Origin of the sequence: Pseudomonas sp. p1(2021b) (assembly GCF_020151015.1) — a bacterium.
Lineage (GTDB): Bacteria > Pseudomonadota > Gammaproteobacteria > Pseudomonadales > Pseudomonadaceae > Aquipseudomonas > Aquipseudomonas putida_K.
On the sequence record NZ_CP083746.1, the window covers coordinates 2,049,557 to 2,105,623 of the forward strand.

General features: G+C 63.1%; 56 protein-coding genes, 2 tRNA genes and 1 pseudogene (2 of these 59 only partly in view). 38 read left to right on the forward strand and 21 right to left on the reverse strand.

Going from position 1 to position 56,067, the window contains the following annotated elements:
• From K8374_RS09660 to K8374_RS09700, 9 genes and pseudogenes are all read left to right on the forward strand, one after another.
• Positions 1–2,889 carry the 3' portion of a phage tail protein gene (locus K8374_RS09660; protein WP_224458833.1) on the forward strand. 657 nt of this gene lie to the left of the window's left edge, so the window shows 2,889 of its 3,546 coding nt (coding positions 658–3,546); the start codon falls outside the window, past its left edge; the stop codon is at positions 2,887–2,889.
• 440 nt (positions 2,890–3,329) lie between these two features.
• On the forward strand, positions 3,330–4,064 hold the full coding sequence (locus K8374_RS09665) for a hypothetical protein (protein ID WP_224458834.1): 735 nt from the start codon (positions 3,330–3,332) through the stop codon (positions 4,062–4,064).
• Between the two features lie 18 nt (positions 4,065–4,082).
• Positions 4,083–4,877, forward strand: coding sequence for a phage tail protein (locus K8374_RS09670; protein WP_224458835.1), 795 nt, complete (start codon positions 4,083–4,085; stop codon positions 4,875–4,877).
• Positions 4,877–5,473 (forward strand): tail fiber assembly protein, encoded by a 597-nt coding sequence (locus K8374_RS26320; protein ID WP_318010846.1) that lies wholly within the window; start codon positions 4,877–4,879, stop codon positions 5,471–5,473. The genes K8374_RS09670 and K8374_RS26320 overlap by 1 nt, the downstream gene beginning before the upstream one ends.
• A 58-nt stretch (positions 5,474–5,531) precedes the next feature.
• The gene (locus K8374_RS09680; RefSeq protein ID WP_224455859.1) at positions 5,532–6,158 is read left to right on the forward strand and encodes a glycoside hydrolase family 19 protein; all 627 of its coding nucleotides are present in this window, start codon (positions 5,532–5,534) and stop codon (positions 6,156–6,158) included.
• Positions 6,155–6,517, forward strand: coding sequence for a hypothetical protein (locus K8374_RS09685; RefSeq protein ID WP_224458836.1), 363 nt, complete (start codon positions 6,155–6,157; stop codon positions 6,515–6,517). Before K8374_RS09680 ends, K8374_RS09685 begins: the two co-directional genes overlap by 4 nt.
• Positions 6,514–6,858: a hypothetical protein gene (locus tag K8374_RS09690; RefSeq protein ID WP_224458837.1), complete on the forward strand. Its 345-nt coding sequence runs from the start codon at positions 6,514–6,516 to the stop codon at positions 6,856–6,858. Before K8374_RS09685 ends, K8374_RS09690 begins: the two co-directional genes overlap by 4 nt.
• 273 nt (positions 6,859–7,131) lie before the next feature.
• Positions 7,132–7,240: transfer RNA gene (locus tag K8374_RS09695), tRNA-Val, on the forward strand.
• A gap of 167 nt (positions 7,241–7,407) precedes the next feature.
• Positions 7,408–7,649: pseudogene (locus tag K8374_RS09700) on the forward strand (IS5/IS1182 family transposase); the annotation flags it as partial.
• Between the two features lie 593 nt (positions 7,650–8,242).
• Here K8374_RS09700 and K8374_RS09710 read toward each other — a convergent pair.
• Complete coding sequence (locus tag K8374_RS09710; protein WP_224458839.1) at positions 8,243–8,497, reverse strand: hypothetical protein; 255 nt, start codon at positions 8,495–8,497, stop codon at positions 8,243–8,245.
• Between the two features lie 617 nt (positions 8,498–9,114).
• Between K8374_RS09710 and lhpI the strand changes: the two genes are divergently transcribed.
• Together lhpI and lhpH are read left to right on the forward strand one after the other, a co-directional pair.
• Positions 9,115–10,086, forward strand: a complete 972-nt coding sequence (gene lhpI, locus K8374_RS09715; protein ID WP_224458840.1) for a bifunctional Delta(1)-pyrroline-2-carboxylate/Delta(1)-piperideine-2-carboxylate reductase — start codon at positions 9,115–9,117, stop codon at positions 10,084–10,086.
• Positions 10,077–11,084, forward strand: a complete 1,008-nt coding sequence (gene lhpH / locus K8374_RS09720) for a trans-3-hydroxy-L-proline dehydratase (RefSeq protein WP_224458841.1) — start codon at positions 10,077–10,079, stop codon at positions 11,082–11,084. Before lhpI ends, lhpH begins: the two co-directional genes overlap by 10 nt.
• Positions 11,085–11,198: 114 nt before the next feature.
• Here the strand turns inward: lhpH and K8374_RS09725 are convergent, their stop codons facing one another.
• Both K8374_RS09725 and K8374_RS09730 read right to left on the reverse strand, forming a co-directional pair.
• The gene (locus K8374_RS09725; RefSeq protein ID WP_224458842.1) at positions 11,199–11,921 is read right to left on the reverse strand and encodes a FadR/GntR family transcriptional regulator; all 723 of its coding nucleotides are present in this window, start codon (positions 11,919–11,921) and stop codon (positions 11,199–11,201) included.
• A 75-nt stretch (positions 11,922–11,996) separates the two neighbouring features.
• Entirely contained in the window at positions 11,997–14,558 is a 2,562-nt protein-coding gene (locus K8374_RS09730) for an excinuclease ABC subunit UvrA (RefSeq protein WP_224458843.1), read from the reverse strand.
• A gap of 254 nt (positions 14,559–14,812) precedes the next feature.
• Between K8374_RS09730 and K8374_RS09735 the strand changes: the two genes are divergently transcribed.
• Complete coding sequence (locus K8374_RS09735) at positions 14,813–15,754, forward strand: pirin family protein (RefSeq protein WP_224458844.1); 942 nt, start codon at positions 14,813–14,815, stop codon at positions 15,752–15,754.
• A gap of 11 nt (positions 15,755–15,765) precedes the next feature.
• Complete coding sequence (locus K8374_RS09740) at positions 15,766–17,190, forward strand: OprD family outer membrane porin (protein WP_224458845.1); 1,425 nt, start codon at positions 15,766–15,768, stop codon at positions 17,188–17,190.
• Positions 17,191–17,283: 93 nt separating this feature from the next.
• Here K8374_RS09740 and K8374_RS09745 read toward each other — a convergent pair whose 3' ends face one another.
• From K8374_RS09745 to K8374_RS09770, 6 genes are all read right to left on the reverse strand, one after another.
• Positions 17,284–18,138 (reverse strand): hypothetical protein, encoded by an 855-nt coding sequence (locus K8374_RS09745; protein ID WP_224458846.1) that lies wholly within the window; start codon positions 18,136–18,138, stop codon positions 17,284–17,286.
• A 74-nt stretch (positions 18,139–18,212) separates the two neighbouring features.
• Positions 18,213–19,715, reverse strand: coding sequence for a CoA-acylating methylmalonate-semialdehyde dehydrogenase (locus K8374_RS09750; RefSeq protein WP_224458847.1), 1,503 nt, complete (start codon positions 19,713–19,715; stop codon positions 18,213–18,215).
• Positions 19,716–19,794: 79 nt separating this feature from the next.
• On the reverse strand, positions 19,795–21,027 hold the full coding sequence (locus K8374_RS09755) for an MFS transporter (protein ID WP_224458848.1): 1,233 nt from the start codon (positions 21,025–21,027) through the stop codon (positions 19,795–19,797).
• Between the two features lie 125 nt (positions 21,028–21,152).
• Entirely contained in the window at positions 21,153–21,764 is a 612-nt protein-coding gene (locus K8374_RS09760; protein ID WP_224458849.1) for a malonic semialdehyde reductase, read from the reverse strand.
• 20 nt (positions 21,765–21,784) lie between these two features.
• Complete coding sequence (locus tag K8374_RS09765) at positions 21,785–22,780, reverse strand: 2,4,5-trihydroxytoluene oxygenase (RefSeq protein ID WP_224458850.1); 996 nt, start codon at positions 22,778–22,780, stop codon at positions 21,785–21,787.
• Between the two features lie 193 nt (positions 22,781–22,973).
• Positions 22,974–23,840, reverse strand: a complete 867-nt coding sequence (locus tag K8374_RS09770) for a fumarylacetoacetate hydrolase family protein (RefSeq protein WP_224458851.1) — start codon at positions 23,838–23,840, stop codon at positions 22,974–22,976.
• 293 nt (positions 23,841–24,133) lie between these two features.
• Here K8374_RS09770 and K8374_RS09775 point away from each other — a divergent pair, with 293 nt between their 5' ends.
• From K8374_RS09775 to K8374_RS09800, 6 genes are all read left to right on the forward strand, one after another.
• Positions 24,134–24,772 (forward strand): TetR/AcrR family transcriptional regulator, encoded by a 639-nt coding sequence (locus tag K8374_RS09775; RefSeq protein WP_224458852.1) that lies wholly within the window; start codon positions 24,134–24,136, stop codon positions 24,770–24,772.
• Between the two features lie 134 nt (positions 24,773–24,906).
• On the forward strand, positions 24,907–25,833 hold the full coding sequence (locus tag K8374_RS09780) for a transporter (protein ID WP_224458853.1): 927 nt from the start codon (positions 24,907–24,909) through the stop codon (positions 25,831–25,833).
• A gap of 136 nt (positions 25,834–25,969) precedes the next feature.
• Complete coding sequence (gene pqqA, locus K8374_RS09785; RefSeq protein ID WP_084855788.1) at positions 25,970–26,041, forward strand: pyrroloquinoline quinone precursor peptide PqqA; 72 nt, start codon at positions 25,970–25,972, stop codon at positions 26,039–26,041.
• Positions 26,042–26,108: 67 nt separating this feature from the next.
• Positions 26,109–27,617: a glucose/sorbosone family PQQ-dependent dehydrogenase gene (locus K8374_RS09790; RefSeq protein WP_224458854.1), complete on the forward strand. Its 1,509-nt coding sequence runs from the start codon at positions 26,109–26,111 to the stop codon at positions 27,615–27,617.
• A 79-nt stretch (positions 27,618–27,696) separates the two neighbouring features.
• Positions 27,697–28,632 (forward strand): Dyp-type peroxidase, encoded by a 936-nt coding sequence (locus K8374_RS09795; RefSeq protein WP_224458855.1) that lies wholly within the window; start codon positions 27,697–27,699, stop codon positions 28,630–28,632.
• 107 nt (positions 28,633–28,739) lie between these two features.
• Positions 28,740–28,816: transfer RNA gene (locus K8374_RS09800), tRNA-Val, on the forward strand.
• Between the two features lie 169 nt (positions 28,817–28,985).
• Here the strand turns inward: K8374_RS09800 and K8374_RS09805 are convergent.
• Complete coding sequence (locus K8374_RS09805; protein WP_224458856.1) at positions 28,986–29,477, reverse strand: GNAT family N-acetyltransferase; 492 nt, start codon at positions 29,475–29,477, stop codon at positions 28,986–28,988.
• Positions 29,478–29,667: 190 nt separating this feature from the next.
• Between K8374_RS09805 and K8374_RS09810 the strand changes: the two genes are divergently transcribed.
• From K8374_RS09810 to K8374_RS09820, 3 genes are read left to right on the forward strand one after another with little or no spacing between them, the layout of a single operon-like run.
• Positions 29,668–30,336 (forward strand): metal ABC transporter ATP-binding protein, encoded by a 669-nt coding sequence (locus tag K8374_RS09810; RefSeq protein WP_224458857.1) that lies wholly within the window; start codon positions 29,668–29,670, stop codon positions 30,334–30,336.
• Positions 30,337–31,197, forward strand: a complete 861-nt coding sequence (locus tag K8374_RS09815) for a metal ABC transporter permease (RefSeq protein WP_224458858.1) — start codon at positions 30,337–30,339, stop codon at positions 31,195–31,197.
• A gap of 9 nt (positions 31,198–31,206) precedes the next feature.
• Positions 31,207–32,082: a metal ABC transporter substrate-binding protein gene (locus K8374_RS09820; RefSeq protein ID WP_224458859.1), complete on the forward strand. Its 876-nt coding sequence runs from the start codon at positions 31,207–31,209 to the stop codon at positions 32,080–32,082.
• 23 nt (positions 32,083–32,105) lie between these two features.
• Here the strand turns inward: K8374_RS09820 and K8374_RS09825 are convergent, their stop codons facing one another.
• From K8374_RS09825 to K8374_RS09845, 5 genes are all read right to left on the reverse strand, one after another.
• On the reverse strand, positions 32,106–33,602 hold the full coding sequence (locus K8374_RS09825) for a PucR family transcriptional regulator (protein WP_318010863.1): 1,497 nt from the start codon (positions 33,600–33,602) through the stop codon (positions 32,106–32,108).
• A 62-nt stretch (positions 33,603–33,664) separates the two neighbouring features.
• Positions 33,665–34,897, reverse strand: coding sequence for an aromatic amino acid transport family protein (locus K8374_RS09830; protein ID WP_224458861.1), 1,233 nt, complete (start codon positions 34,895–34,897; stop codon positions 33,665–33,667).
• 45 nt (positions 34,898–34,942) lie between these two features.
• Complete coding sequence (locus tag K8374_RS09835) at positions 34,943–35,278, reverse strand: cupin domain-containing protein (RefSeq protein WP_224458862.1); 336 nt, start codon at positions 35,276–35,278, stop codon at positions 34,943–34,945.
• 10 nt (positions 35,279–35,288) lie between these two features.
• Positions 35,289–36,695, reverse strand: a complete 1,407-nt coding sequence (locus tag K8374_RS09840; RefSeq protein ID WP_224458863.1) for an NAD(P)/FAD-dependent oxidoreductase — start codon at positions 36,693–36,695, stop codon at positions 35,289–35,291.
• Positions 36,696–36,806: 111 nt separating this feature from the next.
• On the reverse strand, positions 36,807–38,231 hold the full coding sequence (locus K8374_RS09845) for an MFS transporter (protein WP_318010860.1): 1,425 nt from the start codon (positions 38,229–38,231) through the stop codon (positions 36,807–36,809).
• A 180-nt stretch (positions 38,232–38,411) separates the two neighbouring features.
• Between K8374_RS09845 and K8374_RS09850 the strand changes: the two genes are divergently transcribed.
• Positions 38,412–38,981, forward strand: a complete 570-nt coding sequence (locus tag K8374_RS09850; protein ID WP_084855603.1) for an SPOR domain-containing protein — start codon at positions 38,412–38,414, stop codon at positions 38,979–38,981.
• A gap of 116 nt (positions 38,982–39,097) precedes the next feature.
• A complete protein-coding gene (locus K8374_RS09855; RefSeq protein ID WP_224458864.1) occupies positions 39,098–39,523 on the forward strand; it encodes a GTP pyrophosphokinase in 426 nt (141 codons plus the stop codon).
• Between the two features lie 3 nt (positions 39,524–39,526).
• On the opposite strand, the gene K8374_RS09860 is transcribed toward K8374_RS09855, so the two are convergent.
• The 3 genes from K8374_RS09860 to K8374_RS09870 form a co-directional block, all read right to left on the reverse strand.
• Positions 39,527–40,219, reverse strand: a complete 693-nt coding sequence (locus K8374_RS09860) for an endonuclease (RefSeq protein WP_224458865.1) — start codon at positions 40,217–40,219, stop codon at positions 39,527–39,529.
• A 6-nt stretch (positions 40,220–40,225) separates the two neighbouring features.
• Positions 40,226–40,468, reverse strand: a complete 243-nt coding sequence (locus tag K8374_RS09865; protein WP_224458866.1) for a DUF1654 domain-containing protein — start codon at positions 40,466–40,468, stop codon at positions 40,226–40,228.
• A 268-nt stretch (positions 40,469–40,736) separates the two neighbouring features.
• A complete protein-coding gene (locus tag K8374_RS09870) occupies positions 40,737–41,825 on the reverse strand; it encodes an asparaginase (RefSeq protein ID WP_224458867.1) in 1,089 nt (362 codons plus the stop codon).
• Between the two features lie 387 nt (positions 41,826–42,212).
• Here K8374_RS09870 and K8374_RS09875 point away from each other — a divergent pair, with 387 nt between their 5' ends.
• The 7 genes from K8374_RS09875 (at position 42,213) to K8374_RS09905 (ending at position 49,193) form a co-directional block, all read left to right on the forward strand.
• Positions 42,213–43,169: a sugar ABC transporter substrate-binding protein gene (locus K8374_RS09875; RefSeq protein WP_224458868.1), complete on the forward strand. Its 957-nt coding sequence runs from the start codon at positions 42,213–42,215 to the stop codon at positions 43,167–43,169.
• Between the two features lie 18 nt (positions 43,170–43,187).
• A complete protein-coding gene (locus K8374_RS09880) occupies positions 43,188–44,741 on the forward strand; it encodes a sugar ABC transporter ATP-binding protein (RefSeq protein WP_224458869.1) in 1,554 nt (517 codons plus the stop codon).
• Positions 44,738–45,733: an ABC transporter permease gene (locus K8374_RS09885; protein ID WP_224458870.1), complete on the forward strand. Its 996-nt coding sequence runs from the start codon at positions 44,738–44,740 to the stop codon at positions 45,731–45,733. Before K8374_RS09880 ends, K8374_RS09885 begins: the two co-directional genes overlap by 4 nt.
• 4 nt (positions 45,734–45,737) lie before the next feature.
• A complete protein-coding gene (locus K8374_RS09890; RefSeq protein ID WP_224458871.1) occupies positions 45,738–46,760 on the forward strand; it encodes a LacI family DNA-binding transcriptional regulator in 1,023 nt (340 codons plus the stop codon).
• Positions 46,761–46,769: 9 nt separating this feature from the next.
• Positions 46,770–47,678, forward strand: coding sequence for a ribokinase (gene rbsK, locus K8374_RS09895; protein ID WP_224458872.1), 909 nt, complete (start codon positions 46,770–46,772; stop codon positions 47,676–47,678).
• Positions 47,675–48,073: a D-ribose pyranase gene (gene rbsD, locus K8374_RS09900; RefSeq protein WP_224458873.1), complete on the forward strand. Its 399-nt coding sequence runs from the start codon at positions 47,675–47,677 to the stop codon at positions 48,071–48,073. Before rbsK ends, rbsD begins: the two co-directional genes overlap by 4 nt.
• Positions 48,074–48,185: 112 nt before the next feature.
• Positions 48,186–49,193, forward strand: coding sequence for a nucleoside hydrolase (locus K8374_RS09905; RefSeq protein ID WP_224458874.1), 1,008 nt, complete (start codon positions 48,186–48,188; stop codon positions 49,191–49,193).
• Here the strand turns inward: K8374_RS09905 and K8374_RS09910 are convergent.
• Positions 49,165–49,377, reverse strand: a complete 213-nt coding sequence (locus K8374_RS09910) for a hypothetical protein (RefSeq protein WP_224458875.1) — start codon at positions 49,375–49,377, stop codon at positions 49,165–49,167. The genes K8374_RS09905 and K8374_RS09910 overlap by 29 nt on opposite strands.
• Before the next feature lie 263 nt (positions 49,378–49,640).
• Here K8374_RS09910 and K8374_RS09915 point away from each other — a divergent pair, with 263 nt between their 5' ends.
• A complete protein-coding gene (locus K8374_RS09915) occupies positions 49,641–49,964 on the forward strand; it encodes an I78 family peptidase inhibitor (protein WP_224458876.1) in 324 nt (107 codons plus the stop codon).
• A gap of 148 nt (positions 49,965–50,112) precedes the next feature.
• On the opposite strand, the gene K8374_RS09920 is transcribed toward K8374_RS09915, so the two are convergent.
• Together K8374_RS09920 and K8374_RS09925 are read right to left on the reverse strand one after the other, a co-directional pair.
• A complete protein-coding gene (locus K8374_RS09920; RefSeq protein ID WP_070091905.1) occupies positions 50,113–50,325 on the reverse strand; it encodes a cold-shock protein in 213 nt (70 codons plus the stop codon).
• 162 nt (positions 50,326–50,487) lie between these two features.
• Complete coding sequence (locus tag K8374_RS09925; protein WP_224458877.1) at positions 50,488–50,790, reverse strand: hypothetical protein; 303 nt, start codon at positions 50,788–50,790, stop codon at positions 50,488–50,490.
• Positions 50,791–51,127: 337 nt separating this feature from the next.
• Between K8374_RS09925 and thrS the strand changes: the two genes are divergently transcribed.
• The 6 genes from thrS to pheT all read left to right on the forward strand — a co-directional run.
• On the forward strand, positions 51,128–53,050 hold the full coding sequence (gene thrS / locus K8374_RS09930; protein ID WP_224458878.1) for a threonine--tRNA ligase: 1,923 nt from the start codon (positions 51,128–51,130) through the stop codon (positions 53,048–53,050).
• Positions 53,050–53,601 carry a translation initiation factor IF-3 gene (gene infC, locus K8374_RS09935; RefSeq protein ID WP_172402975.1) on the forward strand — a complete coding sequence of 184 codons (552 nt, stop codon included), beginning with the start codon at positions 53,050–53,052 and terminating at the stop codon, positions 53,599–53,601. Before thrS ends, infC begins: the two co-directional genes overlap by 1 nt.
• 60 nt (positions 53,602–53,661) lie before the next feature.
• A complete protein-coding gene (gene rpmI / locus K8374_RS09940; RefSeq protein WP_003250667.1) occupies positions 53,662–53,856 on the forward strand; it encodes a 50S ribosomal protein L35 in 195 nt (64 codons plus the stop codon).
• Between the two features lie 28 nt (positions 53,857–53,884).
• Positions 53,885–54,241 carry a 50S ribosomal protein L20 gene (gene rplT / locus K8374_RS09945; RefSeq protein ID WP_003250671.1) on the forward strand — a complete coding sequence of 119 codons (357 nt, stop codon included), beginning with the start codon at positions 53,885–53,887 and terminating at the stop codon, positions 54,239–54,241.
• Positions 54,242–54,352: 111 nt separating this feature from the next.
• Entirely contained in the window at positions 54,353–55,369 is a 1,017-nt protein-coding gene (gene pheS / locus K8374_RS09950) for a phenylalanine--tRNA ligase subunit alpha (RefSeq protein WP_224458879.1), read from the forward strand.
• Positions 55,370–55,400: 31 nt separating this feature from the next.
• Positions 55,401–56,067 carry the start of a phenylalanine--tRNA ligase subunit beta gene (gene pheT / locus K8374_RS09955; RefSeq protein ID WP_224458880.1) on the forward strand. The gene runs 1,715 nt beyond the window's last position, so 667 of the gene's 2,382 nt are visible here — the first part of the coding sequence; the start codon lies at positions 55,401–55,403; its stop codon lies beyond the right edge, outside the window.

Sequence of the window (56,067 nt, forward strand, 5' to 3'; positions counted from 1 at the left end):
GAGATCGTGTTCGCGAGCTTCGCCAGCAGCGCGAACGTCTGCGATGAGTCGGTTGGCAACCCTGATGGCAGCACGTCGCCGCGCTATCGCTCTGGTTGCGTGATCGGCGCCGATGAGTCGCGCACCCAGGTCCTGCAAAAGCTGGAGGCGGCCTGCGGTGGAAAGGTAATCCGCGTTGGCGGCCGATGGATGCTACAGGTCGGCGCCTACTACGGCCCCTACGATTTCGAGATCACTGAGGACATGGTGACCGGAACCGTCACCGGCAGTACCGAGCCGTCCAACGATGCGGCCATCAACACCGTGCGCGGGACTTTCGTAGATCCGACCCAGGCTTGGGCTGAAACCGATTATCCCGAAGTTTCGGTCGCCGAGTGGGTGGTCGAGGATGGTGGGGAGGCTGCGGAAACCTTGGCCTTCTCGTATGTAAGCGATCCGTACCAGGCGCAGCGCCTGGCCAATATCGAGCTGCGGCGCCGGCGCGCAGGCGGCACGTTGAACATCCCAATGAACTTTATGGGCTACAACTGCCGGCCTGGTCGCTCGGTGAAGGTGAATCTGCCTTCGCTGAATATCGTTGGCGAATTCATCGTGACCGACTGGGCCATGGCCGACGACACCGGCTGCAACGTTGTGGTGGCACAGAACGAACCCGCGATATTCGACGACGCAGTAGGTCAGCCCTACGACCCGATTGGCTTTATCAGTCTGCCAACCCGCGGTCTCGGCAGCCCGACCAATCTGGCGTGGACCCCCGATGGTACTGCGGAAGTGGTCCAAGGGGTGCTCTCCTGGGCTGCGACAGCGGGTACCGTCACCGGTTATGCGGTTACCGTGCGTCAGGGTGGCACTGCCATTCAGGCCCAGCAGGTACCAGCGACGACGCTGCAGGTGCCGCTGTCCGGCCTCCCATCGGGCAGCTACACCATGAGCGTGGCCGCCATTGGGCCGCTGGCCCGGTCGGGCGAAGCGAGCATCACCGTCAACATCGACGGACCTCCAGTGCCCGAAGCCTGCGTCGTTCAGTCGAGCATCGACAGCATCACGCTGTTCCCGAGCAATACGCTTCATGGCCTGAACGGCGGCACCTACGAGTACTTCTTCAGCCTCGACCCGCAGGCGCCTGCGGCGCAGGCGGAATACCTGGGGCAGGGCATGAGCCTGACGCATACAGGGCTGGCCTTCTTCACGAATTACTACTACTTCGTGCGCTCGAAGAACGCCTACGGGGTGAGTGGGTTCTTGAAGGTGCCGGCGTCGACGTCGACGGATGTCAGTACGTTCCTCGATGCTCTGGCTGGGAAGATCGGCGAAAGCCAGCTGGGCCAAGAGCTGCTGACGGAGATTGAGAAAATTTCCGGCGAGGGGCCGGACTCGGTGAATGGCCGAATCGAGGCAGCCAAGCAGGAGCTGGAGGACCTGATCACCGAGCTGACCGATCCGCTCGAGTACGTGCCCACCAATGCCTACCTGAAGAACGACGCTGTGCGCAGTGGCCAGCGCTTGTACATGGCTATCGCCAACGTTCCAGCTGCGGCGGACGGCAGCAATGCGCCGCCGAACCCGACCTACTGGGTGGATATCGGCAGCATCGCTGAGACGGCAAATGGGCTGGCCCAGGCCGTGGCCAAGAACACCACCGACATCAGCACCATCGACGGCAAGGTGACGGTCAACGCCGCCATGCTGCAGGCCGTGCAGTCGGCCTATCGCGATGACAACGGAGAGGGCGCGCTCAACGACGCCCTGCGGGGCTGGGACACCCTGGCCAAGGTCTCGGAAGAGTCACGCACCCGCGCCACGCAGAACGAGGCCATGGCCAGCCGGATGACAACGGTTGAGGCCAGTGTCGGCGAGAACAAGGGCAGCATCCGCAGCCTTGAGCAGACCGTCGTCACGAATGAGCAGGCCACGGCCAGCCGGTTCCTGGATGTGAGCACCAAGGTCGGTGCCAATTCGGCCAGTATCTCGGCGCTGGAAAAGACTGTCACCGACAACGAGTCGTCGACGGCTTCGCGCCTGGAGACCGTTAATTCCCGGGTTGACGCGACGAATTCGGCGCTCGATCAGGAAAAGGCCGACCGTGCCGATGCTGTTGCCGGGGAGCGTGCGCTGCGTGAGGCATCCATCAGTGATGAGGCCGCCACTCGCGCGGATGCTGACCAGGCGCTCGGCACTCGTATCGGTTACATGGAAGCGTCGTTCACAGTGCCGCAGGGTGAGCGTGACGACAATGGCGAGGGTGAGCTGGCTGGGGCGCTGAAGGGTTGGGAGAACACCGCCAAGATTGCGGACGAGGCGAAGGTTCGGGCAACCGAGATCGACGTCCAGGCGAAGAAGACCGAGACGCTGGAGGTGTCGTTCAACTCCGGCTTGGATAAGACCAACGGCGAAATTCAGAAGACCAATGCTGCTGTACAGGTCACCAGCCAGGCTCTGGCTGCACTGGACGGCAAGGCCAGCACCATGTGGTCGGTGAAGATGCAGATCAACGCCCAGGGTCAGTATGTTGCCGCGGGTATTGGCCTCGGCATCGAGAACGGTCCAGCCGGACTGCAGAGCCAGTTCTTGGTGTCTGCTGACCGGTTCGCGGTGGTCAATGGCATCAACGGCACGCTGTCTGCGCCGTTCGTTGTCCAGGGCGGCCAGGTGTACATCAACCAGGCGTTCATCAACCAAGCGTTCATCCAGAACATCGTCCTCGGTATGACCTTGAGGTCCCAGGCGGTTGACTCCCAAGGTCGTCCGCTGATCGAACTGAACATGGTCACCGGTGCCGTTTCGATCCGTGGGCAGTCGGTCGATGGATCGATCCTGTTGAACAACAACGGCCTGTACGTCTACGACAAAAACGGTGTTCGTCGCACGGCTGTAGGCCGACTCGAGTGAACTTATGCGGCACTCTTCTGAGTGTCGACTCTGAAGCGAGGGTTACATGTCAATATATGGAGTAGAGATACGGAACGCTAACAATGTTCAGACATTGGGGATGCAGGATTTTACAATCTCCAAAATTGGCTCAATGGAGATTCCTGCATCAGGCTATAACACGGGTAGAGGAACCCGTTCTGACTACATTCTTTGGACTATTCCAGGGTATGATCCGGCCAACTGCTTTATATTGATAACCCCCAAGATATATATTCAGGAGCCGCAGAATGGATGGAAGTCTTATCCGATGCTTCCTACATATAAAAATCTCGGTGGTAATTCCGTGGCTATATACACGTATGTAAACCGACGCTGGCCAACAGGGATTGGCAATGACTATATTGATGAATGGGTGTCAGGCACTGTCGATTGCATTCTGGAAGTGATTAGGCCGACAAATGGCTGAGTACGGATTTAGTGCGATCAATGATTTCGCCTCTGTAACCATCTCAAGTGTATACAAGGTCTTGGTTTTTTCTGAGCGAGGGACTTATCAGGTCACTTCTCGGTACACGGACCGTGGCGGCGAGGGGGCGGTTACATTCGAGAAGCCAATCGCCACAAAGGAGGCGCCGCAGGTTTTTGTCAGGGTTCAGTCGGCCTCTCACGCCACTCTTGGAATCTATATAAGCATGGTTGGATCTCCTGGGCACTGGACTGGATTCAGGACTTTTTCAGCCGCTCCAGGTAGCTCGCCATTGCAAAACTTTACCCTCGAATATGTGGCCTGCAAGTTTGCAGACACCTTCCAGGCTACTGGTTATGGAATGGATATCAGCGATTCGTCCGGGTTGCCAGTATTTTCTGCGAAAGACAAAATTGTCAGGTATTCAAAGTTTGCCAAAAACTGGGCAATGGTTGTTAACAGCGATAGTTATCGGGTTTTTTCGCCAGATATTAGCGTCGATGTTGATGATTTTATTTGCGTATCTTCGTTTGACCGGGGCCTTAGCTGGGCGATAGATAATAGTCAGTTCTCTGCTTTTAATATCTGGCTGAACTGGGCGCCAAATCTGAATAGCTATGTTCAGAGGATTACTTCTGGTGGATACTGGTACTGGCAAGGCACAAATAATACTAATTTCACTGTGCCGGTTTGCAAGTTTCCAATAAGTCGTTACTCGAATGATTGATTAATTGAGGTTAATTAAATGCCATGGTATAGAACAGGCACGGTCGCGATCACGGCTGGCCAAACGACGGTGACCGGTACCGGCACCAATTTCTCAGCGAATGCCCGGGTTGGCGATGCACTGCTAGGCCCGGATGGAAACTGGTATGAGGTGACCAACATTGCCAGCACCACGGTGCTGAGCATCTTGCCCGCCTACAAGGGCACCACAATCAGCGGAGGCACCTACGCCATCACGCCGGTCCAGGGCTACACCAAGACCTTGGCTGACAAGTTCAACGATATCGCGAACCAGTGGGGCTCGACCCTGGCCGGCCTTGGCTCGGTGTCGACCGAGAACGTCGTCCCGGTTGCCAAGGGCGGCACCGGCGGCACGACGCAATCGACAGCGCGAAACGGTCTGGGCCTGAAATCGGCCGCAGTGGCCGATATTGTCGGCACGGTAAGCCAAAGCGGTGGGGTGCCGACCGGGGCCATCCTGGAGCAGATAAGCAATGCCAACGGCAACGCCGCCAAGTACGCCAACGGAACTCTCATCTGCTGGGCGAACATAGACGCTACGATCACTTGCACTGCCACCGGCTCGATTTATCGAGATCTGGCGCCAGTTGGCGGAACTTGGACATTCCCTGTTGCCTTTATCGTTCGCCCGCAAGTCATGTTTATGGGGCTAGCGCAGGGTGTTTGGACAACGACGGCGTCTACCAATCCCGTACCCACTAATACCCAGGCGGGATTTGTGGCGTTTTCAACGGTGGCGCTTAGCGGCGCAAGTCTTAAAGTAGAAGCCATTGCAATTGGAAGGTGGTACTAATGATCATCAAGCTATCCCCAGTTCGATCCGACATGTCTCTTACCGTAGTTAAGGCAGGTGATCGACTCGAAATCAACGGCGTTTCGCTGGACTTCTCGCGCCTTGCCGACGGCTCGACGTTGCCAGCCGAAGCGATCAGCAGCTCATTCATTGTTGCGCCTGTTGAGCGTGTGAATGGAGGCCTGGTCGTAACCTTGATGCTTCCGCACGCTGCCGACGCTCCGGAGAGCGCACGTTTCCCGATCGATATCCGCGACCCAGCCGATGGTCGTGTGCCTTTGCCTGGGCTGGAATGGGTTGATCCGCTTGTATCGACGGCGGGAGTCATCGACTGGTCCCAGGAGATCACAGCAGAGGTCAAGGCCGAGGTGGCCGCTGAGCAGCATCTCGCCCAGGTCGTGGCTGAGGCCGCAAGCCGCCGCGCTATGGCTGACAGCGCGATCGCTCCGCTGCAGGACGCCGTAGACCTTGGCGAAGCCACTGAAGCCGATACCGCCTTGTTGACTGCCTGGAAGCGCTACCGCGTGGCGCTGATCCGCCTGCCAGACCAACCGGGCTACCCCGACGAGATCACCTGGCCTGCACCGCCTGCCTGATCCAACTGAACGAAACCGACCGGCCCAGAGCCGGTATTTTTTTGCCTGGAGAAAACCCATGCCGATAACCGAGCAGCAGTTGCTGCAGATCATGCCCAAGGCCCGGCCAGTGGTCGGAGCCTTCCTGCCCGCGCTGAATCGGGCTATGACGCGCTGGCGCATCAACACTCTGGTCCGTCAGGCCGCCTTCCTGGCCCAGATCGGGCACGAGTCTGGCCAGTTGCGCAGCCTGGTGGAGAACCTCAACTACAGCGCCGAGTCGCTGGTGCGGACCTGGCCCTCGAGGTTCACCAGTCAGACCGCCCCCGGTTACGCCCGACAGCCGGAGAAGATCGCCAACAAGGTGTACGGCGGGCGCATGGGCAACGGTTCGGAGGCCTCCGGTGATGGTTGGCGGTTCCGTGGACGCGGCCTGCTGCAGGTCACCGGGCGCGACAACTACCGCGAGGTCGGCGCCGGCCTGGGCCTGCCGCTGGAGGCTGAGCCGGAACTGCTCGAGCAAGCCGAGCAGGCTGCCCAGTCCGCCGCCTGGTGGTGGGCGAAGCGCGGGCTGAACGAGATGGCCGACGCCGGCCGGATACGCGACATCGGCAGCATCATCAACACCGGGCAGCCCGGAAAGACGCCGCACGGTGCCGCCGATCGCCTGGCGCTGTATGACCTGGCCTTGCGGGTGCTGGCGTGAGCGCTTGGGCATTGCGAGCCATCGGTGCCGGCCTGCTGGTCCTGCTGGGCATGGCTGTTGGCACCTGGGCCACGACTGGCCATTTCCGCCCGCTGCTCGATGACCAGCAGGATCAGGCCGCAACCTGCAAAGCCGCCCGGGACAACCTCGCCGGGCTAGCGCAGGAGCAGGGCAAGGCCCTTGGCGACCTGACCCTGGCCGCGAACGCTCGCCAGGCCAGGGCAGAGCAAGCGGTAGCCGAGGCGAAGGCCAGCGCCCAGTCCGACTACGCCGCGGCGAACCGCCTGCAGCAGGATCGCACCGGTGGCGACCAGTGCGAGGCCGCCACCTCGATCATCGACAAGGAGCTGGGGTTATGAGGCTGGTGGTGGTGAACTCGCGAAACTGTGGGAGCGAACTAGCCCTGTTTCAAGCTGCAGGCCGCGTAATCCGTGGCCTGACCTGTGGGAGCGTGGTGGTGGGCATCCTGGCCCTGGCTGGGTGCGCCGGTAAGGTCGAGCCGCAAGTGCAGTACGTGCGCGTCGAGGTACCTGTACAGGTGCCGTGTCGTGCACCGGAGATTGCGGTGCCGGCCTGGGCAGCCGCCGGCCTGCGCAAGACCGATAGCTTGGAAGTGAAGGTGCGTGCCCTGCTGGCCGAGCGTAGACAGCGGATCGGATACGAGAAGCAGCTGGAGGCGGCAGTCGGCGCCTGCCGATAGCCTCGCCTCAAAAAGAACGAAATTGAGGTGGGAATCCGCTTTAGGAAAAATGGCGTGATCCGCCAAAATTCGAGGTCGAAGAAATTAGCATGCCTCGCAAGAGCAGGAGACGGTATCCGCTTGCCGGCAGGCTCAAGACTAGTGCCAGGCGCCACAGAGTGGCGAGCCTCGGTTTCGTGGCGCGGGCGACGTGTAGATTATTATTTACGCGCTTCTATTTGCAAAACCCATTGCTAAGTTATTGATTCTTATGGGCGATTTTGGGCATTTTTCAGGATGCCGGCGATCCAAATAAATTCATTTAAATCAAAAGGTTACGAGATATTCAGCCACCACCTTGACATGGTGGGGGTCGTTGGTTCGAGTCCAATTGTGCCTACCAAACAAAAGCCCCGGTTTTCCGGGCGTGAGAAGGGCGATCCGAAAGGGTCGCCCTTTTTTGTTTTCGGATTTTTCTTCGCATCCCGGCGCTTGTTCGTTCATTTGGCCAAGAAGCGGCCATGCAGGGTTGCTTGCGCTTACTGGCATGCTCGAAAGCGGAGTTAAGGTGAGATCACCTCAGTGCGCCAGTTTGCTCGATTGAGCTCGGTGCCCCCGATTCCCAAAGATGCGACGATCGTGAATGATTGGCACCAGCTGGAAAAATACCAGCTCGCGGCAGGCATTCCTGATGCTTTCAACGAAGTCCTGCGAAACAAGGGGGTGCCGTTGGGGTAGGGCACACTGCTCGATGCCGCAATCATCCGTGGCCCAGTTCAACCAAGAACCAGAACGGCAAGCGTGATCCAGAAGCATCAGTCTCATATTGACTACGGTCATTAATTTTTATTGACGACCATCCACTTGAATGCATATGTCTTTATTTTCAATTCTTTTGCATGGCCAGTTCTCATTTATATAGAAGTCTGGTTTGAAGCAATAGCGTTCATCGTTTACCCAAAATAACTGCCAGGCAGATCCGGAAATTAATAATTCAGGGCAAGGGGAATAGTCGCGCCACCATAGTACAAGGGTAACCAAGATTGCCAATGCCGGAGCTATGTAAAGCATTGACCATGCGGTAGCTTTAGTCGAGGCGCATTGAAATTTAAATAATTTAGAGTGAGGAGGTGGATCAAATTTCCGACCCTGCCAAGTTGCGCAGGTACAGGCAAGCACTATGATTGGGGTGACTGCGCACATGGCAATCAGCAAGAACCCTAGGTAGGGTGTCTCTACAACGGGCGCGTTGCGATAAATTCTTCCAAACAGAGGAAGCACATCGTTCCACAGCCAGTAGGCGGATAGTAGGCCCAAGGTAAGCATGCAGGCGCCAAGCGTAAAGGTAAGCAGTCGGAATAAATAGGGGGAGCGCTTATGTAGTTCGGTTCGGAGGGTCATAAGGTCAGAATTTCGGCGGATTGAAGTTTGGAAGCGAAGGGAGTCTTGGGAGCTCAGGCAGGGTTCGCCAGCCCGGTAAGTTAAGGTCTCCTGGTTGTAATTTTTTCAGTGCCCAGTTCTTTGCCTCGTCATAAAGGGCTTCTGCAATTCCACTTGCGATACGTGAAGCTTTTTCCGCTGCGTATTTTTCTAGGTCTTCGGTGCTGATGCGAATAGGGTGTTCATAGAGAGATTGGATGTTATCTACGGCATAGCGCACCCCGGCTTTGACTGAGTTTTTAATGCCATAGTGATTGTCGATTGCATTAAGCCCCCAGCCTATCGCAAATACTACTGCAGCACCGGCAATTGCCGGTAGGGCAGCGAATGTGAGTACCGAGCCTATCGCTACCCCAGCGGCGTATCCAATAGCAGAGGCAATCCCCGCTTTAACCAGCTCTACGCCTATGCCGGCGAATAGGTCTGACCAGACGCTCTCCTCGTTGATGGGCGTGGCGGGCTCCGTCAGCGGGTATTGGCGGCGCGTGCGAGATCTTGGGCAGGTTCGATCATCACTTCGCGGTTGCCGGCGTCATCAAGCGGTCGGCATCGGCCAAATGCACGTCGGCAGAGGGTTCGTCGAGCACGTATCCAGTGTGAGCCCGCTCGGAGGCGAACGTGCATTGCCTTGGTGCGAGGCCTGTGGCCGCATCCTCTAGTGGTCACTATTGTTACCAAATTTCTCTTCGTCGGCGGGTCGGTGAAGGCATTTTGTTACATGTTTTTGGGATTTTTCGTTGTGACATGGTGGTTGTGGGATTATTTTGACCACTTCACGGTTTTGTTTTTGACCAATTTGGGCCGTGGCAGGTCTTTTGAACGAGGAGAGTCGAATCCATGTGTAGCCCTTCCACCCCTAGCACCGCCATCGTGGTCTGTGACCAGGCCCAGACGGCAGCCTTGCTGGATTTCAAGCAACTGGTCGAAGCGATCGCCCAGGCCGCTTCGGATTTGGAGGCAGGCACTGTGCTGAGCCCCGAACGTATGGTTGTCCCGCTCGGTGAAGGCGGTGTCCTGCTCAGCATGCCCGCCACCGCGCAGGACATTGGCATTCATAAGCTGGTCAACGTGCAGCGGGGTAACACGCAGCGCAATCTGCCAACCATCAATGGCATGGTCACTGTCTGCGATGCGCCCACAGGTAAGATCATCTGTCTTCTGGATGGCCCGGAGGTGACCGGCCGCCGTACTGCCGCCGTTACGCTGCTGGCGATCCGCACCTGCCTCGGGCAAGCGCCGAAGGCGATCCTGTTGTTCGGTACCGGTGCCCAGGCGCGCTACCATCTCCAGGCCGTCAACGCGTTGTATCCGCAGGCGAAGATCTGGGTGAGGGGCGTGAGCCCACAGGCGGCCGTCGAATTCTGTGAGCGCAACCGCCACTTGCATGAGCATCTGGAAGGGATTGGCAACACCGTCCCGGAGGTCGATGTGGTCATTGCTGCGACCACCAGCAATGAGCCTGTCTATGATGAGCCGGGCAAGGTCGGACGGCTGGTCGTCGGGGTAGGGGCCTTCACCCCGGACATGGCCGAGATCGGCAAGGCCACCCTGGATGCCAGCGATATCTATGTGGACGAACCCGAGGGCGCCAGGCACGAGGCGGGTGACCTGCTGCAGGCCGGTGTCGACTGGGGGCGCGTCAAGCCGCTGGCCTACGCGCTCAAGGCTGGTGTCGATAGGTCCCGCCCTGTGGTGTTCAAGAGCGTGGGCACTGCCGCCTGGGACCTGGCTGCCGCGCGCGTTGCCCTTGCAGGGTTGGCCGCCAACACCCATGACCGCGTTTCGCAGGAGCCTGCCCCATGCAAATAACCCGCAGCATCAACACCGTCGAGGTCCACACCGGCGGTGAGCCGTTCCGTATCGTCACCTCTGGCCTGCCACGCTTGCCCGGCAAAAGCATCGTCGAGCGCCGTGCTTGGTTGCAAGAGCACGCCGATGACATTCGCCGGGCCCTGATGTTCGAACCCCGCGGCCACGCTGACATGTATGGTGGCTATCTCACCGAACCGGTGTCGCCCGCTGCGGACTTCGGCATCATCTTCCTGCACAACGAGGGTTACAGCGACCACTGCGGTCATGGTGTTATCGCCCTGGCTACCGCGGCAGTAGAGCTGGGCTGGGTCGAGCGTAGCGAGCCGCAAACCCGAGTTGGGATCGATGCCCCGTGCGGCTTCATCGAAGCGTTCGTGGAATGGGATGGTGCGCATGCCAAGGGGGTTCGGTTCATCAACGTGCCTTCGTTCATCTACAAGCGTGACGTGACCGTTACCACGGCAAGCTATGGCGAGGTCCGTGGTGACATCGTCTATGGCGGCGCCTTTTATTTCTATACCAGTGGCGAGCCGCACGGCCTGGCCATTCGCGAATCTTCCGTGGAGCAGCTCAAGCAGTTCGGCGCCGAAGTGAAGCAGGCGGCCAATATCGCTTACCCGGTGGTGCATCCGCAAATCCCGGAAATCAATCATATCTACGGCACCATCATCGATGGCGAGCCGCGTTCTGACAAAGCCACCCAGGCCAACTGCTGCATCTTCGCAGACCGTGAAGTGGATCGTTCGCCAACCGGCTCCGGGACCAGTGGCCGAGTCGCGCAGCTCTATCTGCGAGGTGAGATGGGCATGGATGACGTCCTGATCAACGAGTCGGTGATCGGAACGATATTTACCGCCAAGGTCGTCGCGCAGACCCGTGTCGGCGATTTTCCCGCCGTGATACCCGAGGTGTCGGGCACTGCCCACATTTGCGGCTTTTGCAACTGGATCATCGATGATCGCGACCCGCTGAAGAACGGCTTCCTGGTCCGTTGAGGGCGATGGGGGCCGCAGCTCATCGATGAAGAGAAGGACGCAGGCCCTTGTCGGGTCGGTGACCGGTCCTTCCGGTCGCACCGAGTGGCGCGGTGCGACCGGAGGATCATGGGCTCACTCGCGTGAGCTGATATCCCGATGTACCCGTTTGAGATGCCCCTCGACATAGAACGCAGCGGCATCCTCGTCCCCGGCCACGATGGCCTCATAGATCAGCCGATGCTCTGCTACATAGAGCTGGATACGCTCAGGGTCGTAGATGCCATCGTCCCGCAGTCGATTCCATAGCGGTTGCGACATCGTCGTGCTGATTTCTTCGGCGATCCGGCAGATCAACCTGTCACCGGTCATCACGGCGAGCTGGCGATGGAACAGGCGATCGGACTCGCTCCAGCGCGCCTGGTGCAAAGGGTCGGTGATGTCTTTCACGTCGGCCATCTGCTTCAGGTACTGCTCGGCCAAGGGGTCACGCTGTGCTCGGCGTGCTGCAAGGCGCGCGATGGCAGGTTCGATGAGCAGGCGAACCTCCAGGGTGCTGATGGGGCTGAAGTCGGCGTCAGCCGGCAGGTCGCCAGGATGCAAAGGTGTGACATTGCTAGGGCGCCCGAACGCATCGGCCACATAGGTTCCAGACCCATGACGGGTGACTACCAGGCCTTCATTCTGCAGCGCGCCGATTGCCTCGCGAACTGCAGGTCGGCTCACCTTCAGCAAGTGCGCAAGGTCTCGCTCGGAGGGGAGGCGAGCTCCTGGTGAATATTGCCCACTCTGGATTTGCACCCTGATCTGGTCGGCGACCTGTTCGTAGATTTGCTTAGGTCGGAAGTCAGCTTGCATGTCGATTTCTCTGGGCGGCACGAGTGGCCTCGAATCTTACCATTGCTGTTGCGGGTTACAGCGTGGTGAAGCCCTTCACAGCGGGCTGATCCCGCCACGTGCAAGTTCCTGGGCCAGGTACGGTGCCGTGCGACTGCCCTGAGCCTGGGCTACTTCATGTGCGGGGCCGGCTGCCACGATGCGCCCGCCGGCGTGGCCGGCGCCTGGCCCGATGTCGATGACCCAGTCGGCCTGCGCCACCATGCGCATGTCGTGTTCGATCATCACCACGCTGTTGCCGGCCTCGACCAGGCGTTGCAATTGCGCCATCAAGCGGTCGGCATCGGCCACGTGCAGGCCGGTGGTGGGTTCGTCGAGTACATACAGGGTGCGACCGCGCTGGCTGCGTTGCAGCTCGGTGGCCAGCTTGATGCGCTGCGCCTCGCCGCCGGACAGCTCGGTGGCCGGTTGGCCCAGGCGCAGGTAGCCCAGGCCGATTTCGCGCAGCACCTGCAGCGAGCGTAGCACGGCGTCTTCACCGGCAAAGAAGTCGCAGGCCTGCTCGACGGTCATGCGCAGCACGTCGGCGATGCTGCGGTCGTGCCAGCGTATCGCGAGGGTGTCTTCGTTGTAGCGGTCGCCATGGCAGGTGGGGCAGGGCGCGTAGACGCTGGGCATGAACAACAGCTCGACGCTGACGAAGCCTTCACCTTCGCAGGTATCGCAACGGCCCTTGGCCACATTGAACGAGAAGCGGCCCGCGTCGTAACCGCGGCGGCGGGCTTCGGCGGTGGCGGCGAACAGCTTGCGGACCGGATCGAACAGGCCGGTATAGGTGGCCAGGTTCGAGCGTGGGGTGCGGCCGATCGGCTTCTGGTCCACCTGTACGACGCGCTGTATAGCATCAATGTCGCCGCCCAGGTGGCCGTGGGTGCGCTCGATCACCGTGGGCCCTTCGGGCGCAGCGTCGCTATTGTCGGTTTCCGGCTCGTGCCCAAGATGCAGCAGCATCAGCTCTGGCAACGCCTGGGCTGCGAGGCTCGACTTGCCGGAGCCGGAGATACCGGTGACGGCGGTGAGCACGCCCAGCGGTATACGGGCATCGACCCCCGCCAGGTTGTGGCGATGAATGTTGTTCAGGGTCAACCAACCCTCGGGTACACGGGCTCGGCTGGCAGGTGCGGGCGATTGGTCGAACAGGTAGCGGGCGGTGTGGGAGCCGGCCACGTCGCGCAGGCCTGCCGGGGCGCCGCTGTAGAGCACCCGTCCGCCGCGTTCACCGGCGTCCGGGCCCACGTCCACCAGCCACTGTGCGCGACGCATCAGTTCCAGGTCGTGCTCCACCACGAACACCGAGTTGCCGGCGTCGCGCAGACGGTCGAGGGCGTCGTAGAGTGCCTGGCTGTCGGACGGGTGCAGGCCTGCCGAGGGTTCGTCGAGCACATAGACCACACCGAACAGCAGCGCACTCAACTGGGTGGCCAGGCGCAGCCGCTGCAGCTCGCCTGTCGACAGGGTCGGCGTGGCGCGGTCCAGGGTGAGGTAGCCCAACCCTAGGTGTTGCAAGGTGTGCAGGCGGCCCAGCACACCTTCTGCCAGGCGCCGGGCGGCCAGCTGCTTTTCTGCCGACAGCGCATCGTGGCTGTCGGCCTCGCCGCGGCTGGCCGGCTCGAGCAGGCTTGCCACTTGGTCCAGCGGCATGTGCGCCAGGGTACCGATATCCACCCCGGCGAAAGTCACCGACAGCGCCTCGGGCTTCAGGCGCTTGCCGCCGCAGGTGGCACAGGGTTGGCCCTCCATGAAGCGTGACACGCGCTTGCGCATCAGGGCGCTCTGGGTATTGACGAAGGTATGCAGCACATAGCGCCGGGCGCCGGTGAAGGTGCCCATGTAGCTGGGTTCGAGCTTGCGCTTGAGTGCTTCGCGGGTTTCGGCGGGGGACAGCCCGGCATACACCGGCACCGTGGGTGTTTCCTCGGTGAACAGGATCCACTCGCGGTCTTTCTTCGGCAGGTCCTTCCAGGGGCGGTCCACGTCGTAGCCGAGAGTGACCAGGATGTCACGCAGGTTCTGCCCGTGCCAGGCTGGTGGCCAGGCGGCGATGGCCCGGTCGCGGATGCTCAGGGTCGGGTCAGGTACCAGGGTCGCTTCGGTGACTTCATACACGTGGCCCAGGCCATGGCAGGCCGGGCAGGCTCCCTGTGGGGTGTTCGGCGAGAAATCCTCGGCATACAGCATGGGCTGCTCGGGCGGGTAGCTGCCAGCGCGTGAGTACATCATCCGCACCAGGCTTGACAGGCCTGTCACGCTGCCGACCGAAGAGCGCGCGTTGCTCGCCCCGCGCTGTTGCTGCAATGCAACCGCCGGCGGCAGGCCCTCGATGGCATCGACGTCCGGAATACCCACCTGGTCGATCAGGCGCCTGGCGTAGGGTGCCACCGACTCGAAATAGCGGCGCTGGGCCTCGGCGTACAGCGTGCCGAAGGCCAGCGAAGACTTGCCTGAGCCGGACACGCCGGAAAACACCACCAGCGCATTGCGCGGGATGGCTACATCCACGTCCTTCAGGTTGTGTTCACGGGCGCCCCGCACCACGACGTAGCCGTCTTCGGTCGGGACGCAGGGGGCACCGGTGGGTGAAGACAGCTTCTGGGTCATGGAGGGGCTCGGTATGCGGCAAAAAGCTCTACGTTAGCCAATAACCCTCTGGCGCGCCTACCCCAGGCCGTCAATGGTGAGACGAGGAGCGCCCTTTCGTGGGTGTGGGTGTTCGCCAAATGGAACGCAGAGGGGTGATGTGTCGATCTACCGCGGGGCCCGTTGGGCATCTACTGTATAGGGTCGGGGCCGTTGCAAGGCGAATGGCCGCACCTTCGCAGGAACATACGACTTGCACGCCACAGGAGCAGTACATGAGCACCCACGAAACCCACAGTGAGTTGTCACCCTCGCGCGATTGTCCGATCAACGATGGGGTCCGGGCGATCCAGCGGATCACCTCGCGCAGTGCCGAAGTCGGCGGCGGCATTCCCGTCAGCCGCCTGTTGCCTTCTCGGCATCGGCGAATGATTGGCGCCTGGTGTTTCCTTGACCATGCCGGGCCTGCGGTCTTCGAGTCGGATCATGGCTTGCGCGTAGGGCCGCACCCACACATCGGCCTGCAGACCTTTACCTGGATGATCGAAGGCCAGGTGCTGCATCGCGACAGCCTGGGCAACACCCAGGTGATCCGTCCCGGCCAGGTGAACCTGATGACTGCCGGATACGGGATCACGCATACCGAGGAATCGCTAGAGGGGCAGGATCGGCTGCATGCCGTACAGTTGTGGATCGCGTTACCGAACGCGGCACGGGAGCGCCCGCCGGCCTTCAACCATTATGCGGACCTGCCGAAATGGCAGGTCGATGGCTTGGAGCTGACCCTATTGGCCGGGGCATTCGACCAGTACAAAGCGCCTACCTGCATCTTCTCGCCTCTGGTAGGCCTGGACTTGGTGGCCCAGAGCGCAGTGGATACCGGGCTTGCCCTGGATGCCCGGTATGAATATGGCGTGCTGCCCTTGAGCGGGCAGTGGGGGGTCAATGGCGAAGTATTCGGCGAAAACGAGCTCGCCTACCTTGGCCGTGGCCTGGACACCCTCGACCTTGAGGCCTCTGCCGGCGCACGTGCCATTGTGCTGGGCGGCTTGCCGTTCGAGGAGGAAATCTTCTTGTGGTGGAACTTCGTCGGCCACAGCAAGGCCGAGATCGCCCAGGCCCAGGAACAATGGGAGCGGGGTGGTGCCCGGTTTGGCGAGGTCAGCGGTTTCGATGGGCCGCGCCTGACCGCGCCGGCCATTCCCTGGCAAGCATGAGGCGCTCGGCGATGGCGGCTCGTGCGTTTGGCAAGTACTGGCTGTTCAGCCCGTTGAGCCTGGGCCTGGTGCTGGCTTCACCGGCCCAGGCCGATAACGCCCTGGGCCAGAAGGACACCATCTTCACCGGCATCAACGAACGGCAGGCGGTGGAGCTCGGCATCGCGCCAGGGTTGGTCGAAGGCGCACGCCTGGATGCACTGGTCAGGAATTACTATTTCCAGCGCGACAACCACTCCGACCTGGTCAGCCGCGATCCGACGGAGTGGGCCCAGGGTTTTCTGTTTTCGTTCAGATCCGGCTTCACCGATACGCCGGTCGGGGTGGGCGTAGACGCCCATGCCTTCCTCGGGGTCAAGCTCGATGGCGGCGGCGGCAGTGGCGGCGCTGGCCTGCTCCCGCTGGACGCCTCGCTCAGGCCTGGGGATGAGTTTTCCAGTGCCGGTGCGGCGCTCAAGCTCAGGTACCACGACACCTTGGTGAAGGCGGGCGACCAGTTGGTCGAGACGCCGATCGTGGCGAGCGGGACGAGCCGGCTGTTTCCTCAGTCGTATCGTGGCGTCACGCTGAAGAACCATAGCGTCCAGGGCCTGTGGTTGGATGCGGGGTTCGTCGAGTCCACACGCTTGCGCAACCAGAGCGGCCATTCCCACCTGGTCACGGCCTATGGCGCGCGCAACCGTGCAGGCGTGGCCGCAGACCGCGAAAGCCCGCATATCGGCTGGGTTGGGGGTGTCTACGACCATCCACGAGGGCTGCAGCTGACGGCCTACGGTGGCCAGCTCGAGGACATGTGGAACCAGTACTACCTGGGAATATCGCACGTGTTTCGGGTCAATGATGCGCTCGTGCTCAAGCCCTACCTGCATTACTACAAGACCCGGGACGAAGGGCGTAGTCAATTGGGCGCCATCGACAATGACACTTACAGCGGCGGTATCAGTGCGACGGCCTATGGCCAAACTTTGACCTTGGGCCTGCAGAAGGTCGATGGCCGTACGCCGTTCGACTACATCACCCAGAACGACCGGATCTTCCTCTACCTGAGCAATTCCCAGCAGTTCGCCGACTTCAATGGCCCGGGCGAAAAGTCCTGGCGGCTGCAGTACGAAACGAACCTGGCGCTGCTCGGGGCGCCCTCGCTGCAGTTCATCGCGACCTACACCCGAGGCGAGGCGGACCTGACCCGGGTGGACCCTGGCAGCATCGGCTATGGCTATATCTACAACCCCGATGGCAAGCACGCCAAACACTGGGAGCGTGACCTTGCCTTCAAGTACCAGGTGCCGTCGGGCCCGGCCAAGGACCTGTCGTTGACCCTGCGTTGGGCGTCCCATCGCGAAGGGGGTGGCTATACCGCACCGGGCAATACCCGGGGCAACTCCAGCGCCGATGAGTACCGGCTGATCGTCGACTACCCGATCAGCCTGTTCTGACGGCTATTGAACGCGCACGCTCCTGTAGAGTGGACTGCCTCAGGAAGTTGGACATCGATCCGACCCTTGGGGCAGTCCAGAGGGGGCATCGGGCTAGAAATGCCACTCCATATGCAGCGTCGGTGCCCGGGTGTTGACGCCAGGTTTGTTCACCGCACCGTACTTGTGGTGCCACCATTCGTATCCGGGCCCGACCCAGAAGGTGTTCCTGACGCCGGCGGCCAGCTTGCCGACGTCGACCATCAACGCACTGCGCACCAGGCTCTCTTCACCGGTATCGTCGTGGAAGTAGTCCTTGCCTTTCTCGGTCTTGTAGCTGGCGAAGCCGTGGAACTTGAACGGCACTTCGCCCACCTGGAACGGGTAGCCCCATGCCAAGTGCACCACATAGTACGGATCGAACTCGATGTTCTCGGTCTTGCAGGCTGACAGCCCGCAATGGTTCCACTCCATGGAGTAGAACAGGCTCAGGTCCAGGTAGCCGGGCACGTCGAACTTGAGCGTGGGGCCCACCAGCAGCTGGCGCTTGCGGGTGGAGAAGTCGGTGTTCTTGTAGTTCAGCTCGACGCCGCCGCTCAGGGCGATGTCCTTGATCGGGCCGTAGCGCAGCGAACGGTCGAAGACCTTGCTCAGGTACAACTGGTGACGGTAGGCCAGGTAGGCTTCCACGGCGCCGGAGTCGCTGTCTTTCTTCGGGTCGTTGGCGTCGGACTTGAGCACGTCGAGGTTGAAGAAATCCATGCCCCAGTCGTTGCCGCGGGTATGGCCGAGCTGGTAGATCTCCTTCTGGATCTTCTTGCCTACAGGCGGCTCGCTGAAGTGCTGGCCGTAGCGAAAGCCGATGAACGTATCGCTCCATTGGGCGGCATGGCAGGTGGTGGCGAGCGTGCCCAGGGAGAGTGCGGTCAGTACCTTGCAAATGCGTTCTTGTAATTGTTCTGCGTTCATCTAGGTGCGTTTCCGGGTTGGTTGCCGCCTGCGTGTGAGGCGGCGGGGAAGGGCAGTCCAGGACTGCCCAAGGGTCACTTCATGGTCGGCATGACGAAGTCGGCACCGGTGCGGATGCCGCTCATCCAGCGCGAGGTGATGGTCTTGAGGCGGGTGTAGAAGCGCACGCCTTCAGGGCCATGCATGTGATGGTCGCCGAACAGCGAGTTCTTCCAGCCACCGAAGCTGTGGAAGGCCATAGGCACCGGGATCGGCACGTTGATACCGACCATGCCGACCTGGATCTCATGGCCGAACATGCGCGCCGAGTCGCCGTCGCGGGTGAAGATGGCGGTGCCGTTGGCATACTGGTGCGCGTTGATCAGCGCCACCGCCTCCTGGTAGCTCTGCACCCGCACCACGCCAAGGACTGGGCCGAAGATCTCTTCCTGATAGATGCGCATGTGCGAGGTGACGTCGTCGAACAGGCTGCCACCGAGGTAAAAACCACCCTCGAAGCCAGGTTGCTGCATGCGGAACTGTCGGCCATCGACCACCAGCGTGGCGCCTTCGGCGACGCCGATATCGACGTAGCCGCGTACGCGCTCGAGGTGTTCGCGGGTGATCAGCGGGCCCATTTCTGCGCTTGGGTCGGTACCGGGGCCGACCTTCAGCGCGCGGACCCGTGGCGCCAGGCGCTCGATCAGCGCGTCGGCGGTGGCATCGCCCACCGCCACCGCAATCGAGATCGCCATGCAGCGCTCCCCAGCGGCGCCATAGGCGGCGCCCATCAGCGCATCGGCGGCTTTGTCCAGGTCGGCGTCGGGCATCACCACCATGTGGTTCTTCGCGCCGCCCAGTGCTTGCACGCGCTTGCCGTTGGCCGCGCCAGTGGCATAGATGTGCCGTGCAATGGGCGTGGAGCCGACGAAGCTCACGGCCTGCACATCGGGGTGGGCAAGGATCGCATCGACCGCCGCCTTGTCGCCGTTGACCACGTTGAACACGCCAGCCGGCAAGCCCGCCTCGGCCAGCAGCTGTGCCAGCAGCAGGGCCGCCGAGGGGTCGCGCTCGGAGGGCTTGAGCACGAAAGTATTGCCGCAGGCCAGGGCCACAGGGAACATCCACAGGGCGACCATGGCAGGGAAGTTGAACGGCGTGATGCCCGCGACCACGCCCAGCGCCTGGCGCATGGCGTGGGAGTCGATGTGGCTGCCGATGTTTTCGCTGACTTCGCCCTTGAGCAGGTGCGGTGCGCCGCAGGCGAACTCGACCACTTCGATACCGCGCACGACCTCGCCCATGGCATCGGAGTGCACCTTGCCGTGCTCGGCGGTGATCAACGCGGCGAGCCGTTCGGCATTGTGTTCCAGCAGTTCTTTGAAGCGGCTGAGAATGCGTGCGCGGCGCAGGGGCGTGGTGGCCGACCAAGCCGGAAAGGCGGCCCTGGCAGCGGCGACCGCTTGGTCCAGTTCCTCGGCGCTGGCCAATGGAACCCGGGCGCTGCGCTGGCCGGTGGCGGGGTTGCAGATGTCGGCGAAGCGGCCGCTGCGGCCTTCGCTGAGGTGTCCATCGATGAAGTGCTGCAAGGTGATCATGGGGTTTTCTCCAGGCGAGCAGCTCCTTCCTGGCACGTCACAGGTGCCGGGCTTGCGGGCTGCGATTACGGGTGGGTGGTCAGGATGAAGCGGTGTCGGCCGGTTTCAGCGGGGTTGCCCGGCTGCCGAGCGGTACATCGGCTTGGGGCATGAAGCACATGATCAGCATGCCCATGGCGAAGAATCCTGCGCATACCAGCAGCCCCAGCCCCAGGCTGTGCTGGGTGGCGATACCGCTGAGCAACAGGGGCGCGAAGGCGGCGAGGCCGCGGCCGAAGTTGAAGCAGAAGCCGGCACCGATGGTGCGCACACGCACGGGATACAAGGCGCTGAAGTACGAGGCGAACAGGCTGGCGAAGGCATAGAAGAAGGCATACACCGGGCCCAGCCAGAACAGGACTTGGTTGTCGGTGGTCAGCGCATAGAGTGCCAGCATCACCGCGCTGCCCAGCAGCGACAGCAAGGTGGCGTTGCGCTTGCCGATACGGTCGGCGATCAGGCCAAAGGCATTGATCCCGATGAAGGCGCCGATGTTCAGGATGGTCATGAAATGCGCCATCATGCCGATCGCAAGCCCTCGTTCGTGTACCAGGTAGGTCGGCAACCAAGTGCTGGCCCCCCAGAAACCGATCACCGAGCAGCTCGCCGCGGCAGTGCCCAGCAAGGTTACGCGCAGCAGGCCTGGGCCGAAGATCTCACGCACCGAAGCATTCACCGGCGCATCCGCGCGGGCCGCGTTCTTCTGCGCTTTCCATTCGGGAGATTCGGGCACGAACAGCCACAGGTACAGCACCGGAATCAGGGTCGAAACCCCCGCCGCCAGGAACAGCATCTGCCAGTTCGGCAGGAACGCCTTGCCGGCCATTGCCGCGATGGCCGCGCCAACCGGGAACGAGCTGAGCACGAAACCGGTGGCGCGGGCCCGCTGGTGTACAGGCCAGGTTTCGGCGATGTAGGCCGAGACGATGCCCCAGACGCCACCCAGGCCAAGGCCCGAGAGGAAGCGCAATACCAGCAGCAGGTACCAGTTGTGGGTGCAGGCAACCGCCATGGTCAGTGCGCCGAAGCTCACCAGCGACAGCAGCAAGGCCTTGCGCCGGCCGTGGTTGTCCGAATACCACCCAGTCGTGATGCTGCTCATGCCGATGCCCAACAGCGTGGCCGAGGCGAGCATGCCGGCTTGGCCGATGGTCAGGCCCAGGTCCTGCTGGATCACCGGCAGGGCGATGGTCAGCAGGATGATTTCCATTGCGTCGAACAGGTAGGCGAGGAAGCCGCCCACCAGCACATGCCATTTCGAGATGCTGCGCATGGTCGGGCTCCTTCAGCGGTTCGGCCGGTGGTGGGAGGAAAGGGTCGGGTCGGTGTGCCGCATGGTGTTCTCCTTGTTCTTGTTGTGTACGGCATCGGGCGCACATGGCGCCGGCCAGGAGGTGTCTACAGCAGGGTGCAGCTTTCCTCGAAGCTCAGGCGCGGGCTTCGCGGGAACAGTTTGGCGGGGTCGCCGTACCCGAGGTTGCAGAGGAAATTGACCCGGATGCGTTGCCCGGGAAAGCTGCCGCCATCGCCGAAGAATTCGGCCTCGACCTCGGCATGGTCGAAGCCCGACATCGGCCCGCAGTCCAGCCCCAGGGCACGGGCGGCGAGAATGAAGTAGCCGCCCTGCAGCGAGCCGTTGCGCAGCGCCGCAGCCTCGATCATGTGCGGCTGCGCGGCGTACCAGTCGCGCATGCCCGGGTTGTGCGGGAACAGCTTCGGCAGTTGCTCGTGAAAGTCCGCGTCATAGCCAATGATGGCGGTGACCGGCGCGTTCAGGGTCTTGTCCACGTTGCCCGCGGCGAGCGCCGGCAGCAGCCGGGCCTTGGCCTGGGCGCTGCGTAGGAAGACGATGCGCGCCGGGCAGCCATTGGTACTGGTTGGGCCCCAGCGCACTAGGTCGTAGATGGCGCGCAGGGTGTGGTCCTCGACGGGCTTGTCGAGCCAGCCGTTCTGGCTGCGGGCTTCGCGAAACAGCAGGTCCAGGCCCTGTTCCGACAGTGTCTGTCTCATGGTGCCGAACTCCTTGGTGGTCAGCGGGTATGGCGCTGGCGCTCGGCCAGCGAACGGGGGGTGACGGTTTCGCCTTCGTTGCTACCGCCCAGGAAGAACTCCACCGACATCGGCGGGCCCCACTGGTAGAGGCTGGAGTCGCAGGCCTGGGTGCAGTTCATGGGCGAGGCATGGTTGAACAGGTCGCCGTCGGTGAAATGCTCGATGAGGTTGCCCGAGGGGTCGCGCCAGTAATCGAAGATCTGGCTGCCGAGCACATGGCGCCCGACGCCCCAGAATGGCGTCCAGCCTTGCTCGTTCATCCAGGCGTGCCCCAGGCACTGGGCATCGAAGTCCTGCACCTCGAACGAGGCGTGATGGACCACGTCCCGCCCGGCCTGGAACAGTGCGATGGTGTGATGGTCGGTCCAGTTCTCGCCACGGTCCAGGCGCAGGAAGGCGGCGGACGGGCGCTGTTGGTCGCCTTCGACGATCAGGTCCGAGGGCAGCATGCCGAGCACATCGCGGTACCAGGCCATCATCCGGGGCATGTCGGCCACGCCGATGGCGACATGGCCCAGGCGCATGACCTGCGCCGGCCCCTTACCGGGGCGCTGGACTTCGCCGAAGCGGCGTTTCTCCACCGCCGAGTTGAGCACCAGCGCGCTGCGTTGGGGGAGGGCCTCTACGGGCTGGATGCCATGCACCAGCTCGATGCGACGACCGGAGGGGTCGTGCAATACCACGCACTGGCCACCGCCCGGGTGCGCCAGCGCCTGGATCGACGACGCCCCGGGCAGGCGTTCGGCAGCCTGCAGGTCGGCGAAGGACTCGACCGCAAAGGCGATGGCGCCCATCGCGGGAGTATCGGCGCGTTCGGCAATATAGACATAGGGCAGGGGGCCGGTGCCCCGCAGGTACAGGCGCTGTTCGGTTCGGTGGCTGACGATCAGGCCGAAGTCGCCCAAAAATCGTTCGAGGCGGTCAAGATCGATGTGCCGGTAGACCACATGGTTGATGTCTTTGATGTGCAACATGGCTGCGCTCCTTGGCAGAGGGCCGTCGACAGGTTCGGACATTCGCGGGCAGGGCCTTTTCCCAGGCGGCCGCAGGCGCGGACCGAGAATCGGTCCGGGCGCAGGCAGCCGGGATCACCGACACGGCACCGGGCCGGTCGGGGAAGTCCCTGCGGGAAGCGAACGGGGTTGGGCGAACGACTGTGGCGCTGCCTCAGGCCGGCGGCGTCTCGGCGACGATCGGGTTGCTCAGGGTGCCGAGGCCTTCGATCTCGACGGTGCAGACATCGCCAGGCTGCATGAACAGCATCGGGCGGCGGGCCCAGCCGATGCCCGCCGGGGTGCCGGTGACGATCACATCGCCAGGCTCCAGGGTCACCGCCTCGCTGAGCACGCTGATCAGCTGCGGCACATCGAAGACCATGTCGGCGGTGTTGGCCTGTTGTTCGATCTTGCCGTTCAGGCGTGTGGTCAGGGTCAGGCCGCGGGCGCCGGGCGGCAATTCATCGGCACTGACGAAGGTTGGGCCAAAGGCACCGGTGGCGTCGAAGTTCTTGCCGATGGTCCACTGCGGGGATTTGAATTGGTAGTCGCGCACCGAGCCTTCGTTGAAGATCGCGTAGCCTGCGACATGCTCCAGCGCCTGGTTCTGCGGAATATGGCGGCCGCGGCGGCCAATGATCACGGCCAGCTCGCCTTCATAGTCGAGCTGTTCGGAAACATGCGGGCGGACGATGGCCTCGCCATGGCCAACCAAGGAGGTGGCAAAGCGCGGGAAGAAGGTGGGGTAGCTGGGCTGCTCGTAGGGGCTTTCCTTGGTGTGGTCGGCATAGTTCAGGCCGACGCAGACGATCTTGCCAGGCCGCTCGATGGGGGGCAGGTAACGGATGCGTGAGGTATCGAGCTGGGGCGCCTGGCTCAGTTGCTGATGGGCCTCACGCAGCGCCTCCTGGCCACGGCCGAGGAGCGTCAATAGCGAGCCGGGGTAACCTGGCAGGTTCTCGGTAAGGCCACGCAAGCCACTGTCAGTTTCCACAGCCAGGCCCTTGGTGGTGCCTTGGACAAAATGTACGAAACGCATGATCTGTACCTCGCTGTTATTGTTGTTCAAGGTTCTCAGTAAAAGGGTACGGTACCGTACCGTTTCGTCGAGATTCCCATCAGTCGTGGCGGGTGTCAATCAATGCGCTAAGACGTTTTTCGAATAGAGCAGGTGGTGGACGCTTCGATTTCATTACAAGCCTGGAGCTCCAGTCGTGGTGCAGGTAGGCTATGAAGCGAGCCCGCGCGCGCAGTACAGGCCGCTAGCGCTGATGCTTGTGGGAAGGGGCGCAAAATCAAATAGTGATGTGTTGTTCGATGAAGAGGTGTTGCTTGAGCGAGCGCGTGGAGAGTCAGCGGCAGGTCGAAAAGCGTGAAGGCATTCTCGCCGCGGCGACGGAGATGTTCTTGGAAGAGGGCTACGCGGGCGTCAGCGTCGATGGGATCATTGCCCGCATCGGCGGCTCCAAGCGCACGCTGTATGCCTATTTCGGTGACAAGGATGGCCTGTTCGCCGCGATCATCGCCCGCCTGTGCGATGAGATCGTCAACCCGCTCAAGCATATGAACCTGGCTCGCAAGCCTTTGCCCGAGGCTTTGCGCATCATTGCCGAGACCTTCCTCGGGGTGGTCCTCGCCCCGCGCACGATCGCCATCCACCGCTTGATCGTGGCCGAGGCGCTGCGGGCGCCGGAGGCGGCCAAGGCATTCTTCGAGGCTGCGCCGGGTGCGGCCTACGGTTGCTTGCAGGAGTATTTCCAATGGGCCGCCCAGGAAGGCCTCGTGTGTCCAGGGGATGCACAGACCCGCGCTGTGCTCTTTCTCGACGCGCTGACAGGAGACTTCCAGTTGCGTTGCCTGCTGGGCTTCATGGAAACGCCCACCCAGGCCGAACGACAGCGTCGCATCGACGATGCCATCGTGGTGTTCTTGGACGGGCTGAAACCCGCGACCGGCCTGCCGTCGAGCTAAGGTCCGGGGCTTCGTTCGCAGCGCGTTCTGCAGGCGGAACGCTGTGGCCCATCCAGGGGCTCTAGTGGCCGTTGTGAGAGATCACTAACGTTTTCTGTTTGGCACCGTTACATGAACGCCTTCAGGAGACCTGGATGAGGCCTTGCAGAAAATCCGCCGCGCTGTTGTCACTGGCCACCGCCCTGGGCAGTGCCGAGGTCGTCGCCGATACCGTCAGCCTTCCACCCTTGCCGCTGGGCAATACCAGTTTCATGGACGGGATCGTGCGACCCGGGATGCTGTTCGAGCTGCCGATCCAGCATTACCGTGCGCAAGACGCCACCGACGCCCATGGCAACGCGGTGCCGGGGCGGCAGAAAGTGCACAGCACCACGGTCCTGCCACACCTGGCCTATATCACCGAGCACAAGATCCTGGGCGCCAACTACGGAATGGAAGTGCTGTTGCCGCTGGTGCACCTGGACGTCGATATCGACAACGGCCCGGACGCTTCGCGCACGCGCCAGGGTGATCTGATCTTCAGCCCTCTGTTGCTGCAATGGGAGCCCGTGAAACTGTTCGGGCGGCCCTACTGGCAGCGCCTGAACCTGGTGATCACTGCGCCGACCGGTGATTACGACCGGGACGCCAGCCTCAACACCGGCAGCAACCTGTGGGTGGTCAGCCCGCACTACGCCTTTACCTGGGAGCTGACCGACCGCCTCGAAGTTAGCGGGCGCCTTCACTATGCCTGGTCCAGCCGCAACGAAGACCCGGCCAGCCGGCTGCAGGCCGACAGCGTCCAGCCGGGCGAAGCGATCCACAGCAATTTCTCGGTCTCCTACGCGGTGTCCGACGCCTGGCGCGTAGGCCTTGCCGGCTACCAGCTGGAACAGATATCGGCCGACCGGGTCGATGACCATCGGCAGAGCGACTCCCGCGAGCGCGTGCTGGCCTTTGGTCCGGGGGTGATGTACCGCCATGCGCGGCATATGTTCTACGCCAATTACTATATCGAGCAGGGCGCGAGGAACCGCTCCGAAGGCAACCAGCTCACCTTGCGTTACCTCTTGCCGTTCTAGCGCGAAGGGGCGTTCGGGTTTTTCGTTCAGGAAATGGAACGCTGTGTGCCATTCATCCCCCTGGCGAAGCGGGAATGGGTCCACTAGTTTCCCAGTGACGCCAGCGCGTCTTTATCCAGGCAGAGGAGATTGAGAGATGTGGAGCAAACCCAGCTATACCGACTTGCGCATTGGCTTCGAAGTGACGATGTATTTCGCCAATCGCTGACAAGCCGAGCCCCGGCTTGCCGGGGCATAGGTGTCGTGGTGCTTGCCTAAAGCCCTGAGGAAATTGCATGAAGCTCAACCATTGCACGTTTGAAAACCGCCTCGGCGAAGCCCGTACCTTCGCGAGGCTGGGGTCATTGTTGTTGGTTGCCAACCTGGCGGGCATGTCGCTGACGGCCATGGCCGATACCCCGCCGGCGCCGGGGACGCCGATTCCGGCTACCGAAGGCTTCGAGAAGCGCGTTGTCGCCACTGGCTTGGCGAACCCACACAATATGGTCCTGGGTCCCGACGGCTACCTGTGGCTGACCGAGCAGGTCAGCCGGAAGATCACCCGCGTGAACCCCAAGACCGGTGAGGTGAAAGTCGCCCTTGCCGTTGCCGATGCCGTGCACTCCCAGGCGGCCAACGGGCACCATGAACAGGACGGCCTGCTCGGGATCGCCCTGCACCCACAGCTGCTCAAGGGCACGGGGCAGGACTATGTCTACGTGTCCCTGACCTATGCCGGCGGCGACTCCGAGGCTTTCCCCAACCGCACGCTGATCCGTCGCTACACCTACGACGCCAAGACCAACACCCTGGGCGAAGGTACGGACCTGCTCAAAGGCCTGCCCTCGGCTCGCGACCACCAGAGCGCACGCCTGCTCTTCGGCCCGGACGACAAGCTCTACTACTCCATCGGTGACCAGGGCGCGAACCAGCTCTCCTACCTGTGCGAACAGAACAAGGCGCAGATGACGCCGACCGCTGCAGACGTCAGCAAAAGCGACTGGGTTCACTACGCAGGCAAGATTCTGCGCCTGAACCTGGACGGGTCGGTGCCTGACGACAACCCGGTGATCAACGGTGTGAAGAGCCACGTCTATGCCTACGGGATCCGCAACGTCCAGGGGATGGTGTTTGTCGGTGACAAACTCTTCGCCACCGAGCAGGGCCCCAACAGTGATGACGAGCTCAATCTCATCGTCAAGGGCGGCAACTACGGCTGGCCCTATGTGGCCGGTTTCAAGGATGGTCAGGGTTACGCCTACGCCAACTACAGCGCTGCCAAAGGTGGCTGCAAGGGCAACGAAGACCAGTATCAGAATGGCCTGAAAGTCCCAGAGGGCATTCCGGTGCAGCAGGAAACCCAATGGTCTTCCACGGCGTTCGTCGAGCCGCTCAAGACGCTGTTCAGCGTCGGCAATGACTACGTCTACAACCAGCCGGCCTGCAAGGAGAACAACCTGTTCTACATCTGCTGGCCCACCATCGCGCCGTCCTCGGTCGCCTATTACCCCGCGTCCGGTAACGCTGCCAAAGGCTGGGGCAACTCGTTGCTGATCACCAGCCTCAAGCGTGGCGTGGTGTACCGGGTCCAGCTCGATGGCTCCAAGACCGTGCCGATGGGCGATGCAACGCCGGTGTTCCGCTCGTTGAACCGCTACCGGGATATCGCCGTCGATCCCAGCGGTGAGGTGATCTACGTGGCCACGGATATCGAAAGCAGCCTGGGCACCAACGACCAGGGCAGCGCGGCAGCGAAGTTCGAGAACCCCGGTGCAATCCTGGCGTTTCGCAGTACGGGCAAGTAGCGGTAGGGCCTGATTGCATGCTCCCGCCATGGCGTGTAGCGTCTAACGCCTGACGATCACTCAAGGCGGTGGGCATGCAATGAACGTTTCCGAGATCGAACCCCAAGCGGTCGACACCGCGATCACCCGCAGTGCGATCTTCCTCGTGGCGACCTTGACGCCGGGCAACGAACACCGTGACACCGTGCGCGCCTTGTGTGGCGACCTGGCCGGGCTGGTCCGTTCGGTCGGCAAGCGCGTACCGTCGGGCAACCTTTCCTGTGTACTGGGTTTCGGCGCCACAGCCTGGGGTGTGCTGTTCGGTGCGCCATGCCCGGCATCGCTGCACCCGTTTCGCGAAATCGGTACCGGGGAGCGCGTGGCGGTCGCCACACCCGGGGATATCCTCTTGCATATCCGTGCCGAACAGATGGACTTGTGCTTCGAGTTGGCGGCGCAGGTCATGAAGCGCCTGGGGGCGGCTGTGACGGTCGTCGATGAAGTCCAGGGTTTTCGCTACTTCGACATGCGCAGCATCATCGGCTTTGTCGACGGCACGGAGAACCCCAGCGGCCGCGAAGTCGCCAAGTTTACCCTGGTTGGCAACGAAGACCCGCCGTTCGTGGGAGGCAGCTATGTGCTCGTGCAGAAGTACCTGCATGACATGACGGGGTGGAACGCACTGTCCACCGCCGACCAGGAAAACATCATTGGCCGCACCAAGCTGTCGGATATCGAGCTGGATGCCTCGGTCAAGCCCAGTTGCTCCCACAGCGCCCTGACCACCCTGGACAAAGACGGCCAGGAAGTGAAGATCCTTCGGGACAATATGCCGTTCGGGCGCCCGGGGGCAGGGGAGTTCGGCACCTATTTCATCGGTTACGCCCGCTCGCCCGCGCCTATCGAGGAGATGCTCGAGAACATGTTCATCGGCAAGCCGCCCGGGAACTATGACCGCTTGCTCGATTACAGCCGCGCTGTCACGGGCGGATTGTTCTTCGTGCCTTCCGCCACGTTCCTGGATGGCCTGGGGTAATAAACGAGCCAAAACACGGCGAAGGGGGCTGGCGCAAAGTTTTTGATTTTTTTGAAAAAAACGCTTTACAGGCTTTCGCAACCCCCTTAATATGCGCGCCACACGACAGGCACATAGCTCAGTTGGTTAGAGCACCACCTTGACATGGTGGGGGTCGTTGGTTCGAGTCCAATTGTGCCTACCAAATACAAGTCCCGGTGTTACGGGCACGAAAAGGGCGATCCGAAAGGGTCGCCCTTTTTGCTTTCGCTCCATGCCCCTTGCAGGAGCGACCTTGTGCCGCGAAAGGACCGCAACGCGGCCCTGTCTCTTTGCAAGGCGTGCACGAACGCCTCTGCTTCAATCCAGCGCTTTCACAGCTCCATCACCATTTCATGCCACGCCATGCCGCCATGGTCAGAAGCCGAAGGCTTCACATAGCGGTAGCCCATACGCGTGTACAGCGGCACATGGCGCTCCTTGCACATGAGGTGAATGGTGCGTTTGCCCATGGCCCGCATGCGCTCGATGAAAGTATCCATCATCGTCGTGGCATAGCCCTTGCCCTGGTGCGCGGGGTCGACCACCACCGACATGATGACCGCATTGGGCGCCTGGCTATCGTGGCCCACCAGCTCCTTGAACGCCTCGTCGGACATGACCACGTCATGGGCGCAGCCGCAGTTGATGAAGCCGATGGTCTGGCCATCGAGTTCCATGATCAGGAAGCCTTGCGGGTATTGGGCGATGCGCGTCGCGATCTTTTCGCGGGTGGCAGCCTCGTCGCCTTCGTAGGCCTCGGTCTCGATCTGGAAGCAACGGTCGACATCCGACGGGCTGGCGGTGCGGAAGGAAGGTGTACTCATGGCGGTCTCGTTCGGGTGATCTGACGGTCCTGGCAAGTGCCGTCGAAGACCTCCGATTGTCCGTTTGCCAGCCTCAAGATCAAGCGTGGCGAAAGGAAAATCATCGTTGCATAGTGTTATAACATAACATATTGTTGATGGCGGCCATGTCGACATGGCCATTCCGTGTCTCCACCTTGGGAATCTGCCCGTGATCCTGTGTCAAGACCTGCAATGGGGGGCCGTCAATCGCCCACTGACGCCACGCCTCAACCTCAGGCTGCCCGCCGGCAGCCTAACCGCAGTGGTGGGCGCCAATGGGAGTGGCAAGAGCAGCCTGTTGAAGGTGATCGCGGGGTTGCAGATGCCCTTGTCGGGCCGCGTGCGCGTGGCGCTTCCAGACGCAGGGGGAATCGGCTATCTGGTTCAGCAATCGGTCATCGACCGCCAGTTTCCCATCGACCTGGCCGGGTTGGTCAGCGGCGGCTTCTGGGGGCAACGCATCACGCGCTCGCAGCGCAGGCGCCAACTCGAACAGGTGCTGGAGGCGTGGGACCTCGGCCAGCTCCAGTCCCGGCCGTTGCAGGCGCTTTCCGGTGGCGAGTTGCAACGTGCCCTGCTGGCTAGGCTGAGCCTGACCAAACCTTCCCTGGTGTTGCTCGACGAGCCCGATGCGGCGCTCGACGACAACGGCCAGGCCCTGCTTTGGCGGCACATCGACGCCTGGCACAAGGCCGGGTGCACGCTTGTCGTCGTCAGCCACGACCTGGCCCGGCTGCGAGCGTCGGTGGAGCAGTGCCTGGTGATCGACCGGCAAGGCTGCCGGCATGGGCCGAGCCGCGCGTTGATCGCCCAGCCCGGCCTGGCCCAGGTGGGTTGAATGGTCGATCTACTGTGGCAGCCCTTCGCCGAATTCGCCTTCATGCGCCGCGCATTGCTCGGCGGCCTGACACTGGCGCTGAGCGTCGCGCCGCTCGGGGTGTTCCTGGTGGTGCGGCGCATGAGCCTGATCGGCGATGCGATTTCCCATGGCATCCTGCCGGGGGCGGCACTGGGCTTCTGGTTGGCCGGTTTGTCGGTGATGACGATGACTCTCGGCGGGCTCGTGGCCGGCTTGGCGGTGGCGGGCTTTTCGGCCCTGGTCAGTCGGCACACGGGCTTGCGCGAGGACGCCAGCCTGGCTGCGGTCTATCCGATCTCCTTGGCTTCGGGCGTGCTGCTGCTGGGCCTGGCCGGCAAGCGCCTGGACTTGCTGGGGTTGCTGTTCGGCTCGGCACTGGCCGTCAACGAAGCGACCTTGCACGTCATGTACAGCGTGGCGGCTGGCAGCCTCGTACTGTTCGCCGTGATCTACCGCCCCTTGCTGCTCGACAGCCTCGACCCGGTGTTCCTGCGCACCGTCAGCCGCCATGGTGCCCTGGCCCATGGGCTGTTCCTCGGGTTGGTGGTGCTCAACCTGGTGGTTGGCTTCCAGGCCATCGGGGCGTTGATGGTGGTGGGCCTGATGATGCTGCCGGCCATCGCCGCGCGCTTCTGGAGCCAGAGCCTGCCTCGGTTGATTGTCATCGCGGCGGTGATCGGCATGGCCTCGGTGTGGCTGGGGTTGCTGCTTTCCTTCTACGTTTCGCTGCCCAGTGGCCCGGCAATCGTCGTCATGGCCGGGGCCGCGTACCTGTTGTCGGTGATGGGTGGGCCGGTGCATGGCCTGTTGCGTCGCCATTATTCGCCGGTCGTTCATTGAGGAACCTGTATGCGCCTATCGCTCTTTCTGATCATCCTGCTGCTGTCGCCGGTGCTGTCTGCCGGCGAGCGGGTCAAGGTCGTCACCAGTTTCAGCATCCTTGCCGACATCACACAGCAGGTGGGAGGCAAGCATGTCGAGATCATCAACCTCGTGGGCCCCGACAGCGATGCGCATGTGTATGAAACGACCCCCGACGATGCCAGGCATGTCGCAGCTGCCGACCTGATCGTCGAGAACGGCCTGCATTTCGAGCCATGGCTGGAGCGGCTGGTGCGTAGCAGCGACACCCAGGCCAAGGTGATCCGCGCCAGCCAGGGGATCATCCCACGTACCCTGGAGGAAGACGGCCACGCGGTGGCCGACCCCCATGCCTGGAACAGCCTGGCCAATGCCAAGCTCTATGCCAGCAACATCGCCAAGGCGCTGGAGCAGGTGGACCCTGGCCATGTGCAAGACTACCGCGCGAACCTGGCGGCCTACACGCAGCAGATCGATGCGCTGCTGCTCGAGGTGCGCAAGCGCTTCGCGGCACTGCCGCCCGGCAACCGCAAGATCGTCACGTCCCACGATGCGTTCGGCTACCTCGGGCAAGCCTACGGCATCACCTTCGTCGCGCCCCAGGGGCTGTCCACCGAACGAGAGGCTTCGGCACGGGAAGTGGCTGACTTGATCACGCTGATCCGCAAAGAGGGTATCAAGGCGGTGTTCATCGAGAACATCAAGGACCCGCGGCTGTTGCAGCAGATCGCCGATGAGACGGGGGCGGGTATCGGCGGCACGCTGCACTCCGATGCGCTCGCAGCCCGAGGGCCGGCTAGCAGTTACTTGGGGATGTATCGGCTGAACGTGCAGACCATCACCCAGGCCTTGGGAGGCCAGTGATTGCCAAGTGACTTGCGGTGCATCTACCCCGGCTGCAACGACACCCCAAGCACACGCGCACTTTGCAAGGCGAACCAGAACGTGGCGACGTCGGCGGTGCTGTCCAGCGAACGGCCGCTGATCGCCTCGATGCGGCGCGCCCGGTACACCAGCGTCTGCTTGTGCACATGCAGGCGCTGGGCAGTATTGACCCAGGAGCGGTTCTCTTCGAGAAACACCTGCAAGGTGTGCAACAGGTAGGTGCCGTTGGCCTGGTCGTAGTCATGCAGCGCGCCGAGCACGGCGCGGAACGCGCGGTCTGCCTCGTCGGGCGTGCGCGGCAGCCAGGGGGTGTCGGTTTCCAGCTGGGCGTAGCGGCACACCCGGCGCTGGGCATGGGTATGCGCCAGGGCCAGGCGGGCTTCGCGCAGGGCATCCGGGCCACGCTGGGCTTGGCCGAGTGCGGCGCTGGAGCCCAGTTGCAGGTCGAGTTGGGCGCTGTAGCCCTCCTGCAGGCCATCGCGGTGCAGCAGGATCAATTCCTGCCCCTGGGCGCGGACCAACGCGGACTCGTCCAGAGGGCGCAGCTGGTCTTCCCAGGTGTTGCCATTGGCTGGCAGGCGCGCTGCCGAAATCACCGTGTCGGCCAGCGTCACGCCTGGCAGATGAGCACCCAGACGCTCAAGCAACGCATCCGTTTGCAGGCGCTGCTGCAAAAGGTCGTCGAGCAGTTCCGAGCCCAGGCGCAGGCGCCGCTCCCGCTCGGCCTGCAGGCGTTGCACCTCCAGGCCCAGCACCGCTGTCAGGTGGTGGAGCATGCCGTAGTCGGGCAGCCGTGTGCCGGTCACCACCAGCAGGCAGCCCGGCTCGCTGGGCAGTTCGATGCTCAGGGCTTCGCCGGTTGGCAGGGCATGACGACGCACCATCGGTTGATGGCCGCCTTGGCGTTGGCGTGCTGCACCGAGGCTGGCCGCCAATGCCGCTGGCAGCTCGGGAAGGCCGGGAGCCCAGGGGGTGAACCTCCCCATCGATACCAGGTACAGGTGGCATTGGATATCGGCCTGCAGGCGCGCGAGCAGGGCCGGCAGGCCCAGGCCCTGGATGCTCAGGCGGGCGCTTTCGTAGACCTTGGCCAGGGCCCCGCGTCGGGCGAATTCATCCTGCTGGTTGGCATCGATGATGGCCCGGGTGACTGCGGCGAAGGGCACCCCATATTCGGTGAGGATCACCGGGAAGCCCAGCGCCTCGGCCTGTTCGGCCAGGGCGCTGATGTCCGCGGGGGCCTGCATGTGCTCGCCGATCATCATGCCGGCGATGCCTGCCTGGGCCAGCCGCGCGACATAGGCCTGTTGCTCGGCCGGCGCCTTGGGGATGCCCAGACCGGTGGTCATCAGCACGTCGCCTTCGCCCAGCCATTCGGTGGGGTCAGGCAATTCGCAGACATGGGCCCAGCGCACGTTGTGGTCCAGTCCCTTGGCACCACTGAGCAGCCGCGAACGGAGTTCCGGTATCGCAATCAGGTCACGAACGCGTTGCAACATGCGCAGGCCGCTCCAGGCGGTGGTCAAGGGTGGGCCTCCCATACTGCCTCAAGCGTGCGGTGTCACCAACTGGCGGGCAGCATGCCCAGGGCCGACAGCACCGCGTACACGCCGCTGGAAACGAAGATCAGCACGATCAGCCCCTGCATCACCGGATGCGCATACCAGCCACAGGTGAATGCCGGCTGCTGATCGCCTGCCTTGCGCGCGGCATTGAGCAACAGGATCGGGATGATGCCCATCAGCACGCCGCCGAAGGTGCCGGCGAAGTACAGCGCATTGACGAAGCCGCTGAAGCCCGAGTAAGCCACCACGATCGGCGGCAGGGTCACCATGGCCAGTACCACCAGGCGCTTGCGCTTGTTGCTCTCGTCGCCCAGGCGCATCTGGTCGAAGATATTGGTGAACAGGCAGCCGCCCAGGCCCCAGTAGGAGGTCAGCATGGCCAGCAAGGCGAAGGCGTTGGCCACATAGTAGGCCCACTGCCCGAGCGACTTGCCCCAGCTCAGGGTAGCCACTTCGCTCAAGTGCTCGGTGCCCACCAGTGCGATCACCGACGCCGGGATGGCTGCCACCAGCACCAGGGTCAGCAGCATGCCGCCGATGATCAGCCCCGGGATGCGCCTGGGCGTCTCCAGGTTGCCGCGCACGATCTCCGGCACCAGGAACTGCGCACCGAACACGAACACGGCCAGGTTGAAGATTGGCACCACGTACTGCCACTGGCTCTGCCACAGGTGCACCAGGGATGAGTCTTCATGCAGCACGGTGGCGCCGATCAGCAGGCAGACGATCAGCACCATGCCCGAGCTGATCAGCTTCTCCGCCACGCCCAGGGCCTTGAGGCCCAGGTAGAGCACCAGCGCTGCGGGGATGAAGAACAGTAGGCTGCCTTGTTGCCGGCTCAGGCCGTACTGGCCGAAGAAGTCGGCGAGAATATTGCCGCTGCCGCTGATGTAGGCGATGAGCGCGCCATAGCTGTTGGCGGCGACCGCGAAGAAGATCAACCAACCGCCGAACGTGCCCAGGTATTTGCGCGAAAGGCCACTCAACTGCAGGTTCTGGCGCGTGCGCAGGCAGCTTTCGGCCACGTAGAGCATGGTCACCACGCAGAACAGGCAGGTTACCAGCAGGCACACCAGCAACGGGATGTAGCCGACCTTGCGGGCGGCGAAGGCCATGCTGAGCACGCCCGCGCCGATGTTGGTGCCGATGATGATGCCGAGCGTTTCGAAGCGCCCCAGCGCATGGGCCTTGAGGCCGGACTCCTGGAGCGTCTGTTGTTGTACACCCACTTCTTGTACCTCGTATTTGTCTGTGGGAAAGCGGCTGGTGTGTGGTCAGTCGAGAATCAGATAGGTCTTGCGCACGGTGGTGCGGATGTCCCAGGTGCCTTGGGTATTGGCCTCGAAGTACAGGGCGTCGCCCGCCTTGAACGCGATGGGCTGGCCATGCTCGGGGGTGAAGCTGCCTTCGCCGGCCACGATATAGCTGTATTCAGCCTGGGCGACCTGGCGGCGGAAGGTGCCGGGGGTGCATTCCCAGACGCCGGTGGTGCCCTTGCCGTCCGGCAGGGTCTGGTGCGCCGCGGTGCGCGCCAGGGCGCCATCGTCGCCCAGGGCGGTGAGTTCGCTGAAACCTGGCTGCTCGTCCAGGCGGATACGGGTCAGGGACATGAAAGGTTCCTCAGGCTTTATCTTCGAGGCCGGCCGGGGCGAACCGGGCCAGGTAGCGGTCCATGGCGGCCGGGCGTCGCCCGGCCAGTTCCGAGCGCTCCTTGCGCAAGACGGCGTTGCGTACCAGCGAGCCGCCCAGATAGCGGACCGGCTCCGGTGGGAAGGTGCGGCAGGTGCGCTCTACCAGCGGGCACTGGCTCCAAGGGTCGTTGCGGCCCAGCGCCAGGCTGGCGAGGATGCGCCCGCCCAGGCGGCTGGGGCCCACGCCGTTACCGCTCCAGCCGATGCCATAGTGGATGTTGTCGTGGCCGTCGAGGCGGCCGAACACCGGCAGGCTGTCGTAGGTACGGTCGATCGGCCCAGACCAGCGCGCCTCCACCGGTACGCCCTGGAGCATCGGGTAGGTCCGGCGCAGGTCGGCTTCGGTCAGTGCCAGGCTGGCCTCGTCCTCGCTGAACACCTGACCGATGCGCGAGCCGTAGCTGATGGCGCCGGTGCCCTTGCCGAAAGCGATGCGCCCGTCATGGGTGGTGCGGTAGTAATCGACCATCAGTTGCGAGTCGGTGATCGATTCGCCGCCCGTCCAGCCGATATCCCGCAGGCGACCAGGTATGGCCTGGGTCGCCACGATCGAACTGTTGACCGGCACGATCAGCTTGGACAGCGAGGGCAGGGCGGCGGCCCAGGCGTTGACGGCCAGTACCACGGAACCTGCGCGTACGCAGCCTAGGGGTGTCTTCACGCTGGTGGGCTGGCCGGGCTCGATGTGGTGCACGGCGGTGCCCTCGTGGATCTCGACGCCGCTGGCCAGCGCCATGCGGCGCATGCCTTCGACCAGCAGGGCCGGCTGCACGGTGGCATTGCTGCGCTCGAACACGCCCGCCAGATGCACCGACGAGCCCGTGCGTCGGGCCACCTCACGTGCGTCGAGGCGTTCGAACGGCTGCACGCCCAGGCGCTCGCAGGCGGCCAGGGTGGCGTTCCAGGTGTCGACATGCTGGGGCGTGGTGGCGGTCCACAACCAGCCGCTCTGGCGAAAATGCGCATCGATGCCGTGACGTTCGCAGAACGTGCCCAGCTCGGTGATGGCATGTTCTGCGGCTTCGCCCAGCAGGCGCGCCTGGTCGGGGTCGCAGAAGCTGCGCAGGGTGCCGATCTTCGGCCACCAGGACATCACGAAGCCGCCGTTGCGACCGGAGGCGCCGCCGCCACAGACGTGCTGCTCGAGCACCATCACCCGCGCGCCAGGCTCCTGCTCCTTGAGGGTCAGGGCCGTCCACAGGCCGACGAAGCCGCCGCCGATGATCACCACATCGGCGTCATGGTTGCCTTGCAGTGGCTGCGTGGCCTGTCGCAGCAAGGAGGTCGCCGTCATCCAGTGGCTGGGTTTCAAAGGCGGGGTGGGTGTCAGTTTCATTGTTGGCCCCAGGTGGTGGTTGGAGGGGCTCTAGTGTTTCCACTCCCCACCGGGGCGACAATTAGACGCACATAAGAATTCGTATTATCACTTCATACGTTCGTACAGCCTTCAAGTTATTGTGCGCCCCACCTCAGGTGCACCGCGCTCGCAGCCAAGCAGCTTCCACAGGCTCGCGGCACACGCCAGCGCCGCGAACCCCACACCGACCCACAGCGCCATGGAAGCGCCACGCGCCGAATACACCTGGAAGAAACCCGCCACCAATGCGGCCCCCAGCACCTGCCCGAGCATGCGCAGCGTGCTCGACAGGCCGCCGGCGCCGCCGCTGCGCTCAGCCGGGATCGAGGCGATCATGTCGCGCATGTTGGGCGACTGGAAAAAGCCGAAGCCGGCACCGCACACCGCCATGCGCAGGGCGATATCCCACGGCCCGGGTGAGGGTGGCAAGGTGCACAGCAGCATCAGGCCCAGGCCGAGGATGGCCATGCCCAGCGCCGTAAGGGTGCTGGTGGCATAGCGGTCGGACAGCCGCCCGGCGATAGGCGCCATGATCGCGGCCATGGCTGGCCACGGAGTGATCAGGTAGCCGGTCTGTACCTGGGAGAAGCCCAACTGGTATTGCAGCATGAAAGGCAGGGCGACGAACGCCAGGCTCTGGGCCGTGAGGGAGGCCCCGGCACTGGTCGCCGACAGCGCGTAGCGCGGCTCGCGCAGCAGGTCCAGCGCCAGTAGGGGCGCGGGGGTGCCGGCCTGGCGTCTGAGCAGCAGGTACAGCCCCAACCCGGCCAGCCCCATGCTGCCCAGCGTCAGACGCCACGGCGCGCCCTGGGCCAAGCCATTGATGGCGTAGACCAGGGCTGCAAGAAACACCCCGCACAGCCCGGCGGCCAGCCAGTCGAACGGCCGCCCGCTGGTGGGCGTGGGTGGCAACGAGCGCAGGCCGAGGGCCACCCCGACCAAGCCCAGGGGCACATTGATCAGGAACAGCCAGTGCCAGCTGCCCAAGCTCAGGATCAGGGACGCCACGCTCGGCCCGGCCGCCAGCGACGCCCCCACCACCAGGGCGTTGACGCCCATGCCACGGCCGAGCATGTGGTTGGGGAACACGAAGCGTGTCATCGCCACGCCGACGCCGAGGATCCCGGCGGCGCTCAGGCCTTGCACCAGGCGGCCGACCAGCAGCCACTCGAACGAAGGCGCCAGGCCACAGAGCAGAGAAGCCAGGATGAACAGCACCAGCCCGGCCATGGAGATGCGCCGGTAACCGATGATGTCGCCCAGCGATGCCAGCGGCAGCAGGGCCGCGATCATGGCCAGGTGATAGATGCTCACCACCCAGATCGCCTGGGCGTCGGTGGTGCCCAGGTCGGCGGCGATGGTCGGCAGGGCGGTATTGGCGATCGCCGTTTCCAGGTTGGCCATGGCGATGTTGAGCATGATCGCGATCACGGCGATCAGCCGTTGCGGTCGGGGTACCCCTTCACCAGGGGGCGACAGGGCGGTCTGCTTGAAGGCGAACAAGGCGAAACTCATGGGCAGGTCAGGGCAATGAAGCGCGGGCACATGGTAGGAAAAGATCGCCGAGGGCAGAAATTAAATATCGGCATCGCCCGCAGTGGGAATTCGAATCCCGCCCGCGCCTGCGACACCGATACCCTGATCGGGGGCAGCGGTCATGCTAGAATCCGCCCCTTCGAATCAGGAGGTAGACGCGTGCGCAAACTGGCGGTGGTAATGGCAGTGCTGGCCCTGGCCGGCTGTGAGAACGAGGTCGAGGGTGTACACAAGCAGGTTGCCGAATACCTGCACAACCCTAAGACGGCCAAGTTCGCCAACGTGCGGATCGACACCCAGGGCTCCATCTGCGGCCAGGTCCGCGGCAAGGACGACGCCGGGCAGTACGAGGCATACCGCAGCTACGTGGCGATCAAGCACGACGGCCAGTACGAGATCATCGTCGATGAAACCGGCAACAACCTGCGCATTCGCGAAGTGTGCGGCGGTGCCGACCTGCAGCGTCGAGCCGACGCCCTGGCCGACCAGCCGGCTCCGGAAGGCTGGGATGTGGAGGTGATCCAGGGTGCCAACATGGGCGCACTGAGCGACATGACCGCACGCCTGATCGAGAAGGGCATCCCGTCGTCGGTCGAGTACCGTGACGGCAAGCCGGTGGTGCTGATGGGGCCGTTCCCCACCAAGGCCGAGGCCGAGGCGCGCAAGGCCGATGTCATGGCGCGCCTGGGCACCGATTCGATCGTCATTCAGCACGGCGCCAAGCGTTGAGATCACCCTGAGTAAGGCCGCACAAGGAGGTCGCAGGCCGAAGGGCCGGGCTGCAAAGGATAGGCAGGATTGTGCAGCTATGCTTGTAGGCAAGCAGGCTGTAGAGGACAGGGCTCATGTCTACGCTGGAACGGGCCATTGCAATGGCGACCAAAGCCCATGAAGGGCAATTCGACAAAGGTGGAGCGGCTTACATCCTCCACCCATTGCGGGTGATGGAACGGGTGACGACACCCGAACAACGGATTGTCGCGGTGCTGCACGATGTGCTCGAGGATACGCCGCTGACGCTGTCGGACCTCGCCCGTGAAGGCTTCCCCCTGAAGATCCTCGCCGCCGTGCTGGCCTTGAGCCGGCGCGACGGGGAAAGCTACGAAGCCTTCGTCGTGCGCCTGGGCGTCGACCCGTTGGCGCGGCAGGTCAAGCTGGCGGACCTGGCCGATAACAGCGACCTGTCCCGCATCCCATGCCCGGGGCCCGCCGACCTGGCCCGTCTAAGCCGCTACCAGCAGGCCAGCGCCTACCTGCAGACGCTGGCCTGAGCGTCAACTGCAGGCGTTGAGGTTCACCGGCCCGACGAAGTCGTTTCCGTGGCCCATCACGCAGGCCACCCGCTGGTTGCGTTGCCGTTCCCAGGCCTGGGGCGGGTAGGTCTTGTTCCAGGCATTGAACAGTTGTCGGTCCTGCTTGGACAGGCGCAGGTTGTAGGTCTTGCTCATGTAGAAGTAGGTGCGCGCGATCATCCCGCGGATCGATGGGCGCGGCATCACTTTCTTGGCCTTGAAGTCGACCTGGGTCAGGCAACTGCCGTACTGGCCCTGCTGCTGGGGTAGCCAGCCGAAGCTATAGTTGCTGCGGTCGCCATTGACTTCACCGATGCTCGGCACCAGGTTGTGCAGGTCGGCCTCGGCGCGCTTGTACACCTCATCGTGGCGTGAGCAGTTCTTGCGTCCGCCGTTCTGCCAGCATTGGCGCTGGTGGCCGATCTGCCAGGCCGGCACGATATGCTCCCACTCGATGCGTGAGGCGCGTTGGACATTCTTGCGTGGGGTGTAGCCGCAGGAGGCCAGGTCGACCTTGTTGCCCTTGTACTTGCAGCCGCAATAGAACTCCGTGGACTGCGGCGCGTACAGCCGCCACGCGACCTTCTTGGCTTCCTGGAAGGTACGCGGGGCGTCGGCATGGGCGAGGGAGGCGGTGAACAGCAGGCAAGCGACAGCGAAAAGCGAAACTCTCATGCAGGGTCAGTCTTCCTTGGGTACGGTCCAGAAGATCTGCACGCCGCCGTCGTCGCGGTGGGCGAGGGTGACGTTGTCGTTCTCGGCGATCTCCTCGAGCAGGGTTTCCCAATCGTCGGGCGACTCGTGTTCCAGGCGGAAGATCAAGGCGGCGCGGCTGCGCTGGGCGATAGGGCTGTTGATGATCTTCTGGATGCGGATACCCAGTTGTTCATAGCTGCTGGGGGTTACTGCGGAGGTACTGGCCACGGGGCTTTTCCTTGTTTTGCTGTATGCGCATACAGTATTTCACTGTAAGTATTTTCGCAACAGCGTGTAAGGTGAAAAGCCTATATGACCGTGGTAGAGCGGTTGGTTCCGTAGTTGCGGGTACGCAAGCCTGTGGGAGCGGGTTTACCCGCGAAGCATGTGACGCATTGTATGGCACCTGCTTTGCCGGTGTTCGCGGGTAAACCCGCTCCCACAGAAACCCGCGATTGGCCGGCATGCCGTGCACACCGGCCAGGCCTGGCGAGGGTCAGTATTCCCAGAAGATCCGCTGCAGCTCCTTGCTGTCCTGAGTCTTGGTCATCGCGACCATGGCCAGGATGCGCGCTTTCTGCGGGTTCAGGTCATGGGCCACGACCCAGTCGTTCTTGTCGTCGGGCTGCTCGGCGTTGCGCAGCACGAAGCCGCCCTGGTTGACATGGGAGGAACGGATGATTTGCACGCCGTTCTTGCGCAGCTCCTGCAAGGCCGGCACCACGCGCGAAGACACCGAGCCATTGCCCGTACCGGCATGGATCAGTGCCTTGGCACCGTTCTGGGCCAGCGCCTTGTACGCCGTGTCGGTCACGTTGCCGTAGCCGTAGGCGATGTCCACCTGCGGCAGGCTGTTGATCTGCTTGATGTCGAACTCGGAGTTGACGGTGTGGCGCTTGGCCGGCAGGCGGAACCAGTACGACTTGCCTTCCACCACCATGCCCATCGGGCCCCAGGCGCTCTTGAAGGCTTCGGTCTTGATGTTGACCGACTTGCTCACGTCACGACCGGACTGGATCTCGTCATTCATGGTCACCAGCACGCCCTTGCCACGGGACTGCTTGTCGCTGGCCACGGCCACGGCGTTGTACAGATTGAGCATGCCGTCGGCGGACATGGCGGTACCTGGGCGCATGGAGCCGACCACCACGATCGGCTTGTCGGTCTTCTCCACCAGGTTGAGGAAATAGGCGGTCTCTTCCAGTGTGTCGGTACCGTGGGTGATGACGATGCCATCGACGTCCTTGCTGTCGGCCAGTTCCGCGACGCGTTTGCCCAGCTTGAGCAGGTCGTCGTTGGAGATGCTCTCGGAGGCGATCTGCATCACCTGCTCACCGCGTACGTTGGCCAGGTCGGCCAACTCCGGCACGCCAGCGATCAGCTTGTCGACGCCCAGCTTGGCGGCCTGGTAGGTGGCGCTGTTGGCAGCGCTGGCGCCAGCACCGGCGATGGTGCCGCCGGTGGCGAGGATGACCACGTTGGCCAGCTTCTGCTGGGTTTCGGCTTCCTTGGCTGAGGCGGTGGAGGGCAAGATCAGCAGCAGGGCGAGTGCGCTGGGAGCGAAGGTTTTAAGTGCAGCATTCATCATTATTGTTCTCTCTCTTCCTAGTGAGATGGTTGCTGTATCGCACAGACTGTCAGGCATGTTTCGTACCAGCTTATCCCTGTAGGAGCGGTCTAGTGCCGCGATGGCTGCGTAGCCGGCCCAGGGCCTGCGCCCGGCACGGATTACGAGTTGCTGCGCAGCGCATCGCGGCACTAGGCCGCTCCTGCAGGGAGCGCATTCCATTCGGAATACCGAACAAGCGTAGGAAAAGGTGTTCGGTTTTTCGGAAATATTCCGGATAATCCCGACGTACGTGGCCCAAGCCAAACCGCGTGCGGGATTTGACAAAAGCAGGTCTTGTTTCCATAGTTAGGCAGCGCAAACGTTTGCGATCCGATAAAAACCACAAGATTCGGAGTCAATTCCATGAAACTGCCATTCCCTGGCCGCGTTTTGGCCCTGGCTGTGTTCTCCTCGCTTTCCCTCGCACTGCCCTTGTCCGGTGCCCATGCCGAAGACAAACCCAAGGTCGCCTTGGTGATGAAATCCCTGGCCAATGAGTTCTTCCGGACCATGGAAGACGGCGCCAAGGCCTACCAGCAGCAACACCCCGACGACTTCGACCTGGTGGCCAACGGCATCAAGGACGAGTCCGACACCGGTAACCAGATCCGCATCGTCGAGCAGATGATCGTCTCCGGCGTCAACGCCCTGGTCATCGCCCCGGCCGACTCCAAGGCCCTGGTGCCGGTGGTGAAGAAGGCCATGGATGCCGGCATCACCGTGGTCAACATCGACAACCGCCTGGACCCGGCCGTGCTCGAGAGCAAGGGCATCAGCGTGCCCTTCGTCGGCCCCGACAACCGCAAGGGCGCACGCCTGGTCGGTGACTACCTGGCCCAGCAAAAGCTCAAGGCGGGCGATCAGGTCGGCATCATCGAAGGCGTGCCCACCACCACCAACGCCCAACAGCGCACCGCAGGCTTCAAGGACGCCATGGATGCCGCACAGATGAAGGTGGTCTCGGTGCAATCGGGCAACTGGGAAATCGACAAGGGCAATGCCGTGGCTGCGGCCATGCTCAATGAATACCCGGGCCTCAAGGCGCTCCTGGCCGGCAACGACAGCATGGCCCTGGGCGCCGTCTCCGCTGTGCGTGCGGCGGGCAAGACCGGCCAGGTGCAAGTGGTGGGCTACGACAACATCCGCGCCATCAAGCCCATGCTCAAGGACGGTCGTGTGCTCGCCACCCTCGAGCAGCACGGCGCCGACCAGGCCGTGTTCGGCATCCAGGCAGCGTTGCAGATGCTCAAGGGCGAGAAGCCAGCGGTGGATGCCGACAATGTCATCCAGACACCGGTCGAGCTGGTTACCCACCCCTGAGCCAAGCAGGAGTCGGCCATGTCAGCCACGGGTAATCACGCCACCCTCGCCGTCAGCGGCCTGGGCAAGACCTACACCCAGCCGGTGCTCGGCGATGTGACGCTGGAACTGCGCGCTGGCGAAGTACTGGCGCTCACCGGCGAGAACGGCGCAGGCAAGAGCACGCTGTCCAAGCTCATCAGCGGCCTGGAAACGCCCACCACAGGGCAGATGCGCTATCGCGGCGCTCCTTATGCGCCTGGCAGTCGCAGCGAGGCTGAGCACCTGGGTGTGCGCATGGTCATGCAGGAACTCAACCTGCTGCCGACCCTGACCGTGGCCGAGAACCTGTTCCTCGACAACCTGCCCAGCCGCTTCGGTTGGATCAGCCACAAGCGCCTGCGCCAGCTGGCCCGTGCGGCGATGGCTCAGGTCGGCCTGGACGCCATCGACCCGGACACCCCGGTCGGCGAACTCGGCATCGGCCACCAGCAGATGGTCGAGATCGCCCGCAACCTGATCGGCGACTGCCATGTGCTGATTTTCGATGAGCCCACGGCCATGCTCACCGCCCGCGAGGTGGAACTGCTGTTCACCCAGATCGAGCGCCTGCGCCAGCGCGGCGTGGCCATCGTGTACATCTCCCATCGCCTTGAGGAGCTGCAGCGCGTGGCCCAGCGCATCGCCGTGCTGCGCGACGGTACGCTGGTGTGCGTCGAGCCGATCCAGCGCTACAGCAGCGCCGAGTTGGTCAACCTGATGGTCGGGCGCGAGCTGGGCGAGCACATCGACCTGGGGCGCCGCGAAATCGGCCAGACGCTGCTCAAGGTCCAAGGCCTGAGCCGGGGCGGCAAGGTCCGTGACGTGTCGTTCGAGGTCAGGGCAGGGGAGATCTTCGGCATCTCCGGGTTGATCGGCGCCGGGCGCACCGAGCTGCTGCGCCTGATCTACGGCGCCGACCGTGCCGACAGCGGCAGTGTCGAGCTTGGCCAGCCGTTGCAGAACGTGAATCTGGACTCTCCCAAGGCGGCCGTGCGTGCCGGCATCGCCCTGATCACCGAGGACCGCAAGGGCGAAGGCCTGCTGCTGAGCCAGTCGATCAGCGCCAACATCGCCCTGGGCAACCTGGGCGCCGTGTCCCGCGCCGGCATCCTCGACGCTGATGCCGAACGGGCCCTGGCCGAGCGGCAGATCACCGCCATGCGCATCCGCAGCGCCAGCCCCGCGCAGGCGGTGGGCGAGCTGTCCGGGGGCAACCAGCAGAAGGTGGTGATCGGCCGCTGGTTGGAGCGCGATTGCCAGGTGTTGCTGTTCGACGAACCCACCCGGGGCATTGATGTAGGCGCCAAGTTCGACATCTACGGCCTGCTGGCGGAGCTGGCCCGCCAGGGCAAGGCCTTGGTGGTGGTGTCCAGTGACCTGCGCGAGCTGATGCTGATCTGCGACCGCATCGCCGTGTTGTCCGCCGGCCGTCTGGTCGACACCTTCGATCGCGACCGTTGGAGCCAGGACCAACTGCTCGCCGCGGCCTTCGCCGGCTACCAGAAACGTGACGCGCTGTTGCATGAGGCAGCGCCCAGGATGGCCCCATGAAAACCACACCTCTCGACACCCCGGGCAACGCGCCCGTGCGCCGCAGCGCCAGCTACTTCGGCCTGGGCACCTACCTGGGCCTGGCCGGCGCCTTGCTGGCGATGATCGTACTGTTCTCGTTCCTGAGCAGCCACTTCCTGTCCTACGCCACCTTCAGCACCCTGGCCAACCAGATCCCCGACCTGATGGTGCTGGCCGTAGGCATGACCTTCGTGCTGATCATTGGCGGCATCGACCTGTCGGTCGGCTCGGTGTTGGCGCTGGCGGCCTCGGCGGTCAGCGTGGCGATCCTCGGCTGGGGCTGGAGCCCGCTGCCCGCCGCGCTGCTGGGCATGGCCGTGGCGGCGCTGGCCGGCAGCATCACCGGCAGTATCACCGTGGCCTGGCGCATTCCCTCGTTCATCGTCTCCCTGGGCGTGCTGGAAATGGCCCGGGGGCTGGCCTACCAGCTCACCGACTCACGCACCGCCTACATCGGCGACGCCTTCGCCTGGTTTTCCAACCCCATCGCCTTCGGCATTTCGCCGGCCTTCATCATCGCCTTGCTGGTGATCGTCCTCGCCCAGCTGGTGCTGACGCGCACCGTGTTCGGCCGCTACCTGATCGGCATCGGCACCAACGAGGAGGCCGTGCGCCTGGCCGGCATCGACCCGCGCCCGTACAAGGTGCTGGTGTTCGCCCTGATGGGCCTGCTCGCGGGCCTGGCCGCGCTGTTCCAGGTCTCCCGCCTGGAGGCCGCCGACCCCAATGCCGGCGCGGGCCTCGAGCTGCAGGTGATCGCCGCCGTGGTGATTGGTGGCACCAGCCTGATGGGCGGGCGCGGCTCGGTCATCAGCACTTTTTTCGGTGTGTTGATCATTTCGGTGCTGGCCGCGGGGCTGGCGCAGATCGGCGCGTCGGAGCCGACCAAACGCATCATCACCGGGGCGGTCATCGTCATCGCCGTGGTGCTCGACACTTACCGTAGCCGGCGTGCAGGCCGGCGGAACTGAACCCATGGCAACCATCAAAGACGTCGCGGCACTGGCAGGTATCTCCTATACCACCGTGTCCCATGTGCTGAACAAAACCCGCCCGGTCAGCGAGCAGGTACGCCTGAAGGTCGAGGCGGCCATCGCCGAACTCGACTACGTGCCCAGCGCCGTAGCCCGTTCGCTCAAGGCGCGCAGCACGGCCACCATCGGCCTGCTGGTACCCAACAGCGTCAACCCGTACTTCGCCGAACTGGCGCGGGGCATCGAGGACGGCTGCGAACGCAACGGCTACTGCGTGATCCTCTGCAACTCCGACGACAACCCGCAGAAGCAGCGCAGCTACCTGCGCGTGCTGCTGGAAAAACGCATCGACGGCCTGATTGTCGCCTCGGTGGGCGAGGACCGCGACCTGCTGGAAAGCCTGGCGGGCGTGCGCACGCCGATGGTCATCGTCGACCGCGCCCTGGAAGGCGTGGACGCCGACCTGGTGCGCATCGACCATGAGCAGGGTGGCTACCTCGCCACCCGCCACCTGCTGGACCTGGGCCATCGCGACATCGCCTGCATTGGCGGCCCGGCGGACACCGGTGCCAGCCAGCTGCGCCTGGCGGGCTTTCGTCGGGCCATGGCCGAGCAGGGAGTGGAGGTGCCGCAAGACCGCGTGCTGCATTGCGACTTCAGCAGCCCCGGCGGCCATGACGCCGCCGGGCGCCTGCTCGACGGTACGCGCCCGACGGCGATCTTCGCCGGCAACGACATGATCGGCTTCGGTGTATTGCGCGCCGCCGCCGAGCGCAACATCAGCGTGCCTGGCGAACTGTCGGTGATCGGCTTCGACGATATCGAACTCAGCCGCTACGTGTACCCGCCGTTGACCACGGTCGGGCAGTCGATTCGCGAGCTGGGCGAGAGCGCTGCGCAGTTGCTGCTGTCGCGCATCGCCACGCCTCGCAGCGGCGACGCCGAGCAACGCATCGTCGCTCCGCGCATCGTGCTGCGCGAGTCCACCGGGCCGCGCCCGGACCTGTTCAATGATTACCGCTGAGGAGGTGCCATGAACGCAAAGGTCGTGGTGGTCGGCAGCCTCAACATGGACCTGGTGGCCCGCGCCCAGCGCCTGCCCCGGGCCGGCGAGACCCTGGCCGGCGACAGCTTCTTCACCGTGCCTGGCGGCAAAGGTGCCAACCAGGCGGTGGCCGTGGCGCGCCTGGGGGCGAGCGTGGCGATGGTCGGCAACGTCGGCGACGACGCCTATGGCCAGCAATTGCGCCAGGCCCTGGAGGGCGAAGGCATCGACTGCCGGGCGGTCGGCGTGTGCGAGGGCGTTTCCAGTGGCGTGGCGCTGATCACCGTGGATGCCGCGAGCCAGAATGCCATCGTCATCATTGCCGGCGGTAACGGGTTGCTGACGCCGGCGGCCGTGCAGCGTTTCGATTCGCTGCTGCGAAACGCCGAGATAATCATCTGCCAGCTGGAAGTGCCCATGGCCACGGTGGCCTGGACCCTGGCCCGCGGGCACGAGCTGGGCAAGACAGTGATCCTCAACCCGGCACCGGCCACCGGCCCGTTGCCGGCGGGCTGGCTCGTCCAGGTCGACTACCTGACCCCGAACGAAAGCGAAGCCCAGGCCCTGACCGGGCTGCCGGTCACCGACATCGACAGTGCCCGCAGCGCTGGCGAGCGGCTGCTGGCGATGGGGGCGGGCAAGGTGATCGTCACCCTGGGTGCCCAGGGGGCCTTGTTCGTCGCGCCCGAGGGCAGCCGGCATTTCCCCGCTCCGGTGGTCCAGCCGCTGGATACCACGGCGGCCGGCGATACCTTCATCGGTGGCTTCGCCGCGGGCCTGGTGCGCGGCCTGGAGGAGGACGAAGCGATCGCCTTCGGCCAGCGTGCCGCGGCCTTGTCGGTGACCCGCGCCGGTGCCCAGCCTTCGATCCCGTACCTGGCGGAGCTGCTGCCATGAAAAAGGCTGGGGTGCTGAACATCGCGCTTTCGCGGGTGATCGCCGGGCTCGGTCATGGCGATGCGCTGGTAATCGGCGATGCCGGGCTGCCGGTGCCGCCTGGGGTCGAGCTGATCGACCTGGCCGTGGTGCCGGGCGTGCCGGATTTCGCCAGTGTGTTGCGGGCGGTGTTGGCCGAGATGCAGGTGGAGCGGCATGTGCTGGCCGAAGAAATGCTCGACGTCGCACCGCCGGCGCTGGTGGTGGTGCAGCATTGCTCGGGGCAGCTCGGCTCGCAGGCGCTGTTGCCGCACCAGGCGTTCAAAGAGCTCTGCCGACAGGCCAAGGCCGTGGTGCGTACTGGGGAGTGCAAGCCTTACAGCAATATTGCCCTGATAGCTGGCGTTACCTTCTAGAGCGCAGCGCAGGGCAACCCACACAACAGGAGTGCGATGGCCCGTGCCGGCTTACCGGCGATTGGGCCGCAGCGCGGCCCCAAAACATCTCGAAGGCAACAAGGAGTGCCTCATGCTAAAGCACCTGCTACAAGGAGCCATCCTCATGTCCATCCTGGCCGCTGCCCCCCTCCAGGCCGCCTCGCGCGACCTGATCATCGACACCGACCCCGGTGCCGACGACGTGGTGGCCCTGTTCCTGGCCATGGCCTCCCCGGATGAACTCAACATCCGCGCCATCACCACCGTCGCCGGCAACGTGCGCCTGGCCAAGACCTCGCGCAACGCCCGCCTGGCCCGTGAATGGGCGGGCCGCGAGGGCATCCCGGTCTACGCCGGGGCAGGGCGCCCGCTGGTACGCAAGCCGATCTACGCTGCTGACGTGCACGGCGAAGAAGGCCTGGAGGGCGTCGAGGTCCATGAGCCCCGGCAAGGCCTGGCCCAGGGCAACGCCGTGCAGTACCTGGTCGACACCCTGTCCAGCGCCGAGCCTCACAGCATCACTCTCGCCATGCTCGGCCCACAGACCAACCTGGCCCTGGCCTTGATCCAGAAGCCCGAGATCGCCAAGGGCATCAAGGAAGTGGTGGTGATGGGCGGTGCGCACTTCAATGGCGGCAACATCACCCCGGTGGCCGAGTTCAATCTCTACGCCGACCCCCATGCTGCCGAAGTGGTGCTGGCCAGCGGCGTGAAGCTCACCTACGTGCCCCTGGACCTCACCCACAAGGTGATCACCAGCGAGGCCCGCTTCAAGCAGCTGGCCGCCGTCAACAACCAGGCCAGCCGGCGCGTGGTGGACATCCTCAACGTCTACGTCAAGCATGACATGGACCTGTACGGCATGCCCGGCGGCCCGGTGCACGACGCCAGCGTCATCGCCTACCTGCTCGAGCCCGAGCTGTTCAGTGGCCGCCGCGTGCACATGGTGATCGACAGTCGCGAAGGGCCGACCTTCGGCCAGACCGTGGTCGACTGGTACGGCGTGCTCAAGCAGCCTGCCAACGTTTTGTGGTTGAACGAAGGCGACGCCCAGGGCTTCTTCGACCTGCTCAGCGCGCGCCTGGCTCGACTGCGGTAGCCGCATGCGGTGCGTAGCGCTCGAACACCTGCTCGATGAAGCTGCGCGCCGCCTCGCTGCCGCGGTCGCGCACCAGCAGGTCGATGGCGATCAACAGCAATTCTTCGGGGGTGCCGGGGCTGTAGGCGCTCTGGCCCTCGGCCCATTTGACCTTGATGTCGGCATCGATGCTGTGGCTGCTCATGGAAGGCTCTCGTGGCGGGCCCGGGCTGTGGGTCGAACACCTGACCTTGGCATTCGAAGGGAGGCGTGGTGCGCTCCGCTTGCAGCAGTAAATCATGCCTTGGCCTTGGGCGAACAGTGGCATGCCGGGCATCCGTCGCAAAATCCGGTCACGATTGGCTTTTGGCCTGGGTGCCTCGCTTCAGGCAGACTTGTCCGGTTTTGCAACAAATGTTGAATGGAACTGTCGCATTAGGCAGTTCCCGTGATCGATTAGGAGGATTCATGTTCCGTACCCGTGCTTACCTGGCGACCTTGCTGGCGGCTGCAGTCCTGGCAGGTTGCAGCACAGGCGGTTCCTCGGACGGTGGCGGCAAGGCCCCGACCACCCCGGCCGACAATGGCGGGCGCTGCGAAGCCAGCGCGGCCGACTTCACTCTCGGCAAGCAGGCCACCCCCGAATTGCTCGAGCAGGCCCGCAAGGCCAGCGGCTCGCAGCTGGCGCGCATCCTCAAGCCCCACGACGTCATCACCCTGGAGTACCGCTCCGAGCGGCTGAACCTGAACGTCGATGACAAAGGCGTCGTCACCCGCGTCAATTGCGGCTAGCGAGCCCGTGAAGCCAGCTCCTCAGGTGCAGCGTCACCTGTGGGAGCCGGCTTGCCGGCGACAGGGCAGTTTCGCCGCCACGGAAATACCTGCACGACACCTACAAAAAACCCGCCACGAAGGCGGGTTTTTTGCGTTTCTATCCGAATTACTCCGGACGAACCTGCGCAGCCTGCATGCCCTTCTGACCGCGCTCGGCAACGAAGGAAACGGACTGGCCTTCTTTCAGGCTCTTGAAGCCGTCGGTTTCGATGGCCTTGAAGTGTACGAACAGGTCGTCGCCGCCGCCTGCTGGGGTGATGAAGCCGTAGCCTTTTTCATCATTGAACCATTTGACGGTGCCGTTTTGGCGATTGGACATGGGGTGAATCTCCAGAAACATGATTTTTATCGAGGGTGCAATGTCGCCGAGGCTACGCAGCACCGGCCACATCATAGTCTAATTCTGCGCATCTAGCGCCTGTTACCTTCGCAGGATACTGATCTACGGCAAACAATGCATTGATCGCCCGCAAAAAAGGCCTCAGCCTTTCGGCGCGCAGGCCTGTCTCACGGCGCTCTGGGCCCGCTGCATCAGCTTGGCGTCCACACCGTCCTTGCTGTCGAGGTCTTCGATTTCCGCCTTGGTGAAGTTTTTCTCGATGGCGTCGGCGCCACACTTGCAATGCTGGTCGGCTGTCTTGGCGTCGACGCCTTGCGCGGTGGCCACCTGGACACACTGGTCCATGTAGGCGCCTTTCTTGCCAGCAGGCCATTCTGCCTGGGCCGCCAGCGGCAGCAACAGGGCACTGGCGGCCGTCAGGGCCAGAAGAGACTGAAGTCGCATAACCACACACTCCTTGGGTTGAGTCTCATCAAGAGTAGGATGCTTCAGAGACTCTGAGGTGGAATTTTCCCAACAAGTTCACCGAAGCGGTGCAATTTCCAAATATTTCTGCCTGGCGCCCAAGCCGCGTGCTAGGATGCTCGGCTTGCAGCGCGTCCATACGCGGCTTGCATTCCATTTATCATTTTCCAGTCACTCTGGTTCGTCCCTGGCAGGCCGAAAGGTCTCTGCCACTGTGAGGCAGGCTTTCCCGCGGGAAAGGCAGGTCGGATCTTGTACTGGCTCATCCCAACCCATGTGACCTTTGGTAGGGGTCACCACTAGGAGAGGAGGCGCCATGCCCGTAATTACTCTTCCCGATGGCAGTCAACGTTCGTTCGACAAGGCCGTCACCGTTGCCGAAGTCGCCGCCTCCATTGGCGCGGGCCTGGCCAAGGCCACCCTGGCCGGCAAGGTCGACGGCAAGCTGGTCGACGCCTGCGACCTGATCGAGAACGACGCCACCCTGCAGATCATCACCCCTAAAGATGAAGAGGGACTGGAGATCATCCGCCACTCGTGCGCCCACCTGGTCGGCCACGCGGTGAAGCAGTTGTACCCGACCGCCAAGATGGTGATCGGCCCGGTGATCGACGAAGGCTTCTACTACGACATCGCCTACGAGCGTCCCTTCACCCCTGAAGACATGGCCGCCATCGAACAGCGCATGCAACAGCTGATCGACAAGGACTACGACGTCGTCAAGAAGATGACCCCGCGCGCCGAAGTCATCGACGTGTTCAAGCGCCGTGGCGAAGACTACAAGCTGCGCCTGGTCGAGGACATGCCCGACGAGCAGGCCATGGGCCTGTACTACCACGAAGAATACGTCGACATGTGCCGCGGCCCGCACGTGCCGAACACCCGCTTCCTCAAGGCGTTCAAGCTGACCAAGCTGTCCGGCGCCTACTGGCGCGGCGATGCCAAGAACGAGCAGTTGCAGCGTGTGTACGGCACCGCCTGGGCCGACAAGAAGCAGCTGGCCGCCTATATCCAGCGCATCGAGGAAGCCGAGAAGCGCGATCACCGCAAGATCGGCAAGCAGCTCGACCTCTTCCACCTGCAGGAAGAAGCGCCGGGCATGGTGTTCTGGCATGCCAACGGCTGGACCGTGTACCAGGTGCTCGAGCAGTACATGCGTCAGGTCCAGCGTGAGAACGGCTACCAGGAAATCAAGACCCCGCAGGTCGTCGACCGCATCCTCTGGGAGCGTTCCGGCCACTGGTCCAACTACGCCGAGAACATGTTCACCACCTCGTCGGAAAGCCGCGACTTCGCGGTCAAGCCGATGAACTGCCCGTGCCACGTGCAAGTGTTCAACCAGGGCCTCAAATCGTACCGCGACTTGCCGCTGCGCCTGGCCGAGTTCGGTGCCTGCCACCGCAACGAGCCATCCGGCGCCCTGCACGGCATCATGCGCGTGCGTGGCTTCGTACAGGACGACGCGCACATTTTCTGCACCGAAGACCAGGTGAAGAAGGAAGCCGCCGACTTCATCAAGCTGACCCTGGATGTCTACAAGGACTTCGGCTTCACCGACATCGCCATGAAGCTCTCCACCCGTCCCGCCAAGCGCGTGGGCTCCGAAGAGCTGTGGGACCGCGCCGAGGGCGCCCTGGCCGATGCGCTGAACGAGTCGGGCCTGGAGTGGGAATACCAGCCGGGCGAGGGCGCCTTCTACGGCCCGAAGATCGAGTTCACCCTGCGTGACTGCCTCGGCCGTAACTGGCAGTGCGGTACCCTGCAGTACGACCCGAACCTGCCTGAGCGTCTGGATGCCAGCTACATTGCCGAAGACAACAACCGCAAGCGCCCGGTCATGCTGCACCGTGCTATCCTCGGTTCCTTCGAGCGCTTCATCGGCATGTTGATCGAGCACTACGCGGGCGTATTCCCGGCGTGGCTGGCGCCCACCCAGGCGGTGATCATGAATATCACCGACAAACAAGCCGATTTCGCGCTCGAGGTGGAAAAAACGCTGAACGGAAGCGGTTTCCGTGCCAAGTCCGACTTGAGAAATGAGAAGATCGGCTTTAAAATCCGCGAGCATACTTTGCTCAAGGTCCCATACCTTCTGGTTATAGGGGACCGCGAAGTCGAAACGCAGACCGTTGCAGTGCGTACCCGTGATGGCAAAGACCTGGGCTCCATGCCCGTCTCCCAATTCACCCAACTGCTCGCTGAAGCCGTGGCTCAGCGCGGTCGCCTAGAATCGGAGTAATGACTATTAAGCGTGAAATGAGAAACGATAAACGAACTGCACCGAAAGCCCCGATCAACGAGAATATCTCGGCACGCGAGGTTCGGTTAATTGGCGCTGACGGCGAGCAGATTGGCATCGTCTCGATTGATGAAGCGCTGCGTATCGCTGATGAAGCGAAGCTGGATCTGGTGGAGATCTCTGCAGACGCGCAACCGCCTGTCTGCAAGGTGATGGACTACGGCAAGCACCTCTTCGAGAAGAAGAAGCAGGCTTCCGAAGCCAAGAAGAACCAGAAGCAGATCCAGATCAAAGAAATCAAGTTTCGTCCAGGGACGGAAGAAGGGGATTACCAGGTAAAACTACGCAACCTGGTACGTTTCCTTAGCGATGGGGACAAGGCCAAGATCTCTCTGAGATTCCGCGGCCGTGAGATGGCCCACCAGGAGCTGGGCATGGAGCTGTTGAAGCGGGTCGAAGCCGACCTCGCCGAATACGGCACCGTTGAGCAGCATCCGAAGATGGAAGGACGCCAGCTTATGATGGTCATCGCCCCCAAAAAGAAGAAGTAATCTCCCGGGCACGGCAGGCCTGATGATTATGTGTAATTTTATCGAATGCGGAGTTCCAACATGCCAAAGATGAAAACCAAGAGCGGTGCTGCGAAGCGTTTCCTGAAAACCGCTTCCGGCTTCAAGCACAAGCACGCTTTCAAAAGCCACATCCTGACCAAAATGTCGACCAAGCGTAAGCGTCAACTGCGCGGTGCCAGCCTGCTGCACCCGTCTGACGTGGCAAAAGTCGAGCGCATGCTGCGCGTACGTTAATTCTGGTCAACGATAGAGGAAGTTACTCATGGCTCGTGTAAAGCGTGGCGTCATCGCTCGTAAGCGTCACAAGAAAATTCTGAAACTGGCTAAAGGCTACTACGGTGCGCGTTCGCGCGTATTCCGCGTTGCCAAGCAAGCGGTCATCAAGGCTGGCCAATACGCCTACCGTGACCGTCGCCAGAAGAAGCGTCAGTTCCGCGCTCTGTGGATCGCTCGTATCAACGCCGGTGCCCGCACCAACGGCCTGTCCTACAGCCGTCTGATTGCTGGCCTGAAAAAGGCGTCGATCGAAATCGACCGCAAGGTTCTGGCCGACCTGGCAGTGAACGAAAAAGCGGCGTTTGCTGCGATTGTCGAGAAAGCTAAAGCCGTCCTGGCTTAAGTACCCACGACAATCATCCGGCGACGCTGTGCGCCGTCGGGTGTAAAACGTCATCGATAGGGGAAGAGCCTTCAAAAGCTCTTCCCCTATTTTCGTATCTGGAGTCTGTACATGGAAAACCTGGACGCGCTGGTTGCCCAAGCCCTCGAGGCCGTGGAACGCGCTGAAGACATCACTGCCCTGGAACAGATCCGGGTCCAATTCCTCGGCAAGAAGGGCGAGCTGACCCAGGTGATGAAGACCCTGGGCAACCTGCCAGCCGACGAGCGCCCCAAGGTCGGCGCGCTGATCAACGACGCCAAGGAACGCGTCACCGACGTGCTCAACGCACGCAAGGCCGCCTTCGAAGAAGCCGAGCTCAACGCTCGCCTGGCCGCCGAATGCATCGACGTGACCCTGCCAGGCCGTGGCCAGACCACCGGTGGGCTGCACCCGATCACCCGTACCCTCGAGCGCATCGAGCAGTTCTTCACCCACATCGGCTACGGCATCGCCGAAGGCCCTGAGGTCGAAGACGACTACCACAACTTCGAAGCGCTCAACATCCCCGGCCACCACCCGGCCCGGGCGATGCACGACACCTTCTACTTCAATGCCAACATGCTGCTGCGCACCCACACCTCGCCGGTGCAGGTACGGACCATGGAGTCCAGCCAGCCGCCAATCCGCATTGTCTGCCCGGGCCGCGTGTACCGCTGCGACTCGGATATCACCCATTCGCCGATGTTCCACCAGGTCGAAGGCCTGCTGGTCGACCGCGGCATCAACTTCGCCGACCTCAAGGGCACCATCGAGGAATTCCTGCGGGTGTTCTTCGAAAAAGAGCTGGCGGTGCGCTTCCGTCCGTCGTTCTTCCCCTTCACCGAGCCGTCTGCCGAAGTCGACATGGAGTGCGTGATGTGCTCCGGCAAAGGCTGCCGCGTGTGCAAGCAGACCGGCTGGCTCGAGGTCATGGGCTGCGGCATGGTGCACCCGAACGTGCTGCGCATGTCTGGCATCGACCCTGAAGAATTCCAGGGCTTCGCCTTCGGCATGGGCGCCGAGCGCCTGGCCATGCTGCGCTATGGCGTCAACGATTTGCGTCTGTTCTTCGACAACGACCTGCGGTTCCTCGCCCAATTCCGCTAGGCCCGATCGACGCACTTTCTAGGAGAACAGCATGAAATTCAGTGAACAGTGGCTGCGCGGTTGGGTCAACCCGCAAGTCTCCCGTGACGAACTGGTCGCCCGCCTGTCCATGGCCGGCCTCGAAGTCGACAGCGTAACCCCCGCTGCCGGCCAGTTCAGCGGTATCGTGGTGGGCGAGATCCTCACCACCGAACAACACCCGGACGCCGACAAACTGCGCGTGTGCCAGGTGAGCAACGGCCAGGAAACCTTCCAGGTCGTCTGCGGCGCCCCGAACGCACGCCCTGGCATCAAGATCCCGTTCGCCATGATCGGCGCCGAACTGCCAGGCGATTTCAAGATCAAGAAGGCCAAGCTGCGTGGCGTCGAGTCCTTCGGCATGCTGTGCTCGGCTGCAGAGCTGCAGATCAGCGAAGAGAACGACGGCCTGCTGGAGCTGGCAGCTGACGCCCCGGTCGGCGAAGACATTCGCGCCTACCTGAACCTGGACGACGCCAGCATCGAGATCGGCCTGACCCCGAACCGCGGCGACTGCCTGTCCATCGCAGGCCTGGCCCGTGACGTCAGCGCCCTGTACGACACCCCGGTCACCCGCCCGGTGGTGCCGGCCGTACCGGCCGCCCACGACGAAGTGCGCCCGGTCGAAGTTTCGGCCCCGGCTGCTTGCCCGCGCTATCTGGGCCGCGTGATCCGCAACG

Coding starts and splice junctions, on each gene's coding strand:
- K8374_RS09665 (WP_224458834.1), top strand. CDS start 3,330: ATGGCTGAGTACGGATTTAGTGCGATCAATGATTTCGCCTCTGTAACC.
- K8374_RS09670 (WP_224458835.1), top strand. CDS start 4,083: ATGCCATGGTATAGAACAGGCACGGTCGCGATCACGGCTGGCCAAACG.
- K8374_RS26320 (WP_318010846.1), top strand. CDS start 4,877: ATGATCATCAAGCTATCCCCAGTTCGATCCGACATGTCTCTTACCGTA.
- K8374_RS09680 (WP_224455859.1), top strand. CDS start 5,532: ATGCCGATAACCGAGCAGCAGTTGCTGCAGATCATGCCCAAGGCCCGG.
- K8374_RS09690 (WP_224458837.1), top strand. CDS start 6,514: ATGAGGCTGGTGGTGGTGAACTCGCGAAACTGTGGGAGCGAACTAGCC.
- lhpI (WP_224458840.1), top strand. CDS start 9,115: ATGTGTAGCCCTTCCACCCCTAGCACCGCCATCGTGGTCTGTGACCAG.
- lhpH (WP_224458841.1), top strand. CDS start 10,077: ATGCAAATAACCCGCAGCATCAACACCGTCGAGGTCCACACCGGCGGT.
- K8374_RS09725 (WP_224458842.1), bottom strand. CDS start 11,921: ATGCAAGCTGACTTCCGACCTAAGCAAATCTACGAACAGGTCGCCGAC.
- K8374_RS09730 (WP_224458843.1), bottom strand. CDS start 14,558: ATGACCCAGAAGCTGTCTTCACCCACCGGTGCCCCCTGCGTCCCGACC.
- K8374_RS09735 (WP_224458844.1), top strand. CDS start 14,813: ATGAGCACCCACGAAACCCACAGTGAGTTGTCACCCTCGCGCGATTGT.
- K8374_RS09740 (WP_224458845.1), top strand. CDS start 15,766: ATGGCGGCTCGTGCGTTTGGCAAGTACTGGCTGTTCAGCCCGTTGAGC.
- K8374_RS09745 (WP_224458846.1), bottom strand. CDS start 18,138: ATGAACGCAGAACAATTACAAGAACGCATTTGCAAGGTACTGACCGCA.
- K8374_RS09750 (WP_224458847.1), bottom strand. CDS start 19,715: ATGATCACCTTGCAGCACTTCATCGATGGACACCTCAGCGAAGGCCGC.
- K8374_RS09755 (WP_224458848.1), bottom strand. CDS start 21,027: ATGCGCAGCATCTCGAAATGGCATGTGCTGGTGGGCGGCTTCCTCGCC.
- K8374_RS09760 (WP_224458849.1), bottom strand. CDS start 21,764: ATGAGACAGACACTGTCGGAACAGGGCCTGGACCTGCTGTTTCGCGAA.
- K8374_RS09765 (WP_224458850.1), bottom strand. CDS start 22,780: ATGTTGCACATCAAAGACATCAACCATGTGGTCTACCGGCACATCGAT.
- K8374_RS09770 (WP_224458851.1), bottom strand. CDS start 23,840: ATGCGTTTCGTACATTTTGTCCAAGGCACCACCAAGGGCCTGGCTGTG.
- K8374_RS09780 (WP_224458853.1), top strand. CDS start 24,907: ATGAGGCCTTGCAGAAAATCCGCCGCGCTGTTGTCACTGGCCACCGCC.
- K8374_RS09790 (WP_224458854.1), top strand. CDS start 26,109: ATGAAGCTCAACCATTGCACGTTTGAAAACCGCCTCGGCGAAGCCCGT.
- K8374_RS09795 (WP_224458855.1), top strand. CDS start 27,697: ATGAACGTTTCCGAGATCGAACCCCAAGCGGTCGACACCGCGATCACC.
- K8374_RS09805 (WP_224458856.1), bottom strand. CDS start 29,477: ATGAGTACACCTTCCTTCCGCACCGCCAGCCCGTCGGATGTCGACCGT.
- K8374_RS09815 (WP_224458858.1), top strand. CDS start 30,337: ATGGTCGATCTACTGTGGCAGCCCTTCGCCGAATTCGCCTTCATGCGC.
- K8374_RS09820 (WP_224458859.1), top strand. CDS start 31,207: ATGCGCCTATCGCTCTTTCTGATCATCCTGCTGCTGTCGCCGGTGCTG.
- K8374_RS09825 (WP_318010863.1), bottom strand. CDS start 33,602: ATGTTGCAACGCGTTCGTGACCTGATTGCGATACCGGAACTCCGTTCG.
- K8374_RS09835 (WP_224458862.1), bottom strand. CDS start 35,278: ATGTCCCTGACCCGTATCCGCCTGGACGAGCAGCCAGGTTTCAGCGAA.
- K8374_RS09840 (WP_224458863.1), bottom strand. CDS start 36,695: ATGAAACTGACACCCACCCCGCCTTTGAAACCCAGCCACTGGATGACG.
- K8374_RS09845 (WP_318010860.1), bottom strand. CDS start 38,231: ATGAGTTTCGCCTTGTTCGCCTTCAAGCAGACCGCCCTGTCGCCCCCT.
- K8374_RS09855 (WP_224458864.1), top strand. CDS start 39,098: ATGTCTACGCTGGAACGGGCCATTGCAATGGCGACCAAAGCCCATGAA.
- K8374_RS09860 (WP_224458865.1), bottom strand. CDS start 40,219: ATGAGAGTTTCGCTTTTCGCTGTCGCTTGCCTGCTGTTCACCGCCTCC.
- K8374_RS09870 (WP_224458867.1), bottom strand. CDS start 41,825: ATGAATGCTGCACTTAAAACCTTCGCTCCCAGCGCACTCGCCCTGCTG.
- K8374_RS09875 (WP_224458868.1), top strand. CDS start 42,213: ATGAAACTGCCATTCCCTGGCCGCGTTTTGGCCCTGGCTGTGTTCTCC.
- K8374_RS09880 (WP_224458869.1), top strand. CDS start 43,188: ATGTCAGCCACGGGTAATCACGCCACCCTCGCCGTCAGCGGCCTGGGC.
- K8374_RS09885 (WP_224458870.1), top strand. CDS start 44,738: ATGAAAACCACACCTCTCGACACCCCGGGCAACGCGCCCGTGCGCCGC.
- K8374_RS09890 (WP_224458871.1), top strand. CDS start 45,738: ATGGCAACCATCAAAGACGTCGCGGCACTGGCAGGTATCTCCTATACC.
- rbsK (WP_224458872.1), top strand. CDS start 46,770: ATGAACGCAAAGGTCGTGGTGGTCGGCAGCCTCAACATGGACCTGGTG.
- rbsD (WP_224458873.1), top strand. CDS start 47,675: ATGAAAAAGGCTGGGGTGCTGAACATCGCGCTTTCGCGGGTGATCGCC.
- K8374_RS09905 (WP_224458874.1), top strand. CDS start 48,186: ATGCTAAAGCACCTGCTACAAGGAGCCATCCTCATGTCCATCCTGGCC.
- K8374_RS09910 (WP_224458875.1), bottom strand. CDS start 49,377: ATGAGCAGCCACAGCATCGATGCCGACATCAAGGTCAAATGGGCCGAG.
- K8374_RS09915 (WP_224458876.1), top strand. CDS start 49,641: ATGTTCCGTACCCGTGCTTACCTGGCGACCTTGCTGGCGGCTGCAGTC.
- K8374_RS09920 (WP_070091905.1), bottom strand. CDS start 50,325: ATGTCCAATCGCCAAAACGGCACCGTCAAATGGTTCAATGATGAAAAA.
- K8374_RS09925 (WP_224458877.1), bottom strand. CDS start 50,790: ATGCGACTTCAGTCTCTTCTGGCCCTGACGGCCGCCAGTGCCCTGTTG.
- thrS (WP_224458878.1), top strand. CDS start 51,128: ATGCCCGTAATTACTCTTCCCGATGGCAGTCAACGTTCGTTCGACAAG.
- infC (WP_172402975.1), top strand. CDS start 53,050: ATGACTATTAAGCGTGAAATGAGAAACGATAAACGAACTGCACCGAAA.
- rpmI (WP_003250667.1), top strand. CDS start 53,662: ATGCCAAAGATGAAAACCAAGAGCGGTGCTGCGAAGCGTTTCCTGAAA.
- rplT (WP_003250671.1), top strand. CDS start 53,885: ATGGCTCGTGTAAAGCGTGGCGTCATCGCTCGTAAGCGTCACAAGAAA.
- pheS (WP_224458879.1), top strand. CDS start 54,353: ATGGAAAACCTGGACGCGCTGGTTGCCCAAGCCCTCGAGGCCGTGGAA.